Source organism: Bradyrhizobium sp. CB3481, from assembly GCF_029714305.1.
Classification (GTDB): domain Bacteria; phylum Pseudomonadota; class Alphaproteobacteria; order Rhizobiales; family Xanthobacteraceae; genus Bradyrhizobium.
On sequence record NZ_CP121647.1, the window covers coordinates 395806 to 450609 of the forward strand.

Genomic DNA, 54804 nt, shown 5'->3' on the forward strand with positions numbered 1-54804 from the left:
GCTGCTGCTCGCCGCCGGAGAGTTGCGTGGGGTAATGATGCAGGCGCTCGCCGAGCCCGACGGAAGCGAGTTCCTTGGCGGCGCGCTCGGCTGCGTCAGGATTGCCGGCAAGCTCCAGCGGCACCGCGACGTTTTCCAATGCGGTCATGGTCGGAATCAAATGGAACGACTGGAACACGATGCCGACCTGGCGGCCGCGGAAGCGCGCCAGCGCGTCCTCGTCGAGGGCATTGAACGGCGTGCCGTTCACCACCACCTCTCCGCTGTCAGGACGTTCCAGCCCCGCCATCACCATCAGCAAGGTCGATTTGCCCGATCCGGATGGTCCGATCAGCCCGATCGCTTCGCCCGATGCCACACGAAGGCTGATATCTTTCAGGATATGAACGCGGGCGGCGCCGGTGCCGAGCGAGAGGTTGACGTTGGAAATGGAAATGGTGTCCGGCCCAAGGCCGGTCAGGGAAGAGGATTCGATGCGACTGTCCATGGCTCGGTCATATGGCACTTCCGCCACTCGGGTCGAGGGCTTGAAACGGATGTTCGCGCACATACGCGTGTTGATTATGGCTTTGATGACGGCCGGACCGGTTTGGGCGCAGGCGCCGGCTGTGGCGCCCGCAAAACCGGTGAAAATGGTTGTCCTCGGCGACTCCCTTAGCGCGGGGCTCGGCCTTTCCGCGCCCGCCGCATTCCCCGCCCGCCTGCAAAAGGCGTTGAGTGACAAGGGGATAAAGGTCGACATGGTCAATGCCGGGGTATCCGGCGACACCACCTCCGGCGGCCGCGACCGGCTCGACTGGTCGATCCCGGAGGGAACTGAGGCCGTGATTGTCGAACTCGGCGCCAACGACGCGCTGCGCGGCATCGATCCGGCCGTCACCCGTGCCGCGCTGACCGACATCCTGACGCGGCTGAAGGCGCGCAAGATTGCCGTGCTGTTGTGCGGAATGCTGGCGCCGCCCAATTACGGCAGCGACTACGCCGCTAAGTTCAACGCGATCTATCCGGAGCTTGCAAAATCGTTCGGCGTGCCGCTCTACCCGTTTTTTCTGGAAGGGGTCGCCGCCGAAGCCAGGCTCAATCAGGCCGATGGAATCCATCCGACCGCGGAAGGGGTTGATATCATGGTGAAGAACATTCTGCCCATGGTGGAGGCACTTGTTGGCACGATCTCGGGGCAGCGGAGTTGAAAAAGCAGCAACGGTGCAGAAATGGATAAGGTTACCCAAAGGTTTTTCCGTAGCTTTGCGGACTGCCCGCCCCGCGTGCTTCGCAGGGTCATATAACTCGGGTAGGAATTGACTGATCGGTGATTCGTCACCGGGCTTGCTTCCCGGCGTGAGCCTCAAGCTCATGCCACCGCATCGAGGATTTAGCGATGCCGCGTTTGTTTGCTGGACTGGAAATTCCGGCCGAGATCGGCCAGAGCCTTTCCAATTTGCGTGGCGGCCTTCCGGGCGCACGCTGGATCGATCCCGAAAATTATCACGTCACCCTGCGCTTCATCGGCGACATCGATGGCATGTCGGCGAATGAAATCGCCTCGATGCTGTTTCGGGTCAACCGCAAGCCGTTCGAGGTCAAGGTGCGGGGCCTGCAGAGCTTTGGCGGCAAGAAACCGCGCGCGGTGGTTGCCTCCGTCGAGCCGAGCCGGCCGCTGATCGAGCTGCAGGCCGAGCTCGAACGGCTGATGCAACGGCTCGGGCTCGATCCGGAAGGCCGCAAATTCATCCCGCATGTGACGCTGGCGCGGCTGCACGATGCCTCCAGCCAGGACGTTGCCGACTATCTCTCGGTGCGCGGCTATTTCCCGAGCCGCACGTTCATGGCTTCGCGCTTCGTGCTGTTCTCGTCCCGCGCCTCCACCGGCGGCGGGCCGTACGTGGTCGAGGATTCCTACGCGCTGAGTGCGTAGTGGAAAGTCAGCCATCGCGGACCGACCGGTTTTGGCGATATGGTTCGCTGGGCCTCAGCGTGTTGCTGTACCTGCTGAGCCTGCCCTTCGATGCATTTTGCTCCAACGGCTGTCACGCCGGATACTTTAGCTTGGTAATGGGACCTTTGCTTTTGTTTCAGTCCGCCGCCAACGCAGCGTGGCTGGCCAATCCGTTTCTCGTCGCAGCCTGGGCTGCGCTGGCCTCCGCGACGTCGCGCCTTGCACCATTGACACTCGGCTTGGTGGCCTTCGCCATCGCGGTGTCTTTCTGGTTTCAGCGAGAAATTGTGACGAATGAAGCTGGCCTTCTCGTTCCGATTATGGAGCACCGGATCGGTTATTGGCTTTGGTTGTCGAGTATTGCCGTCTGCTGCTTTGGAGGCGTGGCGACCATTGAACTTTCATTGGCATACAAGAACAAGGAGTGAGGCTCGCGGGCTGGGTGCGAGACGGCAGGCGCATACCGGCACCCTCAATTCGCGGCTTGCAATTTCCCTACACTTCATGCCGTAAGGTAGGCCATGCTCTCCACGCCGCCCGCCTCGTTCCATGCCCAGTACAACGCCCTTGTCGATTCCGGCGCGATCGATGCCGATCCGGCGCAGGCCGAGGCCGCCGAGGCGTTCGCTGCGCTCGAGGAGCGGCTTTCCAGTTACAAGCCGGCGAAGAAGCTCAGCCTGCTCGGCCGTCTGTTCGGCGACAAGAGCGAGGCGCCGCCGCGCGGGCTTTACGTTCACGGCGAGGTCGGCCGCGGCAAGACCATGCTGATGGATCTGTTCTTTCAGCACTCGCCCGTGCAGCACAAACGCCGCGCCCATTTTCACGAATTCATGGCCGAGGCGCATGAGAAGATCTACGCCTATCGCCAGAACATCGCGCGCGGTGAAATCGACGATGGCGACGTGATCGAACTGACGGCCAACGCCATCTTCGACGAGGCGTGGCTACTATGCTTCGACGAATTTCACGTCACCGATATTGCCGACGCCATGATCCTCGGGCGGCTGTTCTCAAAACTGTTCGAACTCGGCACCGTCGTTGTCGCGACGTCGAACGTGGCGCCTGAGGACCTCTACAAGGGCGGTCTCAACCGCGCGCTGTTTCTGCCTTTCATCACCCAGATCGAGGGTCGCATGGACGTGCTGCGGCTCGACGCGCGCACCGATTTCCGCTTGGAAAAACTCACCGGCGTGAAGATGTGGCTGGTGCCGCCGGACGACGAAGCCGGCGCCGCGCTCGACCGCGCCTGGAAGAAGATGACCGGCAACGCGCCCTGCAAGCACCGCGACATTTCGATCAAGGGCCGTATCCTGCGCGTGCCCTGCTCGGCGCATGGCGTTGCGCGCTTTTCCTTTGCCGACATCTGCGAGAAGCCGCTCGCTGCATCCGACTATCTGCGGCTGGCGCATGATTATCACACCATCCTGATCGACCGCATTCCGGTGATGGATTACCCCGAGCGCAACGCCGCCAAGCGCTTCATTTCGCTGATCGACACGCTCTACGACAACGCCGTGAAGCTGATGGCCTCGGCCGAGGCCGATCCGGTGTCGCTGTACCTTGCGACCGAGGGCGTCGAGGCCATGGAGTTCAAGCGGACGGCCTCGCGCCTGATCGAGATGAGTTCCGAATCCTACCTGGCGCTGCCGCACGGCCGGAAGGATTCCTCTGCCAGCGGGTCGAGCACGGGGCTGGTGGAGACTTAGTCTCTCTGCCGTCATTGCGAGGAGCTCGCGACAAAATTGCAGGGCAATTTTGCGCTGAAGCGACGAAGCAATCCATCTATCCCCGTATGGGTAGGTGGATTGCTTCGCTCTGCTCGCAATGACGGGGGAAGGCCTGCTGGCATACCTGACCTAATTCGAGGCAGGGCCTTAGAATCGGGCGCACCCCGTCTTGAACCGGTCAATCGAAAGGGATAGCAAGCCATCCGGCTGATTGATCCACCCCTCTCACTCTTCGTCTTAGAAGGACAAATTTCCCATGGCGCGCGACAAGATTGCTTTGATTGGCTCCGGTCAGATCGGCGGAACGCTGGCTCACCTCATCGGCCTGAAGGAGCTCGGCGACGTCGTGATGTTCGACATCGCCGAGGGCGTGCCCCAGGGCAAAGCCCTCGACATCGCGCAGTCCTCCCCGGTCGACGGTTTCGACTCCAACCTCACCGGCGCCAACTCCTACGAGGCGCTCGACGGCGCCAAGGTCTGCATCGTCACCGCCGGCGTGCCGCGCAAGCCCGGCATGAGCCGCGACGACCTCCTTTCCATCAATCTTAAGGTCATGGAGCAGGTCGGCGCCGGCATCAAGAAATACGCCCCGGATGCCTTCGTCATCTGCATCACCAACCCGCTGGATGCGATGGTTTGGGCGCTGCAGAAGGCTTCCGGCATGCCGCACAAGAAGGTGGTCGGCATGGCCGGCGTGCTGGACTCCGCGCGTTTCCGCTACTTCCTGGCCGATGAATTCAACGTCTCGGTCGAAGACGTCACCGCCTTCGTGCTGGGCGGCCATGGTGACACCATGGTGCCGCTGACGCGCTATTCCACCGTTGCCGGCATTCCGCTGCCCGACCTCGTCAAGATGGGTTGGACCTCGCAGGCCCGCATCGACGAGATCGTCGACCGCACCCGTAACGGCGGCGCCGAGATCGTCAACCTGCTGAAGACCGGCTCGGCGTTCTACGCGCCGGCGGCTTCCGCCATCGCGATGGCCGAGAGCTATCTGAAGGACAAGAAGCGCGTGCTGCCCTGTGCCGCCTATCTCAACGGCGAATACAATGTGAAGGATATGTATGTCGGCGTTCCCGTCGTGATCGGCTCCAAGGGCGTCGAGCGCGTCGTCGAAATCGAGCTGGCCGGCAAGGATCGCGAGGCCTTCGACAAGTCGGTCGGCGCGGTTCAGGGCCTGGTCGACGCCTGCAAGAAGATCGCGCCCGATCTGCTCGGTCGTTGATTCTACTCACCTTTCGCCCCTCGCCGGGGCGAAAGCGTTTTCAGGGTTGCAGTTATCTTGGTATATGGTATGCCAACTACCAATGCCGGTGAACTGTAGAACTCGCCGCTAAGGGTTTCGGGGAACGTCCAGATGAATATCCATGAATACCAGGCCAAGGCGCTGCTGCATGAATTCGGCGTGCCGATCTCCAAGGGCGTGCCGGTGCTCAAGCCTGAGGACGCCGAGGCGGCCGCCAAGCAGCTCCCCGGTCCGGTCTGGGTGGTGAAGAGCCAGATCCATGCCGGCGGCCGCGGCAAGGGCAAGTTCAAGGAAGCTTCCGCCGGCGACAAGGGCGGCGTCCGCATCGCCAAGTCGGTCGCCGAGGTTTCTGAGTTCGCCAAGCAGATGCTCGGTGCAACCCTGGTTACCGTGCAGACCGGCCCGGCCGGCAAGCAGGTCAACCGCCTCTACATCGAGGACGGCTCCGACATCGACAAGGAGTTCTATCTCTCGATCCTGGTCAATCGCGAAACCTCGGAAGTCTCCTTCGTGGTCTCGACCGAAGGCGGCATGAATATCGAGGAGGTCGCGCACAACACGCCCGAGAAGATCGTGACCTTCTCGGTCGATCCGGCCACCGGAATCATGCCGCATCACGGCCGCACCGTCGCCAAGGCGCTCAACCTCTCCAGCGATCTCGCCAAGCAGGCCGAGAAGCTGGTGGTGCAGCTCTACAATGCCTTCACCGCCAAGGACATGGCGATGCTGGAAATCAACCCGCTGGTTGTTACCAAGCAGGGCCAGCTCCGCGTGCTCGACGCCAAGGTGTCGTTCGACGACAACGCGCTGTTCCGCCATCCCGAGGTGGCGGTGCCGCTGCGCGATCTGACCGAAGAGGACCCCAAGGAGATCGAGGCGTCGAAATACGATCTCAACTACGTGACGCTCGACGGCACCATCGGCTGCATGGTCAATGGCGCCGGCCTTGCCATGGCGACGATGGACATCATCAAGCTCTACGGCATGGAGCCCGCCAACTTCCTCGACGTCGGCGGCGGCGCCAGCAAGGAAAAGGTCGCGGCGGCCTTCAAGATCATCACTGCCGATCCGAACGTGAAGGGCATTTTGGTCAACATCTTCGGCGGCATCATGAAGTGCGATATCATTGCCGAGGGCGTGGTCGCCGCGGTGAAGGAGGTCGGCCTCAAGGTGCCGCTGGTCGTCCGGCTCGAAGGCACCAATGTCGACGCCGGTAAGCAGATCATCCGCGAGTCCGGCCTCAATGTGCTGCCGGCCGACAATCTCGACGACGCCGCGCAGAAGATCGTGAAAGCCGTCAAGGGAGGCTAGCGATGGCTGACCATCTCGCCGCACCGACACCGCTGGAAGAACACCGCAAGCTCGCGGCTTTCGCGGGCGAATGGGCCGGCGAGGAAATGGTCTATCCCTCGCGCTGGACCGCGGGCGGTCCGGCCACCTCGCATGTGCTGGCGCGCATGGATCTCAACGGCTTCTATCTGATCCAGGACACCCGCCAGATGCGCGACGGCAAGGAAGCCTTCGCCACCCACGGCGTGTTCACCTTCGACCGCGACGACCGGACCTACAAATTGTTCTGGCACGATTCGCTCGGCTACTATTCGCCGGCGCCGGCCTCCGGCGCCTGGGTCGGCAACAAGCTGACGCTGGTGCGCGGCTCGCTGCGCGGCAATGCGCGCCACGTCTACGAAGTCGTCGATAACGACAACTACACCATGAAGATCCAGTTCTCGCCTGATGCCGAAGGATGGGCCGACGTGCTCACCGGCACGTATCGGCGGATTCACTAACCCTCATCACTCCCGGTCACCTACGAAAGCGTGCTCAATCATGTCCGTTCTGATCGACAAGAATACCAAAGTCATCTGCCAGGGTTTCACGGGCAAGAACGGCACCTTCCATTCGGAAGCCGCGATCGCTTACGGCACCCAGATGGTTGGCGGCACCTCGCCGGGTAAGGGCGGCTCGCAGCATCTCGGCCTGCCGGTGTTCGATACTGTTCGGGAAGCGCGCGAGAAGACCGGTGCGGATGCTTCGGTGATCTACGTGCCGCCGCCGGGCGCGGCGGACGCGATCTGCGAAGCGATCGACGCGGAAATCCCGCTGATCGTCTGCATCACCGAGGGCATTCCGGTGCTCGACATGGTGCGCGTCAAGCGCTCGCTGTCAGGCTCGAAGTCGCGGCTGATCGGCCCGAACTGCCCGGGCGTGATGACCGCGGGCGAATGCAAGATCGGCATCATGCCGGCCAACATCTTCAAGCCCGGCAGCGTCGGGATCGTTTCCCGCTCCGGCACGTTGACCTACGAGGCCGTGTTCCAGACTACCCAGGAAGGCCTCGGCCAGACCACCGCGGTCGGCATCGGCGGCGACCCGGTCAAGGGCACCGAATTCATCGACGTGCTCGAGATGTTCCTCAAGGACGAGAAAACCACCTCGATCATCATGATCGGAGAGATCGGCGGCAGCGCCGAGGAAGACGCGGCGCAGTTCATCAAGGATGAAGCCAAGCGCGGCCGCAAGAAACCGATGGTCGGCTTCATCGCCGGCGTCACAGCCCCTCCCGGCCGCCGCATGGGTCACGCCGGCGCGATCATCTCCGGCGGCAAGGGCGACGCCGGGTCCAAGACGGCGGCCATGGAAGCGGCCGGAATTACCGTCTCGCCGTCCCCGGCACGGCTCGGGCATACCCTTGCCGAAAAGTTGAAATCTTAATTCAGTCCTTGGTTCTTTTAGGCGGGAATATCCGTCCTAAATAGGGTAGAGCATCTTTACCGAGCTGGTTCGGGCCTCCCGGACCGGCTACAGCGCCGTTTTCCACGCGCAAAGCGACACTTACCAGGACGTCATCATGTCTCGCCAGGACGCGAATGCAGCATTTGCCCTCTCCTCCTTTTTGCAGGGCACCAACGCCACCTACATCGACGAGCTCTACGCCCGCTACGAGCAAGACCCCGGCTCGGTCGACGGCGAATGGCAGGATTTCTTCAAGAGCCTGAAAGACACTCCGGCCGACGTCCGGAAGAACGCCGAAGGCCCCTCTTGGGGCCGGGACAACTGGCCGCTCACCCCGCAGGACGATCTGACCTCGGCGCTGGACGGCAATTGGGCGCAGGTCGAGAAGGCGGTCGGCGCCAAGCTCGCCGCCAAAGCAAAGGCGCCGGGCGCCGAACTGGCGCCGGCGGACGTCAACCAGGCGACACGCGATTCCGTCCGCGCCCTGATGCTGATCCGCGCCTACCGCATGCGCGGCCATTTCCATGCCAAGCTCGATCCGCTCGGCATCGAGGCACCCCGCGACCGGGAGGAGCTCGATCCGCGCACCTATGGCTTCACCGAGGCCGATTTCGACCGCAGGATCTTCCTCGACCATGTGCTCGGCCTCGAATACGGCACGTTGCGCGAGATCGTCGCGATCTGCGAGCGCACCTACTGCCAGACGCTCGGCGTCGAGTTCATGCACATCACCAACGCGGCGCAGAAGGCCTGGATTCAGGAGCGCATCGAGGGACCCGACAAGGAAATCAGCTTCACGCCCGAAGGCCGCCGCGCCATCCTCAACAAGCTGATCGAAGCCGAAGGCTTCGAGAAATTCTGCGACGTCAAATTCACCGGCACCAAGCGCTTCGGCCTTGACGGCGCCGAGTCGCTGATCCCGGCGCTGGAGCAGATCATCAAGCGCGGCGGCAATCTCGGCGTGAAGGAGATCGTGCTCGGCATGCCGCATCGCGGCCGTCTCAATGTGTTGACCCAGGTAATGGCCAAGTCGCACCGCGCGCTGTTCCACGAGTTCAAGGGCGGCTCCGCCAATCCGGAGGACGTCGAAGGCTCCGGCGACGTGAAGTATCACCTCGGCGCGTCCTCGGACCGCGAGTTCGACGGCAACAAGATCCATCTGTCGCTGACCGCCAACCCGTCGCATCTGGAAATCGTCGATCCCGTCGTGCTCGGCAAGGTGCGCGCCAAGCAGGACCAGCATGGCGATCCGCCGGACATGCGCATCTCGGTGCTGCCGCTGCTGCTGCACGGCGACGCGGCGTTTGCCGGCCAGGGCGTGGTCGCCGAATGCTTCGGTCTGTCGGACCTGAAGGGTTACCGCACCGGCGGTTCGCTGCATTTCATCGTCAACAACCAGATCGGCTTCACGACGTATCCGCGCTACTCGCGCTCTTCGCCGTATCCGTCCGACGTCGCCAAGATGATCGACGCGCCGATCTTCCACGTGAACGGCGACGATCCGGAGGCGGTGGTTTTCGCCGCCAAGGTCGCGATCGAGTTCCGGCAGAAGTTCCACAAGCCGGTCGTGATCGACATGTTCTGCTATCGCAGGTATGGCCACAACGAGGGCGACGAGCCGGGGTTTACCCAGCCGGTGATGTACAAGCGGATCGGTTCGCATCCGTCCACGCTGTCGATCTACGCCAAGCGCCTGATCGCCGAGGGCGTGATGACCGAAGGCGAGGTCGACAAGGCCAAGGCGGACTGGCGCGCGCGGCTCGATGCCGAATTCGAGGCGGGCGCAGGCTACAAGCCGAACAAGGCGGACTGGCTCGACGGCAAGTGGGCCGGCTTCAAGGTTGCCGACCAGGAAGAGGATGCCCGACGCGGCGTCACCGGCGTCGACATCGGCATCCTCAAGGACATCGGCCGCAAGATCACCAAGGTGCCGGACGGTTTCCGCGTCCACCGTACCATCCAGCGCTTCCTCGATAATCGCGCCAAGGCGATCGACAATGGCGTCGGCATCGACTGGGCGACCGGCGAGGCGCTGGCGTACTGCACGCTGCTGCAGGAAGGCCACCACGTCCGCCTGTCGGGTCAGGACTCCGAGCGCGGCACGTTCTCGCAGCGCCATTCGGTGCTGATCGATCAGGAGGATGAGAGCCGCTACACGCCGTTCAATCACCTCGGTCACGACCAGGGCCATTACGAGGTCATCAACTCGCTGCTGTCGGAAGAGGCAGTGCTCGGCTTCGAGTACGGCTATTCGCTCGCCGAGCCTAACGCGCTCGCCATGTGGGAAGCGCAGTTCGGCGACTTCGCCAACGGCGCGCAGGTGGTGTTCGACCAGTTCATCTCGTCGGGTGAGCGCAAGTGGCTGCGCATGTCCGGCCTCGTCTGCCTGCTGCCGCACGGCTATGAAGGGCAGGGGCCCGAACACTCCTCGGCGCGTCTCGAGCGCTTTCTGCAGATGTGCGCCGAAGACAACATGCAGGTGGTCTACCCGACCACCCCGGCGAACTACTTCCATGTGCTGCGGCGTCAGCTGCATCGCGAGATCCGCAAGCCGCTGATCATGATGACGCCGAAGTCGTTGCTCCGGCACAAGCGCGCGGTCTCGCGGCTCGAGGAACTCGGCAAGGACACGACGTTCCACCGCATCCTGTACGATGACGCGCAGATGCTGCCCAACGAGAAGATCAAGCTGGCGCCGGACGACAAGATTCGCCGCGTCGTGCTGTGCTCGGGCAAGGTCTATTACGACCTCTACGAGGAGCGCGAGAAGCGCGGCATCGACGACATCTACATTCTGCGCGTCGAGCAGCTCTATCCGGTGCCGCTGAAGGCGCTGGTGCAGGAGCTCGGCCGCTTCAAGAATGCCGAAGTGGTCTGGTGCCAGGAAGAGCCGCGCAACATGGGCGCGTGGCACTTCATCGAGCCCTATCTCGAATGGGTGCTGAACCAGATCCATGCGCCGAACCGCCGTCCGCGTTACGCGGGCCGCGCCGCGTCGGCGGCAACCGCCACCGGTTTGATGTCGAAGCATCTGGCGCAGCTCAAGGCGATGCTGGATGAGGCGCTGAACTGATCGTTACTCGTCATGCCCCGCGAAAGCGGGGCATCCAGTACGCCGCGCCGCCACGATTCAATCACGACCGTCCCGGCGTACTGGATCGCCCGCCCGAAGTGCGCAATTGCGCACAAGGCGGACGATGACAGCTTTGGAATTTGAGATCGCTTAAGGATACCGAGGAAACCAATACCATGACTGAAATTCGTGTTCCGACGCTTGGCGAATCCGTGACGGAAGCCACCATCGGCCGCTGGTTCAAGAAGGCCGGCGATGCCGTGGCGGTGGACGAGCCGCTGGTGGAGCTCGAGACCGACAAGGTCACCATCGAAGTGCCGGCGCCGTCCGCCGGCGTGCTCGGCGAAATCTCGGCCAAGGATGGCGAGACCGTCGCCGTCGGCGCGCTGCTCGGCCAGATCAATGACGGCGCTGCCGCGGCTGCCAAGCCGGCCGCCGCCGCACCCGCCAGGGCCGCTGCCCCGGCGGCAGCCCCCGCCGCCGCGCCGGCGGCGCCGAAGGCGGTGGCCGCGGATGCGCCGCTGGCGCCGTCGGTCCGAAAGCTCTCCGCCGAGAGCGGCATCGATGCCTCCACCGTGCCCGGCTCCGGCAAGGATGGCCGCGTCACCAAGGGCGACATGCTGGCTGCGATCGAGAAGGCGGCGTCGGCGCCGACCCCGGTCAACCAGCCGGCGGCCTCGGTGCAGGTGCGCGCACCGTCGCCGGCCGATGATGCTGCCCGCGAAGAGCGCGTAAAGATGACGCGGCTGCGCCAGACCATCGCGCGCCGCCTCAAGGACGTGCAGAACACCGCGGCGATGCTGACGACCTTCAACGAGGTCGACATGACCAACGTCATGGCGCTGCGTTCGCAGTACAAGGACGTGTTCGAGAAGAAGCACGGCACCAAGCTCGGCTTCATGGGCTTCTTCACTAAGGCCTGCGTGCAGGCGCTGAAGGACATTCCCGCCGTCAACGCCGAGATCGACGGTTCTGATCTGATCTACAAGAACTACTACCACGTCGGCATCGCCGTCGGCACCGACAAGGGCCTGGTCGTGCCCGTCGTGCGCGACTGCGACCACAAGTCGATCTCCGATATCGAAAAATCGATCGCCGATTTCGGCCGCCGCGCCCGCGACGGCCATCTCAAGATCGACGAAATGCAGGGCGGCACCTTCACCATCACCAATGGCGGCATCTACGGCTCGTTGATGTCGACGCCGATCCTGAACGCGCCGCAATCAGGCATTCTCGGCATGCACAAGATCCAGGAGCGGCCGATGGTGGTCGGCGGCAAGATCGAGGTGCGCCCGATGATGTATCTGGCGCTGTCCTACGATCACCGCGTAATCGACGGCAAGGAAGCGGTGACGTTCCTGGTCCGCGTCAAGGAAAGCCTGGAAGACCCGGCGCGGCTGGTGCTGGATCTCTAACCCCACCGACTTTTGCGGCGCCGGTGCGGAAGGCCGGCGTCACGAGCCATGGATCGATGCGTGCTGATTTGTGGGAGCTGACGTGATGGACAAGGTTGTTGTAATCACCGGCGGCAGCCGCGGCATCGGCCGCGCCACCGCGCTCGCTGCCGCCGCGCGGGGCTATCGCGTCGTGGTCGGCTATGCCAGCAACAAGGCCGCCGCCGACGAGGTCGTAGCCCAGATCGAGGGCAAGAATGGCAAGGCGATTGCCGTGAAGTGCGATGTCGCCAGCGAGGCGGACATCCTGGCGCTGTTCAAGGCGGCCGACGAGTTCGGAGCGCTCGGCGCGCTCGTCAACAATGCCGGCATCGTCGGCAAGAGCGGCGTGCGCGTCGACGAGATGTCGGCCGAGCGAATCCGGGAGATGATGGCGGTCAACGTCACCGGCAGCATCCTGTGCGCCCGCGAGGCGGTAAAACGGATGTCGACCAAACACGGCGGCAAGGGCGGCGTCATCGTCAACCTCTCTTCGGTCGCGGCCCGGCTCGGCGCGCCCAACACCTATGTCGACTACGCCGCCTCCAAGGGCGCGATCGATTCCTTCACGATCGGTCTTGGCTATGAGGTCGCGGGCGAGGGCATCCGCGTCGCCGGCATCCGCCCCGGATTGATCGATACCGACATCCACGCCGCGGGCGGCGAACCCGACCGCGCGCATCGCCTCGCCCATCTGGTGCCGATGAAGCGCGTCGGCACCGCGGATGAGATCGCCAACGCCATCGTCTGGCTGATCTCGGACGAGGCCTCCTACGTCACCAGCACCATCCTCGACGTCTCGGGTGGGCGGTAATCCCGACACTTTCTAAAAGCTACAGGACCTCATCATGGCTACCTACGATCTCGTCGTCATCGGCACCGGCCCGGGCGGATATGTCTGCGCGGTGCGCGCGGCGCAACTCGGCATGAAGGTCGCCGTGGTCGAGAAGAATCCGACGCTCGGCGGCACCTGCCTCAATGTCGGCTGCATGCCGTCGAAGGCGCTGCTGCATGCCTCTGAAATGTTCGAAGAGGCCGCGCACTCCTTTGCCAAGATGGGCGTTGCCGTTTCCGCGCCAAAGCTCGATCTGCCGGCGATGATGAACTTCAAGCAGCAAGGCATCGACGGCAACGTCAAGGGCGTCGAGTTTCTGATGAAGAAGAACAAGATCGACGTGCTGAAGGGTACCGGCAAGATCCTCGGTGCTGGCAAGGTTGAAGTCAGTGGTAACGGCAAGACCGAAACGGTTGAGACCAAGAACATCGTCATAGCGACCGGCTCCGATATCGCGCGGCTGAAAGGGATCGACATCGACGAGAAGCGCATCGTGTCATCGACCGGCGCGCTATCGTTGGAAAAAGTGCCGGAAAAGATGCTGATCGTCGGCGCCGGCGTGATCGGCCTCGAACTCGGCTCGGTGTGGCGCCGGCTGGGGTCGGAGGTCATGGTCGTCGAATTCCTCGATCGCATCCTGCCGGGTATGGACGGCGAGGTCGCGAAACAATTCCAACGCATGCTCGAGAAGCAGGGTTTTGTGTTCAAGCTTGGCGCCAAGGTCACCAGCGTCGATACATCGGGCAAGACGTTGAAGGTCAAGGTCGAGCCGGCGGCGGGCGGTACGGCGGAAACGCTGGAATCCGATGTGGTCCTGGTCTGCATCGGCCGCGTGCCTTACACCGAAGGCCTGGGTCTCAAGGAAGCCGGCATCGCACTCGACAATCGCGGCCGCGTGCAGATCGATAAGCATTTCGCCACCAGCGTGAAGGGCGTCTATGCGATCGGCGACGTCGTGGCCGGACCGATGCTGGCGCACAAGGCCGAGGACGAAGGCGTTGCCTGTGCCGAGATCATCGCGGGCCAAGCCGGCCATGTGAACTACGACGTTATTCCAGGCGTCGTGTATACCACTCCGGAAGTGTCGTCGGTCGGCAAGACCGAGGAAGAGCTGAAACAGGCCGGCGTCGCCTACACGTCGGGCAAATTCCCGTTCACTGCCAACGGCCGCTCCAAGGTCAATCAGACCACTGACGGTTTTGTGAAGATTCTCGCGGATGCGAAGACCGACCGCGTGCTCGGCGTGCACATCGTCGGCCGCGAAGCCGGCGAAATGATCCACGAAGCCTGCGTTCTGATGGAATTTGGCGGCTCTGCCGAAGATCTGGCGCGGACCTGCCACGCGCACCCGACGCGTTCGGAAGCCGTCAAGGAGGCCGCGCTTGCGGTCGGCAAACGCGCCATCCATATGTGACGTGAGTCTGGGACATCCCGGGTGGAGCATGATCGAACAAACGGCTATCTGCCCTCTTGAAAAGACCATGCTTTGAACGCGAAATCAGAGCGGGGCGACCAATCAATGGACCTCGTTCCGCTCCAGAGATGACGATCGATGATGCGCCGCCTGTTACAGCCGTTCTGGGTTCTGCTCGCGATCATCTTCCTGATCGAAGCCTGGCTGTGGGATCATCTCGAGCCGATCGTCGAGCGCGTCGTCGCCGCGATCCCGCTTCGCGCCTTCAAGCAATGGCTCTCCGAGCGCATCGATGCGCTGTCGCCGGCGATGACACTGATCGTGTTTGCGGTGCCGGTCATCGTGCTGTTTCCGCTCAAGCTGGTCGGCCTCTGGCTGTTGGCCCATCAATATTGGCTCGCCGCTACGCTTGTGATCGTAGCAGGCAAATTCCTCGGCCTCGGTGTCACGGCGTTCATTTTCGACGTGACACGGGCGAAGCTGCTGCAGATGGCGTGGTTCAAGCGCGGCTACGAATTCATCATGGCGATGCGCGCCAAGGCGGCCGAACTGGTGCAGCCGATCAAGCAGCGCATCCGCGAAATGCTGCGCGGCAATGGCGATAGCTGGTCGTCACGCACGCTCCGGCTGATCGCGCGCTTCCGCAAGAGCGTGCACGAGGCGCGCTGACGCCCGAGTTGTCATCGCCCGCGAAGGCGGGCGATCCAGTATCCCAGAGACGCCAGTGGCTGAACCGAGAAGCCGCGGCGTACTGGATGCCCCGCCTGAAGCGGGGCATGACAGCTGAGGGAGTGGGTCGCCCTCCGCTTAATGCAAATGCAGCACGTGCAGCAGATGCGGCCAGAACAGGCCGAATCCGGTCATCGCAAGTCCACCCAGCATCAGCAGTCCCGATGTCCAGGCCAGCCAGGCCATGCCGGTGATGATGGTTGCCGATGCCAGCACGATGGCGATCTGGAACATCGCCGACGCGTATTCGTAGTGATGATATTTGTCGGTTGCGACATCGCGCGCCGTTTCGGCTTCCTTGGCGCGTTTGGCGAGCTGCTCCGTTCCTTCGCCGGTTTCGGGTTCGGAGCGGTAGCGCGCCGCGGTCTTTTCCCAGGTGTCGATCTGCTTGGTCAGCGCGGCCTTGACGGCTTCATCGGTAGCAGCGCTGAGCGTGAGCTTGCCCTGTTCGGCCGCGGTCTGAATCTGGGTGCGGCGAATGCTTTTGGCCTGGAAGAAGGACCAGAGGTTCGCAGCCTCGACGTTCTTGCTGATCGATTCGGTCTGCGCGCTCTTGCCGAGCATCTCCGATAGCGCGAGGAACAGCGCAATGATTGCGATCAGCAGTGCGATGTTCTTGTTCGAGCCCGATGCGTGCTCGGCGTGCTCGGCATGCTCCATGCTTTCATGTGCGCCCATGCTTGTCTCCCCTGGGTGAATCGCGGCCACGATTGCCGAACGGCCCGTTCAACGCAAGAGTTAAGCGGATTTTGGGCGCCTCGGTTAAGGATCGTTCTATCCGTATTTTAGGCTCTCAGTATGACGGCCGCCGATTTCGTCGCGGCATGCGGCGCCCGGCCCTACTGTGCATGGGGTTGTTTTCGATCTTTTGAGTCTGGCGGCGTTCAGCCGCGCGGATGCGCGGAGCGGTACACTTCCAGCAGCCGTTCACTGTCGATGCCGGTATAGACCTGCGTGGTCGAGAGCGAGGCGTGGCCGAGCAGTTCCTGGATCGCGCGAAGGTCGCCGCCGCGGCTGAGCAGATGGGTTGCGAAAGAATGCCGCAATGCGTGCGGGGTGGCGCTGTCGGGCAGGCCGAGCGCGCCGCGCAGCCGCTCCATGGTGAGCTGGATGATGCGCGGAGAGAGCGGCCCGCCGCGCGCGCCGACGAAGATCGGGCCGGCCGGCGGCAACGAATGCGGGCACATCGCGACGTAGTCGGCGATCAGGGCGAGTACGTTCTGCAGCACCGGCACCATCCGGGTCTTGTTGCCCTTGCCGGTCACGATGAGGACATCGCCTTCGCCGGGTTTGGGCACGTCGCGCCGCTTCAGCCCCAGCGCCTCGGAGATGCGCAGGCCGGAGCCGTAGAGCAGCGCCATGACGGCGGCGTCGCGCGCCAGGATCCAGGGTTCGCGCTCCTCGCCGGCGCGCTCGTCCGCATCCGCAAAGCGCTTGGCGGCGTCCATCTGGATCGGTTTTGGCAGGCTCTTCGCCACCTTGGGCGCGCGGATCGCGGAAAGCGCCCCGACCTTGCCCTTGCCCTCGCGCTCGAGATAGCGGCCGAATGATCGGAGCCCCGCCAGCGCCCGCATCAGCGAGCGCCCGGCGATATCGTCGGCGCGGCGCATCGCCATGAAGGCCCTGACGTCGGTGGCCTCCAGCGCCGCAAACCGATTCAACGTGACCTTCTCGCCCCAATGCTCGGCAAGGAAGGTCAGGCACTGGCGGAGGTCGCGGGCATAGGCCTCCAGCGTCTTCGGCGACAGCCGCCGCTCGGCGCGCAGATGCATCAGCCAGCGCGCCATCTCCTGCGCGAAGCCGTTATCGGCGCAGTCGAGCTCGAGGCCTTGCGGAACTTCCTTGCCCATAGCCTTCCCCGGTCTTGGAGGCGATGCTTCCGTCGATTATATCGCACCTCTTTCGTTTACCGTTCGCTAACTTGCGCGACCGGCGCTAGCCTTGCTTCCGGATATCTCGAGCCTGATTCCCTGATGGACCACGCTATCAGCCACACCACCTCATCGGCATCATCGACGCGCGTCGTCGATGTGCTGGTGCCGGTCGCGCTCAATCAGACCTATTCCTACCGTGTGCCGCGCGAGATGGCGCTGAAGCCGGGCGATGTCGTCTGCGTGCCGCTCGGGCCGCGCGAGGTGGTCGCGGTGGTGTGGGCGGAAAACGCCAATCCCGATCCGCGGCTGCACAACCGCCTGAAAGACGTCGGCGAAAAGCTCGACGTGCCGCCGTTGCGGCCGGAATTGCGCAGCCTGGTCGACTGGGTCGCCAATTACACGCTGTCCGCCCGCGGCATGGTGCTGCGCATGGCCTTGCGGATGGGAGAAAATCTAGGGCCCGAGCGGATGCGCCTCGGCGTACGGCTGGTCGGCGAGCCACCGAAGCGTCTGACGCCGGCGCGGCGGCGGCTGATCGAGGTGCTGTCGGACGGCCTGCTGCACGGCAAGTCCGAGGCCGCGCGCGAGGCCGGCGTCAGCTCCGGCGTGGTCGACGGCCTGGTCGATGAGGGAACGCTTGCCGTCGAGGCGATGCCGCCGCCGCTGGCGCCGCCGGCGCCCGATCCGGCCTTCGCGCAGCCGGAATTTTCCAGCCAGCAGCGCGCGGCCGTCGACGCGATGCGCGCGCTCGCCGCCAATGGCACGTTCCACGTCGCGCTGCTCGACGGCGTCACCGGCTCGGGCAAGACCGAAGTCTATTTCGAGGCGATTGCCGAAGTGATCCGGCGCGGCAAGCAATGCCTGATCCTGATGCCGGAGATCGCGCTGACGGGACAATTCCTGGATCGCTTCGCACAACGTTTTGGCGTGCGCCCGCTCGAATGGCACTCGGAGCTGACGCCGCGCACGCGGCAGCGCAATTGGGCCGCGATATCGGCGGGCGAGGCGCCGGTCGTGGTCGGCGCGCGCTCGGCGCTGTTTATGCCCTATGCCGATCTCGGTCTCATCATCGTCGATGAAGAGCACGACCAGGCCTACAAGCAGGATGACGGCGCGCATTACCATGCCCGCGACATGGCGGTGGTGCGCGCGCACATCGCCAAGATTCCGATCGTGTTGGCCTCCGCAACGCCGTCCGTCGAGAGCGAGGTCAATGCGCGCAAGGGACGCTACCAGCGGGTCGCGTTGCCGTCGCGGTTCGGCGGCCAGCACATGCCGCATATCGAGGCGATCGATTTGCGCCGCGCGCCGCCGCCGCGCGGCCGTTTCATCTCGCCGCCACTGGCCGAACAGGTGCAGTTTGCGATCGAGAAGCGCGAGCAGGCGCTGCTGTTCCTCAATCGGCGCGGGTATGCGCCGCTGACGCTGTGCCGGGCCTGCGGCCATCGCTTTTCCTGCACCATCTGCGACGCCTGGCTGGTCGATCACAGATTTCGCCAGCGTCTCGTCTGTCACCATTGCGGCTTCTCGATGCCGCGCCCGAACATCTGCCCGCACTGCCAGGCCGAGGAATCGCTGGCCGCGATCGGTCCCGGCGTCGAGCGCCTGCAGGAAGAGGCGGCCGCGCTGTTTCCGAACGCGCGAACCATGGTGCTGTCGAGCGACCTCATCACCTCGATCGAGACCATGCGCAGTGAGCTCAACGAAATCGCCGAAGGCCGCGTCGACATCATCATCGGCACGCAACTGGTGGCGAAGGGGCATAATTTCCCGCGGCTCAATCTGGTCGGCGTGGTCGACGCCGATCTCGGCCTCGGCAACGGCGACCCGCGCGCCGCCGAGCGGACGTTCCAACTGCTCAACCAGGTGATCGGCCGCGCTGGCCGCGAGCAGGGCCGCGGTGTCGGCTTCCTGCAGACGCATCAGCCCGAACATCCCGTGATGAAAGCGCTGGTCGCCAGCGACCGCGAGGCGTTCTACGCCAGCGAGATCGAACAGCGCGAGCGCACCGGCTATCCGCCATTCGGCCGGCTCGCCAGCCTGATCATTTCCGCCGGCGACCGGCCGACTGCGGAAGGCTTTGCGCGCCGCCTTGCGGCCCTGGCGCCGATCGACGAGCGCATCCAGGTGCTCGGGCCCGCCGAAGCGCCGCTGGCCGTCATCAAGGGCCGCTACCGGTTCCGGATCCTGGTGAAGTCGCTGCGCAATGTCGACCTGTCGGAATATCTGCGCGAATGGCTGGCCGCGGGACCGAAGACCAAGGGCAACCTCAAACTCGAAGTCGATGTCGATCCGCAGAGCTTTTTGTGAAGCCGTCCGTCACCCTCCCCTGGAGGGGGAGGGTCGCCGTGTAGCGGCGGGGTGGGGTGACGGTCTCTCCACAGCCAACGGTGCCCGAGTGGAGAGATCACCCCCACCCCGTCTCACATTTCGCTGCGCTCATGTGAGCCGACCCTCCCCTCCAGGGAGGGTAAGGAGACGCTTCACCGAACGCAGGCAAACAAAAAAGCCTGCCGTCATTTGCGACGGCAGGCCTGTTGCCGCGGAAGTGCCGCGGTTACGCAACGCAACGCTTACGCGAGTCTGGTGGACTTAGGAGACGACCTCGGCGGTGACGTGGCCGACGCCGGCGCCGGTCAGGCCGATGGCGCGCGCGGCACCCTTGGAGAGGTCGAGCACGCGGCCGCGGATGAACGGACCACGGTCGTTGATCGTGACAATGACGCTCTGGCCGCGATGGGTGACACGTACCTTGGTGCCGAACGGCAGCGACCGGTGGGCCGCGGTCATGGCGTTCTGGTTGAAGCGCTGGCCCGAGGCGGTCCGGCTGCCGGACTCGTTGCCGTAATAGGAGGCCTTGCCCGAGAAGCCGCGGCCGCCCGTCGGGGCGATCGAGGCATTGGCGTTGAGCCAGCTGTCGCCGGCCGGCTGCGCCTTGGCGTGGTGGGAATGGTGATGGTGGTGATGACGATGATGCCTGGACTTGGCGGACGCCTCGGAGACGGTGCCGCCGATCAGAACAGTTGCGGCAATCAAGGCGAAAGCCGTACGCGACCGGGTTAAAGCTCCCAGCGCTACTTTGTTGGTGTGCAACATTAAACTAGTCCCTCAGATAGTATTGCCACATACGTGACAAATGGAACCCCCGTCCCAGTTTCAGCGGATGCCGTTTGGTCAGGCAATGAGGCGTGAATTGGGCAGTAAATCCGGAATGTCGCGCGCTGACATATCTTGTTACCGTGGTCAACTAATCGAAGGATATTCCGTAATCTTGCGCTTTAACGAACTTTTAACCTATTAAATACTGTCTGTTACTTGCGAATACAGTCATCCCTAAGAAGGGAAAGATTTAGGCAAGTAATGGCCAAATGGAGGAGATCTGCCTCGTTCGTTCCGAACGGTGACGGTCATAGCGGCCATGCAAATACGGGCGGAACAAATTCGCCTGTCGGGGACGAAGCCATTCAGCCGACCGGCAGCCGGAGCCAAAATTCCGGCGCACTGATCCCGCATCAACGGCATCTTGAGGGGCCTGAAAATTGACGTGCGACAAGGCATCGCCCGAACGTGCGGTCATGTTGCACCTGCGCGCTTGCTATGTTAGCAAAGCCGCGATTTTAACGATCCCGGCACTTCTCGTGCCGGTCGAAAATCGAAGTCCCGCTTGAATTCCAAGGGCTTGGATCGCTAGGCGCCGCTACCCGCGGCGACGGTTTTTCCCTTGCGAGTTTGACAGCTAATAAAGAGCGAGTCTGTGGCTGCTGAAGATCCGTCCGTTTCGGGAGTGTCGGGCCGTTATGCTACGGCCTTGTTCGAGTTGGCGCGCGAGGAGAAATCCATCGACGCGGTAAAGGCCGATCTCGAGAAATTCGAGACCATGCTGAACGAAAGCGCCGATCTCAAGCGCCTGGTCCGCAGCCCGGTCTTCTCGGCCGATGCGCAGGCCAAGGCGCTCAACGCCGTGCTCGACAAGGCCGGCATCACCGGCACCTCAGCCAAATTCCTCAAGGTCCTGACCGCCAATCGCCGGCTGTTCGCCGTCACTGACGTGATCCGCGCCTTCCGCGCGCTGGTGGCGAAGTTCAAGGGCGAGGTGACGGCCGACGTTACCGTCGCCGAACAGCTCAGTGACAAGAATCTCGACGCGCTGAAGACCGCACTGAAGTCGGTGACGGGCAAGGACGTCGCGCTCAACGTGAAAGTCGATCCCTCCATCATTGGCGGTCTTGTGGTCAAGCTCGGCAGCCGCATGGTGGATGGTTCGCTTCGCACCAAACTCAATTCGATCAAGCACGCGATGAAAGAGGCAGGCTGATGGACATCCGCGCCGCGGAAATTTCCGCGATCCTCAAGGACCAGATCAAGAATTTCGGCCAGGAGGCCGAGGTCACCGAAGTCGGGCAGGTGCTGTCCGTCGGCGACGGTATCGCCCGCGTCTACGGTCTGGACAATGTCCAGGCCGGTGAAATGGTCGAGTTCGAGAACGGCACCCGCGGCATGGCGCTGAACCTCGAAACCGACAACGTCGGTATCGTCATCTTCGGCGCCGACCGTGAGATCAAGGAAGGCCAGACCGTCAAGCGCACCCGCGCCATCGTGGACACCCCGGTCGGCAAGGGCCTGCTCGGTCGCGTCGTCGACGCGCTGGGTAACCCGATCGACGGCAAGGGCCCGATCAAGGCTGACAAGCGCATGCGCGTCGACGTCAAGGCGCCCGGAATCATTCCGCGCAAGTCGGTGAGCGAGCCGATGGCGACCGGCCTCAAGGCGATCGATGCGCTGATCCCGGTCGGCCGCGGTCAGCGCGAGCTGATCATCGGCGACCGTCAGACCGGCAAGACCGCGATCGCGCTCGACACCATCCTGAACCAGAAGCCGCTGAACGCGCAGCCGGACGAGAACATCAAGCTGTATTGCGTCTATGTCGCGATCGGCCAGAAGCGTTCGACCGTTGCCCAGTTCGTCAAGGTGCTCGAAGAGCAGGGCGCGCTGGAATACTCGATCGTCGTCGCCGCCACCGCTTCCGACCCGGCGCCGATGCAGTACATCGCCCCGTTCACCGGTTGCACCATGGGCGAGTATTTCCGCGACAACGGCATGCATGCCGTGATCATCTATGACGACTTGTCCAAGCAGGCCGTCGCCTACCGTCAGATGTCGCTCCTGTTGCGCCGTCCGCCGGGCCGCGAAGCCTATCCGGGCGACGTGTTCTATCTGCACTCCCGCCTGCTCGAGCGCGCGGCGAAGCTCAACAAGGACCAGGGCTCCGGCTCGCTGACCGCGCTGCCGGTCATCGAAACCCAGGCCAACGACGTGTCGGCCTATATCCCGACCAACGTCATCTCGATCACCGACGGCCAGATCTTCCTGGAAACCGACCTGTTCTTCCAGGGCATCCGTCCCGCGGTGAACGTCGGTCTGTCGGTGTCGCGCGTCGGCTCCTCGGCGCAGACCAAGGCGATGAAGAAGGTCGCCGGCAAGATCAAGGGTGAGCTGGCGCAGTACCGCGAAATGGCGGCGTTCGCGCAGTTCGGCTCCGACCTCGACGCATCGACCCAGCGCCTGCTCAACCGCGGCTCGCGCCTCACCGAGCTCCTCAAGCAGCCGCAGTTCTCGCCGCTGAAGATGGAAGAGCAGGTCTGCGTGATCTGGGCCGGCACCAACGGCTATCTCGATCCGCTGCCGCTCAACAAGGTGCGCGCGTTCGAGGACGGCTTGCTGTCGCTGCTGCGCGGCAAGAATGCCGACATTCTCAACGGCATCCGTGACAGCCGCGATCTCTCCGACGATCTCGCAGCCAAGCTGAAGTCGGTGGTCGACGGTTTCGCCAAGACGTTTTCTTGATGATTGCCGCCAGGGCCCGGCATCGGCCGGGCCCGGCGAAATAGTGGCTTGCGGTCTGGCCTGAGGGTCGGATCGCCGGGGTGAACTGAGAATGGCTTCACTTAAAGACATGCGGGTCCGCATCGCCTCGACCAAGGCGACGCAGAAGATCACCAAGGCGATGCAGATGGTCGCAGCTTCCAAGCTGCGCCGCGCGCAGACCGCCGCCGAGGCCGCGCGGCCCTACGCCCAGAAGATGGACGCGGTGATTTCCAACATCGCGGCTGCTGCGGCGGGCTCGCCCGGCGCGCCGGCGCTCTTGGCCGGCACCGGCCGCGACCAGGTTCATCTGCTGCTGGTCTGCACCGGCGAACGCGGCCTGTCCGGCGCCTTCAACTCGGCGATCGTGCGTCTCGCCCGCGAGCGCGCTCTGTCGCTGATGAACCAGGGCAAGGAAGTCAAATTCTTCTGCGTCGGCCGCAAGGGCTACGAGCAGCTCCGCCGCACCTTCGAAAAGCAGATCGTCGAGCACCTCGACCTGCGCGGCGTGCGCCAGCTCGGCTTCGTGAATGCCGAGGACATCGCCAAGAAGGTGCTGGCCCGCTTCGAGGCCGGCGAGTTCGATGTCTGCACGTTGTTCTATTCGCAGTTCAAGTCGGTCATCGCGCAGATCCCGACGGCGCAGCAGATCATTCCGCTGGTCGTTGAAGGCGAAGCCAGCAACGGTTCGGCGTCGGCCTACGAATACGAGCCGGAGGAGGACGAAATCCTCACCCGCCTCCTGCCACGCAATCTCGCGGTGCAGATCTTCCGCGCGCTGCTCGAAAACAACGCTTCGTTCTACGGCGCGCAGATGAGCGCGATGGACAACGCGACGCGCAATGCGGGCGAAATGATCCGCAAGCAGACACTGGTCTACAACCGCACGCGTCAGGCCCAGATCACCAAGGAACTCATCGAAATCATCTCCGGCGCAGAAGCAGTCTGACCGGACAAGAAATTCGGATCGAAGGAGACAATAAATGGCTACAGCAGCCAACCAGATCGGTCGCGTCACCCAGGTCATGGGCGCCGTCGTCGACGTGCAGTTCGAAGGCCACCTGCCGGCTATTCTCAATTCGCTGGAGACCAAGAACGGCAACAACCGTCTGGTGCTCGAAGTCGCGCAGCATCTCGGCGAGTCCACCGTCCGCACGATCGCGATGGACGCGACCGAAGGTCTGGTGCGTGGCCAGGAAGTAAAGGACACGGGCCAGCCGATCGCCGTTCCCGTCGGTGACGGCACGCTCGGCCGCATCATGAACGTGATCGGCGAGCCGATCGACGAAGCCGGTCCGATCAAGTCCGAAGGCACCCGCGCGATCCACCAGGAAGCGCCGACCTACACCGACCAGTCCACGGAAGCCGAAATTCTCGTCACCGGCATCAAGGTCGTCGACCTGCTCGCGCCCTACGCCAAGGGCGGCAAGATCGGCCTGTTCGGCGGCGCCGGCGTCGGCAAGACCGTGCTGATTCAGGAGCTGATCAACAACGTCGCCAAGGCGCACGGCGGTTACTCGGTGTTCGCCGGCGTCGGCGAGCGTACCCGCGAAGGCAACGACCTCTATCACGAGTTCATCGAATCCAAGGTCAACGCCGATCCGAAGAATCCCGACCCGAGCGTGAAGTCGAAATGCGCGCTGGTGTTCGGTCAGATGAACGAGCCGCCCGGCGCCCGCGCCCGCGTCGGCCTCACCGGTTTGACCGTCGCCGAGCACTTCCGCGACCAGGGTCAGGACGTGCTGTTCTTCGTCGACAACATCTTCCGCTTCACGCAGGCCGGTTCGGAAGTGTCGGCGCTGCTCGGCCGCATCCCCTCGGCGGTGGGCTATCAGCCGACGCTCGCCACCGACATGGGCGCGCTGCAGGAGCGCATCACCACCACCCAGAAGGGCTCGATTACCTCGGTGCAGGCGATTTACGTGCCGGCCGACGACTTGACCGACCCGGCGCCCGCCACCTCGTTCGCCCACTTGGACGCGACCACGGTGTTGAGCCGCGCGATCTCTGAAAAGGGCATCTACCCGGCGGTCGACCCGCTCGACTCGACCTCGCGCATGCTCTCGCCGCTCGTCGTCGGCGAGGAGCACTACCAGACCGCCCGTATGGTCCAGCAGGTGCTGCAGAAGTACAAGTCGCTGCAGGACATCATCGCCATTCTCGGCATGGACGAACTGTCTGAAGAGGACAAGCTCGCGGTGGCGCGCGCCCGCAAGATCGAGCGCTTCCTGTCGCAGCCGTTCCACGTCGCCGAAGTCTTCACCGGCTCGCCCGGCAAGTTCGTCGAGCTCGCGGATACCATCAAGGGCTTCCGCGGCCTCTGCGAAGGCAAGTATGACCACCTGCCGGAAGCGGCCTTCTACATGGTCGGCACCATCGAAGAAGCCGTCGAGAAGGGCAAGAAGCTGGCTGCTGAAGCGGCCTAAGGGGCGAATGGCGAATAGGGAGTGGCGAATAGCGCTGCTCCCTGTTCTTCCCCATTCGCTATTCGCAACTCGCCACTCGCAGGTTTTCCATGGCTACCTTCCACTTCGATCTCGTTTCACCTGAAAAGCTCGCCTTCTCCGGCGAGGTGGACCAGGTCGACATTCCCGGCCTGGAAGGCGATTTCGGCGTGCTGGCTGGCCACGCACCGGTCGTGGCCGCGGTTCGTCCGGGTATCCTGACCATCACCACTGGTGGCACCCATGAAAAGGTGATCGTGCTCGGCGGCCTCGCCGAAATGTCGGGGAGCGGCCTGACCGTGCTCGCCGACGTCGCCACCTCGATCGCCGATGTCGACCGTGCACAGTTCGCCGAGACCATCGCCGAGATGGAGGCCAAGCTCGCCGAGAAGGAAGGCTCCGAACTCGATCACGCCATCGAGCGGCTGGATCACTTCAAGAGCATCCAGATCGAGCTCAACGCCACGGCTATGCACTAAGCCCCGGGGCACCGCTCCGGGGCGCAATGAAGGCCCGGATCGCATCAGCGCTCGTCACATCGTGACGGGCGTTTTTGATTTTCTTGACCCCCAAGAGCCGAACGTCCCGACGTTGTGCCAAGTCGCTACGCGCAGCAATAGTCGGACTATCGCGATCCGTCCGCTTTCGGCCGGGTCGAACCACTCGTCATACGCTCGGCCTAGTCACTGCTCGCATCGGACGCTGGCCCAACCGCGACGATGACATTCTGTAGTGCCCCGGACCGCTCGACGGTCAGGCGGACTTGCTCGCCGATCCGGGCAAGACCAATGCGGTTGCGAAGTTGTGCGGCCGAGTGGATTGGGCGGTCGTCCGCCCGTAGCACGATGTCGCCCTTGCGCAGGCCGGCCACCTCCGCCGGCGAGCCGGCCGGGGTCAGCATGACGTCAGCCTCCGTGTCATGGCCTGCCAGCGCGGTCGCCTCCGGCCGCTGATGTCGGTTCGCTGCGCGGGCTCGTCATCGCCATCGAGCTGGCGCAAAGCGGCCAGGATATCGGCAAGCCGGACAGGATGACCCATGCCGGGAATGTCGCGCAGGCCCGGACAGGACTCGACCGCGAACATGTCGGAAGCCCATGAAGACAGGATCACGCGTTTCTCGGCGTCGGAAAGCTGCCCGTTGCTCAATACTTCACTGGGGGAATCATAATGTGCGGCGGGATGAAACAGCGCAAAGTCGGTGGTGCTCAGATCGGCCTTGCTCATCGAACGGTCTCCTTACTCTCCTTTCCCTGGAATAAGCGTGGTGACGGCGGCGGCACGCTGCGCCGCCGCCAATGCATCATTGGTTGCTGATCGGGATGCGCTTGACAGACGAACGCGCCTGCTCGGATTTCGGCAGCGTGATCGTCAAGACGCCGTCGTGGAATTTGGCTTCGGCCTTGTCTTCCTCGACGCCGTCGAGCGGGATCTGCCGCTCGAACGAACCGTAATAGCGCTCGGTGAAGTATCTGCCGCCACTATCGGTACGCTCGGACTTCTTCTCGCCGCGCAAGGTCAGAACGCCGTTGGCGATCTCGAGCTGAACGTCTTTTTCCGTCAGCCCCGGCAGTTCAGCCGTCACCTTCAGCTCCTTGTCGGTCTCGTTGAGTTCGATACTCGGCCATCCGAAGCGACCTTCCATCAGCGGGCTGCCAAAACGGGCTGGCACCCCGAAGCCTCTGAAGACATCGTCGAACAGCCGGTTCATTTCCCGATGGAGGGTGAAGAAAGGATCGTAGCCCTCGCGCGAAGACGTGAGCTCCTGATTTCTCGACCACGGGATCAGATCGCGAATAGCCATAGTGTGTCCTCCTGAGAGATTGCTGTTGCTCGCATAGGCCCGCGCGCGGCGGGAAATCCGCGCAGAGCCCGCACTACCAAAGGCGCCTTAAGCCGCCTTCTGCTCGATCTGATGGGAAGCGGCGGCGTTGCCGATCGGGATGCGCCGCGGCTTCATCGCGTCAGGCACTTCGCGAACCAGGTCGACGATCAAGAGACCGTCCTTGAACGAGGCCTGCTTGACCTGCACATAATCGGCGAGATTGAACACCCGCCGGAACGGCCGGGCCGCGATGCCGTGATACAGGTATTCGCGTTGCTCGGCGTTGGGCTTCTGGCCCTCGATGATCAGCGTGTCTCGCTCTGCAGTTACGCTGATGTCGTCCATGCCGAAGCCGGCGACCGCGAGCGAAATCCGGTACGCGTCTTCGCCGACGCGTTCGACGTTATAGGGCGGGTAGTTGTCGTCGGTCGAGTGCCGCAAGCTGCTGTCGAGCAGGTCGGCCAGATGATCGAAACCGATCGTGGAACGCCACAGGGGTGAAAAGTCAAAGGTCCTCATAGCCAAGTCCTCCTTAGGAGCAAGATGGATACGAAGGAGCGTCGGACACCGTCCGGCGCCCACTCAACTCGCCGGACCCGAGCTGGCATCCGGCACCGCGACTGGCGGCAAAAATCGAATTAGAAAAAGGCCGAAAAGTTTCAAGAGGCGGTGAGGAAAAAATTTTGGGGGCCGCGCGCCCCGCGGCGGCAGACTTAATCAAGCGTAAATGGCCGGGCCGGGCGCTGAAGGGGCAAGGTCAGCTGCGGCCGGTGTGCTGCTCCTGGTCGAGGCCTCTCGCCCGCAGGCCGTTCGGTCTGGGGCCAACGGCCAGCATCATGAAGAGCGTTCGATAAACTTGGTAGCGGGCGGCCGGGCGCGTACGCTCGCGCCCGCGCATGAGCAGCGTGCCATCCTGGTCTCGCACCTGCCATTCGAAGCTTCGGCGGCGCTTGAATACGATCACATCCTTCATGTCGGGCGAGACATCATGCGGTGTCACTTACATCAAGCGCAACGGCCGATCGGTGCCAGATTGATCTAGGCCGCCGAGGAAATCGGCGGCTGCGTGTTGGAATTCTGGATCCTGGGAGCCTGAAAGGCGAGCGGGAAAGTGGAGGCTGCGAGTTTTTCCAGCGCTGATTGCTCTTCGGACAGGCGCGCTTCGATGTACTGGCGCTCCAGCTCTGTCAGCCTGGTTTTTAGAAGGCGGCGATAACGGTCGATGTTATTGCGATGCGTTCGCAAACGGGCGAGCTTTTCATCAATCATCTTCGTCATCCTTTTGACGGTCGTTCTATGGGTCCTTTGAACTGCGAGGTGGTTCAGCCCTCCGGCAAAAAAATATTCAGCGGCAGAACGCTGTCAAGCGCGCCACAAGCAGTGCCGCCGTTCTAGCGGGCGAACTCCGCAAATGCCCCCGCCACCATTCTGTACACTTCGCGCCGAAATGGGACGACGAGGTCGGCGACACGATCGAGGCGCTCCCAGCGCCAGGAATCGAATTCGGCCGGCTGGCCGTTGCGCGGCGTCAGGGGGTCGATCTCGTCGTCGCGGCCGGTGAAGCGCAGCGCAAACCATTTCTGCCGCTGCCCGCGAAATTGCGCGAGGCGATGCGTGGCCGGTCCGTCATAGGGCGGAAAGTCATATTTTATCCAATCGGTCTCGCCGAGATATTCGGCACTGACCGCGCCGGTCTCTTCCCAGAGTTCGCGCATGACGGCGTCGCGCGGGTCCTCGTCGGCGTCGATGCCGCCCTGGGGCATCTGCCATTCAAGGCCGGGAAGAATGATCTCCGGCCCGTCGTCGCGGAAGCGCCGGCCGATCAGCACCTCGCCGGACGCATTGAACAGGGCGATGCCCACATTGGGCCGATAGGGTTTGTCGGACATGACTTCTGATGAGTGCCCGCGCGCAACGTGGGGGACTGGCTAACCGCCCGCGAGGTTGGCGAATTCCTTGACCACGCGCTCGTAGACCGGCCGCTTGAACGGGACGATCAGGTTGGGAAGATTCTTCATCGGCTCCCAGCGCCAGGTCACGAACTCGGCCTTGTGTCCGCCGCCGGGGCTGGCGACATTGATCTCGGCATCCTTGCCGGTGAAGCGCACCGCGAACCATTTCTGGCGTTGCCCGCGATAGCGGCCTTTCCAGGCGCGGCCGGCGACGGTGCGTGGAATGTCGTAGATCAGCCAATCCGGCACTTCGCCGAGCTTCTCGACCGAGCGGACGCTGGTCTCCTCGTAAAGCTCGCGCTTGGCAGCCTCCCAGGTGTCCTCGCCGGGATCGACCCCACCCTGCGGCATCTGCCAGACATGGGTTTCGTCAACATGCTCGATGCCCCCGGCGCGGCGGCCGATGAAGACCAGCCCGGCCGCGTTGATCAGCATCATGCCGACGCAGGTCCGGTAAGGCAGGTCTTCGTAGCGCGCCATGTTCGTCAAGGTTCCTTTGCCTGTATTCATCTGCACAATCGACCGGTCCGGCAGGGTCGGGAAGGCGCCGGGCCGCCATCGGCTTGATCTTTAGCCTGATTTTGATTTCAGCATCGCCGTTGTCAATGGCACAAGCAGGATGCCGCGGCCCTCGAGCGTCTTGGTCCAGGCGGCCAGCCGCTCGATCGAAATCGGCAGCGCGGAGGCGACGCCCACGGCCAGCCCGCGTTCCTTGGCGACCGTTTCCAGCTTGGCCAGCGCCCGGTCGATCTCGACCGAGGTCGGCACGGCATCAATGGTGAAATCCGCCTTGGCGAAGGGCATCGACTGGGCCGTCGCCTGCGCCGACGCAATGCTGCGCGGCGAGGAGCCGTCGTCGAGATAGCCGAGGCCGCGCTTGGCCGCCTCGCGGATCACCGGCTGCATCACGCTGTCGCTCGCCGTGAAGCGCGCGCCCATGAAATTGGCAATCCCGGCATAGCCCTGAAAGCGGCTGAGGTGCCAGTACAGCCGGTCGAGGTTCTGCTCCGGGGTCAGCGTCGTCAGCAGGGTCTGCGGCCCCGGATCATTGTCGGGGTAGTCGAACGGCTCCATCGGAACCTGCAGCAGGATCTCGTGGCGCTGGGCGCGGGCCCGCTCAGCGAGCTTGGTGGGATCGGCGCCGTAAGGGGTGAAAGCCAGCGTCACCGCCGGCGGCAGCTTCATGATGGCATCCGTCGTCTTGGCGGCGCCGACCCCGAGCCCGCCGACCACGATCGCGATCACCGGCATCTTCGCGGCCTTGGTGCGGTCGGCATCAGCCGCGTAGACCGTGAAGGGCTTTAGCCCGTCGGCAACGGCCGGAATCATGCCGTAGCGTGACTTTTCCAGAAGGCGCGGATCGATCCCGGTCATGGTCATCGCCGGCTCGGCGCCGGCATCGCTGCCGATCACCACGTCCTGACGTTTGCCGCTGGAGCCATCGATGATGGTGACGGTCTTGTTTTCGCCAGCCGGGGCCTGCGGGGTGCCGGGCTTGGCGGCGTGCTCGGTCTGGCCAGAGGCTGCGGGCTGCTTGTCGTCCGCCGGCTTGCGCAGCGCGACACGGGCCATCGGCTCCCCGCCCAAGGGGTTGTCGGTAAAGAGCGCGACACTCAGGAAGACGATCAGGACGAGGCCGAGCAGCACGGCCAGCGCCTGCATCGCCGTGAACGGCAGCCGAAACCGGCGCTTCTTGCGCTCCGTCTTCTGTCCGAGCGGTGCACTCAGTTCGTCGGCCGTTTCCGTCATGAATCTTCCCGAATCACCTGACCCGACGATACCACGATGGCCCGGATTCGAGCGCCTGCGCCGCCCCGCAAAAGCACCGTTCCGCTGGGCAGCGGCAGGAATCGATCATGAAAAAGGGGCGGCCCATGAGCCGCCCCTTCTTGTTCAGGAATATTTGGAAGGCCGGATTAGTTGGCCGCCTTGTTGGCGGGCTTTTCGACCGCGGCCTTGTCGCCGGTGGCCGGGCCGCTCGCGGTCGACTTGATGCCGTGCAGCAGGTCGGCGCCGGTCTTCAGCGCCTTGTCGTCCTTGGCGTCCGGCGGGACATAGGATTGCGAGCCGGTCTTCTCGTCGCCGTCGTTCTTCAGATGGCCGCGGAGCGATGCCTCGCCCTTGGTGTCGGTGCGTGCCTTCAGCTCTTCCGGCACATCCTGCAGCACCTCGATGTCGGGCACGATGCCCTTGGCCTGGATCGACTTGCCCGACGGCGTGTAGTAGCGCGCGGTGGTAAGGCGCAGCGCGCCGTTGCCGCTGCCGAGCGGGATGATGGTCTGCACCGAACCCTTGCCGAACGAGCGCGTGCCGACCAGCGTGGCACGCTTGTGGTCCTGCAGCGCGCCGGCGACGATTTCGGAGGCCGACGCCGAGCCGCCATTGATCAGCACGATGACCGGCTTGCCCTTGGTGAGGTCGCCGGAATGAGCGGCGCGGCGCTGGGTTTCCTCGGCATTGCGGCCGCGGGTCGAGACGATCTCACCGCGCTCGAGGAAGGTGTCGGAAACGGTGACTGCTTCTTCGAGTAGGCCGCCCGGATTATTTCTGAGGTCGATGATGTAGCCCTTGAGCTTGTCGCCGAGCTGGTTCGAGAGGTTGCCGATCTCGCGCTTCAGGCCTTCGGTGGTCTGCTCGTTGAAGGTGGTGACGCGGATATAGGCGATGTCGTCCTGCTCGACGCGGGCGCGCACCGAACGGACGCGGATGTTGTCGCGGACCAACGTGACTTCGATCGGGTTGTCCTGGCCCTTGCGGATGATCTTGAGACGGATCTTGGTGTTAACGGGCCCGCGCATTTTTTCGACGGCCTGGTTGAGGGTGAGACCCTGCACCGCTTCGTCGTCGAGCGTGGTGATGATGTCGTTGGCCATGATGCCGGCCTTCGATGCCGGCGTGTCGTCGATCGGCGAGACGACCTTGATCAGGCCGTCTTCCATCGTGACCTCGATGCCGAGACCGCCGAACTCACCGCGGGTCTGCACCTGCATGTCGCGGAAGCTCTTGGCGTCCATGTAGCTGGAGTGCGGATCGAGACCGGCCAGCATGCCTGATATCGCGGACTCGACCAGCTTGGAGTCGTCGGGCTTCTCGACATAGTCGCTGCGCACGCGCTCGAACACGTCGCCGAACAGATTGAGCTGGCGGTAGGTGTCGGATGTCGCAGCGCGCGCCACCGATCCCATCAGCACCGAGCGGGGCTGCGTAACGAAAAGCGTCAAAGCCGCACCGGTGGCGGCGCTGAGAAGAATGAGAGAAGTCTTGCGCATCATCCGCGAACCTTTTCGCCTTCGTTAGCGGCCCACCATGGGCCTGAGTCGATTGGAGTGCCGTCCTTACGGAACTCGACATAGAGCACCGGCTGGCTCGCGGTCGTCGCGAGAATGGATGCGACCTGGGACGTCGTCCCCATCGTCGCGACCGGCTCTCCCGTAAGTACAAACTGGCCGATGTTTACCGAAATGCGCTCCATCCCGGCGATCAGGACATGATACCCGCCCCCGGCATTGAGGATCAAGAGTTGTCCGTAGCTGCGGAAGGGTCCAGCGTAAACAACCCAGCCGTCACACGGTGTTGTGACCTGAGCCCCGGGCCGGGTTGCCAAAGAAATGCCTTTTTCCACGCCGCCCGCGCCATCGGAACCGCCAAAATCGCGAATCTTGCGGCCGTTAACCGGAAAGGCGAACAACCTCTTGGCGGAAGCAAAGGCGATCGCCGGGCTGAGCCGGGCTGGGTCCTTGAGTGCCCCGAGATTCGGCTTGCCGCCGGGGGCTGCCGGCGCGCCCTGCAGGCTGGCGGTTGCAGCCGCCTTGGCGGCGCTCTTCAGGTCCTGTTCCATTTTGCCGATCAGGCCCTGCAGGCTGTCGACCTGTTTGGACAGGTTGATGGCGCGCGCGCCTTCGCTCTCCATATCCTTTTCGATCGCGCTCTGCTTGCGCTGACGTTCGTCGACCAGCGCAGCGAGCCGGATCGAATCGTCTTTCAGCCTGTCGCGATCTCGTGCCAGCACATCGCGCTTGGTCGCGATTTCCTTGCGCAGGGCGACGAGCTGGCCGAGATCGCTCGCAAGCTTTTCCGCACGGCCGCGCAATTCGGGAACGACAGCGCCAAGCAGCATGGCGGTACGCAGCGATTGCAGTGCGTCTTCGGGCCGCACCAACAGCGCCGGCGGCGTGCGCCGTCCGGCACGCTGCAGCGCCGCCAGCACCTCGATGATTTCTGAGCGCCGTGAATCGAGCGTGGCCCGGATCTGCTGCTCGCGGGCATCGAGCGGTCGAAGCTCCGCCTCGGTCTCGCCGATGCGCGTTTCGACACTGCGCACTTGGGTGGCGATCTCGATCAGCTGCTGGTTGAGCTTGGAGCGGTCCTGCCCGATCGCCGCCATGTCCGCCTTCAGCTTCTTTTGCAGCTCGGCGGCCTTGCGCTGCTCCTCGCGCGTGGCCTCCAGCTCCTGCTCGCGCTGCTTGATCGCCTCGGGAGATACGGCGGTTGCCTGCTGCGCTGATGGCGCGGACTGCGCGGCGGCGGGCGAAAGCGACGCCAGCACAAGACTTGCCGACAGTAGTATTACGGGAAGCAAGATGGCTGACATCACCGGCTCGCCGCGATCGGCGGTGCGTGGGTATGAATGAATGTGCTGCGTCGAATGCATCCGGCCTGTTCAGCGCTCTCTGTATTCACCTCACCATGCCCTAAGCGCGATGGTAGGGGTGGCCGGCCAAAATGGTCGCGGCGCGGTAAATCTGTTCAAGAAGCATGACGCGGACCATTTGATGCGGCCAGGTCGCCGAGCCGAACGCAATGCGTAATTTAGCCTTGCGCTGCAAATCGGGCGAAAGTCCGTCCGCGCCGCCGATGGCGAAAATTGTACTGGCAATCCCCTCGTCCCGCCACTGGCCAAGCTGCCGGGCGAAGGTCGCGCTGTCGATGCTCTTGCCGTGCTCGTCGAGCGCCACCAGGACGGCTTTCTCCGGTATCGCCGCCGCAATCGCCGCGGCTTCCTCCGAGATGCGCGTCGCGGTATCGCGGGCGCGGCTTTCGGGAATTTCCTGGATCGCGAGGCCGCGAAAGCCGAGCTTGCGGCCGATGTCCTCGAAACGCTCGCGATAGCGTTCCGCCAGTTCCTGTTCCGGGCCCTGTTTCAGCCGGCCGATCGAGACCACGACAAGGCGCATGATTGTTTTTCCGGCGTACACGTCCCGGCACGCGCGCTGTTGCCGCGCGAGCAACCAGATTACATGCGCCTCAGCCGATTCGGACCGGCCGAGGGTTCAGATCGCCGCCGCCGCCGGGTTCTGCGCCCACAACCTTTCCAGATTGTAGAACTCGCGTACCTCGGGCCTGAATACGTGCAGGACCACATCGCCGGAATCGATCAGCACCCAGTCGCAATTGGGCAAGCCCTCGACATGGATGTTCCTGATGCCGTTTTCCTTCAGGGCTTTCGTGACGTTTTCCGCGATCGCGCCGACATGCCGGTTGACCCGGCCTGTGGTGACGATCATGTAATCGGAAAATGCAGATTTGCCGCGAAGGTCGATGGTGACCGTTTCTTCCGCCTTCATATCGTCGAGGCGGGAGAGGATCATATTCAGCGTCTTGTCGGCGTCGGGTTGCGCCTTCAAGGCCGCAGCTTCTGTCGATGTTTTACGCGGGGTCTTGGCAGACTTGCCAGCGGTCTTGCTACCAGTCGCCTTGGGTAAAACAGACTTCGACTTGGACAATACAGATGTGGCCAGGGACCATTCCTTTCACTGTATCGCAAACGCCGAATCCCGGCGTCGCGGACCATATTAGGCATGTGGGGTTAATGGTTTCAATATTCCAGTGGGCCCCGCCTGCCGGTTCGAGTTAACTGTCACCTCTTTGCCTTCCAGCTCCCATCCGCGTTCCTCAATCCGGTGGATGACAGGGGTAGTTTCATGCCGGTGAGGAAAGCCCATGCGGGCGCCTGCCGATCGGCTAGCCGGACCGCCTGATTTTCGGGCACGCGATAGCGCGCCAGCGCCTGGGCGGCCGGGGCGGCGAGGGCCCGAAAACTCTGCGGCGGACGGTCGATCACGGCGATCGGCATCTCGTCGGCGATGCGCCGCCAATCCTTCCAGCGATGGAACTGCGCGAGATTGTCGGCACCCATGATCCAGACGAAGCGCACGCCGGAAACGCGGCGGCGCAAGTGAGTGATCGTGTCGACGGTATATCTGGTGCCGATGACAGCTTCGAGACAGCTGATGTCGATGCGCGGATCGCCGGCGACTTCTCGCGCCGCCTGCGCACGTTCGGCCAGGCCGTGCAATCGCCCGTTTTCCTTGAGCGGATTGCCGGGTGTCAGCAGCCACCAGACGCGATCGAGCTCGAGGCGCTTGAGCGCAAACAGGCTAATCGCGCGATGCGCCGCGTGCGGCGGATTGAACGAGCCGCCGAGCAGGCCGATGCGCATGGCGCTCGTGTGGAACGGGATCGCCTGGGCGGCCGATTGCAATGTCATCGGCCGCGGCACCGCAAGCGCAGGCGGGTGTTCACGGCCGCGTCTGCCCGGTGCCGTGAACGCGATATTTGAAGCTCGTCAGCTGCTCGGCGCCGACAGGGCCGCGGGCGTGGAACTTGCCGGTGGCGATGCCGATCTCCGCGCCGAAGCCGAACTCGCCGCCATCGGCGAACTGCGTCGATGCGTTGTGCAGCACGATCGCCGAATCCACTTCGCTGAGGAATTTCTCGGCCGCCTTGGCGTCCTCGGTCACGATCGCATCGGTGTGGCGCGAACCGTGGGCCTGGATATGGGCGATGGCGGCGTCAACGCCGTCGACGACCCGTGCGGCAATGACGGCATCGAGATATTCGGTGTCCCAATCCTCGTCGCTTGCCGGCTTCACCCGCGCGTCGATCTTCTGCACGGCGTCGTCGCCGCGCACCTCGCAGCCGGATTCGATGAGCATCTCGACCAGCGGCTTCAAATTGGTTGCGGCACTGGCACGATCGACCAGCAGCGTCTCGGCGGCGCCGCAGACACCGGTGCGGCGCATCTTGGCGTTCAATACGATCGACTTGGCCATGTCGAGCCTGGCGCTGCCGTCGACATAGACGTGGTTGACGCCTTCGAGATGCGCAAACACCGGCACGCGCGCTTCTGCCTCGACGCGTGCGACGAGACTCTTGCCGCCGCGCGGGACGATCACGTCGATGCCGCCGTTCAATCCCGACAGCATCAATCCGACAGCCGCACGGTCGCGCGTCGGCACCAGCGTGATTGCGGCCTCAGGCAGGCCGGCCTCGCGCAGGCCCTGCACCAGGCATTCATGGATCGCGCGGCAGGAGCGAAAACTGTCGGAGCCGCCGCGCAGGATCACGGCATTGCCTGATTTCAGGCACAGCACGCCGGCGTCGGCGGCGACGTTGGGGCGGCTCTCGAAGATCACGCCGATGACGCCGAGCGGCACGCGCACGCGCTCGATGGTCATGCCGTTCGGGCGCTGCCAGCTTTCGGTAACGGTGCCCACGGGATCGGCAATGCCGCGCACGGTGGCGACGCCGTCAGCCATGGAATCGATCCGCGCTTGCGTCAGGGTCAGGCGGTCGATGAAGGCTGCGGTGGTGCCGCCCGCGCGCACTTCGGCGACGTCCTTGGCATTGGCGGCCAGGATCTTGGCCGCGCCCGCGCGGATCGCCCGCTCGATCGCCTCCAGCGCCCGGTTCTTCTGCTCCGGCGGCGCCAGTGCCAGCACCCGCGCGGCAGCGCGCGCTTGAGCGGCGAGGTCGGTCATCAGGGCGGGCAGATCGGCGTTGCCGTCGATTGCCTTGAGGGGGGCGGTCATCGGAGGTCTCGGTTTCGGAGTTAAGGCCATGTCTTAGCACGGAAATCCCGCTTTTGCGAGGTCCGGCGCCGGCATGGCTGGCTGGCGGTATTGGTTAGACGCTAGGCCAATGGCCTGGCTGGCTACTTGACCGGGACGGTCCCGGCCGGCCCGACCACCAGATCGTCGCGATGGATCATCTCGGCCCGGCCTGAGATGCCCAAAATCGCCATCACGTCCGGCGAGGAGCGGCCCTTGATCTTCTCGGCGTCCTCGGCGTCGTACGCGACGAGGCCGCGGCCGATCTCGTGGGTGTCGGGGCCGCGCACCACGACCGCATCGCCGCGGGCGAACTGGCCGTCGATCCTGATCACACCGGCCGGCAGCAGGCTCTTGCCGGCCCGTAGCGCCGCGACCGCGCCGGCATCGATGGTCAGCGTGCCCTTCGGCTCCAGGGAGCCGGCGATCCAGCGCTTGCGCGCGGTGACGGGATTGGCCGGCGTGAGGAACCAGGTGCAGCGGCCGCCATCAGCGATCGCCTGCAGCGGATGCTCGATCTTGCCGGAGGCGATCAGCATATGCGTGCCCGACGTCGTCGCGATCTTTGCCGCCTCGATCTTGGTGTACATGCCGCCGCGCGACAATTCGGATTCGGCCGCGCCCGCCATGCCTTCGATCTCTGAGGTGACGGATTCCACAATCGGAATCAGTTTTGCGTTCGGATTGGCGCCGGGCGGCGCGTCGTAGAGGCCGTCGATATCCGACAGCAGGATCAGCAAATCGGCGCTCGCCATGGTGGCGACGCGCGCGGCGAGGCGGTCATTGTCGCCGTAGCGGATTTCGTTGGTGGCCACCGTGTCGTTCTCGTTGATCACGGGCACCGCGCGCCACTCCAGGAGCTTTGCAATGGTCGAGCGGGCGTTGAGGTAGCGGCGGCGCTCCTCGGTGTCCTGCAGCGTCACCAAAATCTGTCCGGCGCCGATGCCGTGCGCGCCCAGCACTTCGGACCAGATCCGCGCCAGCGCGATCTGTCCCACCGCGGCGGCGCCCTGGCTCTCTTCGAGCTTCAAGGGGCCGCGCGGCAGTTTCAGCCGGCTGCGCCCAAGCGCGATCGAGCCCGATGAGACCACCAGCACGTCGCGGCCTTCGCCGTGCAACTTGGCGATGTCGGCGGCCAGCGCCGCCAGCCAAGCCGAACGCACCTCGCCCGCCTTGGAATCGATCAGCAGCGAGGAGCCGACCTTGACGACGATGCGGCGGAAATTGTTGAGCGCGGGGCGTTTCATGGTGCGGTCGAACGATGCGGATGATTGAGGAAGCAATACGCGCCAGTTCCCGGATTTGGAAGTGGCGCAGCAGGGGCAGGCTTAAGTTTGCGTCAGCCCTGCGGCGGCGGGACCGGTGCCCACGGGTCCTGGCCGCTCTTCGCCTTCTGCGAAACCGGGGCTTCACCGATCACTTCGACCAGCGCCTTGAGCGCTTCCGGCACGCCTTCGCCGGTCACACCGGAGAGCAGAAGCGGCGTCTTCTTGGCGGCGCGCTTGAGGCGCTCCTTCTGCTTCTTCAAGTCATCAGGTGTGACCGCGTCGATCTTGTTCAACGCCACGATCTCGATCTTGTCGGCGAGATGCCCCTCATACGCTTCGAGCTCGGTCCTGACCGTCTTGTAGGCTTTGCCGGCATGCTCGCAGGTCGCATCGATCAGGTGCAGCAGCACGCGGCAGCGTTCGACGTGCCCGAGGAAACGGTCGCCGAGGCCGGCGCCTTCATGCGCGCCCTCGATCAGCCCGGGAATATCGGCGAGCACGAATTCGCGGCCCTGCGCGTTGACGACGCCGAGCTGCGGATGCAGCGTGGTGAAGGGATAGTCCGCGATCTTCGGCTTCGCCGCGCTGACGACGGAGAGGAAGGTCGACTTGCCGGCATTGGGCAGGCCGACGAGGCCCGCATCGGCAATCAGCTTCAGCCGCAGCCAGATCCAGCGTTCTTCGCCTTCCTGGCCTGGATTGGCGTTGCGCGGCGCACGGTTGGTCGAGGATTTGAAATGCGCATTGCCGAAGCCGCCATTGCCGCCCTCGGCCAGCACGAATTTTTCCCCGAGCTCGGTGAAGTCGTGTATCAGCGTCTCGCGATCCTCGTCGAAGATCTGCGTGCCGACCGGCACCTTGAGCACGATCGACTTGCCGTTGGCGCCATGGCGGTCCTTGCCCATGCCATTGCCGCCCTTCGGCGCCTTGAAGTGCTGCTGATAGCGGTAGTCGATCAGCGTGTTCAGCCCATCCACCACCTCGACGATGACATCGCCGCCGCGGCCGCCATTGCCGCCGGAGGGGCCACCGAACTCGATGAACTTCTCGCGGCGGAACGCCACGCAGCCGTTGCCGCCGTCGCCGGAGCGGATATAGACCTTTGCCTCGTCAAGGAATTTCATGATCGCCACTAGGTAGGGCAGGGGGCGCCTGACGGCAACCCTCAAGCGGTACCACATTGGCGAAAAGCCTTAATTTTCGGCCTTTTTCCGAGTGTTGGAGGGCTATGACGCCGGCCGCCGCCGCACCAGAAACTTCTGCATGCCCTCCAGCACCAGCTCCTTTCGCTGGTTGAACACGGTCGAGCGCAGCGTCACCACGCCGGTGCTGCGGCCAGGGACGAGTTCGGTCACTTCGAGCGCGGGGTAGATGGTGTCGCCGGCATAGACCGGCTTTAGAAACCGGCTCGATTGTTCGAGGAAGCCGACCAGCGATTCCTCGACGAGATAGGGAAACAGGCCAGCGCCCGGCGCGGTATGGACCAGCGTCTGGAAACCGTGCGCAAGCAGGTCCGGCATGCCGCGGGCGCGGCAATATTCGACGTCATAATGGATCGGATGGGTGTCGCCGCTCGCGGTCTGGAACGCGGCGAACACCGCCGAGGTCTGGGTCCGGCTTGGAATCACGAAGCGTTCGCCGAGCACGAAATCTTCGAACCAGCGTTGTTCGCTCACCATGCGATGCTGTGCGGGATCGAAGTTGGTCATGGCCGGTTTCCAGCGGTGATTGAGGGACGCGGTCGTACCGGTAGCGCGGAGGTGGAACTGCAGCAATCGATCCGTCTCAATTTGTCATGCCCGGGCTTGTCCCGGGCATCCACGTCTTTACAACGTGCGGAACAAAAGACGTGGATGGCCGGGACAAGCCTGGCCACGACAATAAACTGGAAACGTCATGAGCCTGTTCGCCAAGATTTCTACCTACGACGAACGTTCCGCGCGGCTGGCCGGCATCGGCTTGATGCTGCTGTCGATTTTCATGTTCTCGTTCGGCGACGCGCTCGGAAAATTCATGGTCGCGACCTATTCGGTCGGGCAGCTGTTGTGGCTGCGCGCCTGCGCGGCGCTGTTGGTGCTGCTGCCGGTGATCTGGAAGCAGCGCGCGGAATTCAGGCGCCTCGAACGGCCCTGGCTGCAACTGCTTCGCGTCACGCTGTCGACGCTGGAGGTCGCGGCCTTCTTCCTCGCCACCGTTTACCTGCCGCTTGCCGATGTCATCACCTATTATCTGGCCTCGCCGATCTTCGTCACCGCACTGTCCGGCATCGTGCTCGGCGAGCGAGTCGGCTGGCGGCGCTGGACCGCGATCCTGATCGGCTTCTGTGGCGTGCTGATTGCGCTACGCCCGTCGACGCAGACGGTGAGCTGGCCGGCGATGATCGCGCTCGGCGGCAGCCTGTCGTTCGCCTTCCTGATGCTGATCACGCGGTCGCTCCGGGATACGCCGGATATCGTGCTGACGACCTCGCAATTCGCAGGCACGTTCCTGCTCGGCGCGCTGATGTCGCCGATCGGCTGGGTGACGCCGACGCCCGGCAGCCTGGCGATGTTTGCAGTGGCGGGAGTGACATCAGTCATAGCGCTGCTATGCATCAACCGCTCGCTGAAGCTGGCGCCGGCGAGCGTTGTCGTGCCCTACCAATATTCGATGATCGTGTGGGCGGTGATCTTTGGCTTCGTCGTGTTCGGCGACGTGCCGTCGGTCTCGACCCTGATCGGCGCCGCCATCATCATCGGCGCCGGCTTCTATATCTTCCTGCGCGAGCAGAAGCTCGGGCGCGAGGAAGCCGTGGTCAATCCGCCGGCGTAAGCAACTTGCACAAGTGTCGTCCCGGCCTTGAGCCGGGACCCATAATCACCGTCGTCGATTGTTGATGCGAGCTGGGAGCAACAGCTCAGCTTAAACCACACACTCCTGTGGTTATGGGTCCCCGCCTTCGCGGGGACGACATCGATCTGTGAGCGCTTACCGCTATCTCCTTGTCGAACTGCCCCAGTTCTTCAGCGACGACCATGCGCTCCGCGTCAGGCGGAAGCGATCGACCGGGGTCGAGGATCCCAGCGCCTCGAAGCGATGCAGCTCGACGCCGCACCACTGGAAGCCGCATTTCTCCAGGATATTCCGCGACGCTGGGTTGGCGACGCGGGCGCCCGAGGTGAGATGCTCGGCATCGAACTCCTCGAAGAAGAAGTCGATCACCGCGCGTGCGGCCTCGGTGCCGAAACCCTGGCCCCAATGCTCGACGCCGAGCCAGTAGCCGAGCTCTGCGTCAGGCTCGCTGCGATCGATGCCGACCATGCCGACCGGCGAATAATTATGCTCGATCAGAAATACCGTCTCGCTGTTGTCGGCGGCCTTGGCGCGCACGAATTCGACCGCATGGTCCTGCAGGTAGGGATGCGGCAGGCGGCGGGTGTTTTCCGCAATGCGGCGATCATTGGCGAGATGCGCAATCGCTTTTACGTCCGCGAGCGTCGGCCGGCGCAGCGTCAGCCGTTCGGTCTCGAGGACGCAGCTACTGGTCCCACGCAAGGGCGGGGTCTGGATCGGGATGTCCTGCAACATGTCGGGCTCCTGATTGCGAAAATGCGCAAAATGAAAAGGGGAGGCCGGTTTCCCGCCTCCCCTGGAGCCCATTTCGACTCCGCCGGTTCAACAGGACCCGGCGGACTCGGATGTGTCCACCGTCTATTCGGCCGCTTCAGCCATCGGAACTACCGATACGAAAGTGCGGCCGTTGCCTTTTGCACGGAACTCGACATGACCCTCGACCTTGGCAAAGAGAGTATGATCGGTGCCCATGCCGACATTAAGGCCGGGATGCCAGGTGGTGCCGCGCTGACGCGCGATAATGTTGCCGGGAATCACGTGTTCGCCGCCAAAGGCCTTGATGCCCAGGCGCTTGCCTTTTGAATCGCGACCGTTTCGCGATGAACCGCCTGCTTTTTTGTGAGCCATGGCCCGTCTCCGACTACGTAGATATTTTCTAGATCAATTCCTTGACGGAATCATTTCAATTTTTCTCACGCTTCAACTTTTCGTCGAAGCGCGTCACTTCTCGCTCTTGCCCTTCGCAGCGGCTTTCTTGGCCGGGGCCTTCTTTGCGGGCGCCTTCTTCTTGGCCGGCGCCTCGTCACCTTCGGCTGGTGCTGCGGCCACCTTTTCCTTCTTCGGCCGCGGGCCGATCGAAGGCTTCTTGTTATCGGTCAGGATCTCGGTGATGCGAAGCACCGTGATCTCGTCGCGATAGCCGCGCTTGCGGCGCGAATTCTTGCGGCGACGCTTCTTGAACGCGATCACCTTCGGGCCGCGCTTGTGGTCCAGCACTTCGGCTGCCACGGAAGCGCCTGCCACCGTCGGCGCGCCCAGCACCGGCGTGTCACCGCCGACCACCAGAACCTCGCCCAGCTGCACGATCGTGCCGACTTCGCCGGCGATCTTGCCTATCTCGAGCACATCATCCGGAACGACGCGGTACTGCCGGCCGCCGGTTTTGATGACTGCGAACATCGTTTTTTTCCTTCGTGTTCAATCCCGGCCTCGGATATGTGCCCAACGGGCTTATCCGGGTCGGCTTTTTGGTCAGTCGTTATGGGTACGATTTTCGCGCGGCCGGGGAGCGACCCCATAAGAATTCGCGCAAAAACAAGCGGCGCGAGAAATCCCGCGCCGGATGCGGGGACTTATAGCCGCAGAATGCCGCGAGTCAAGGTGAAATGGCCGGAAAAGCTGCCAGAAATGAGGTATTTGGCCGCGAATAGCGGGTGGCGAATAGCGGGCGACCTGCCGGCCGGGACACCCATTCGCCATTCGCTACTCCCTATTAGCCCCCTTTTGAAACCAATGGGTTCCCCGTCCGTTGTCGGCAGAGGATCCGGCAGGGCTGGCAAGATGGCAGAAGACATCGTTACGACCACGGGCATCGCCCGCCACGGGGCCACGCGCTTGCCGTCGGTGGAGTTAGATAGCTTCAACGTCGAGTTGAAGGATGACGAGGGATTTCTCGGAGATCGCGCCAGCAAGAAGGCCTTTCGCAAGATCCTGGATGACCTGCGCAAGCCGCTGAAGAAGAACGGCGACGATCCCCTGGGCAAGAAGGCCAGCGGCGAGATCGCCAAAAGCGAGCTCGACGAGGCGCTGGACAGCGATGACGTCGCTGCGGCCGCGCTGGTGCACAGCGCGATCGAGGAGTTCGCGCAGGAGCTGGCTTATGTGACGCGGCGGTTTCTCAAGACCAAGGCGTGGGCGGATACCGAGCGCATCGTGGTCGGCGGCGGTTTCAGGCAGAGCCGCGTCGGCGAACTCGCAATCGCCCGCACTGACATCCTTCTCAAGGCGGAGGAATTCGAGGTCGATCTGGTGCCGATCCGCTTTCACCCTGATGATGCCGGCCTGATCGGCACGCTGCATCTGGCGCCGTCATGGATTTTCGAGGCCCATGATAGCATTCTTGCGGTCGATATTGGCGGCACCAACATCCGCTGCGGCATCGTGGAAACGCGCTGGAAGAAGGCGCCGGATCTTTCCAAGGCCGCGGTGTGGAAGTCGGAATTATGGCGGCATGCCGACGACGAGCCGACGCGCGAGGGCGCGGTGAAGCGGCTGGTCAAGATGCTGAGGGATTTGATCGCAGAAGCGGAGTCCGAGGGGTTGAAGCTCGCACCCTTCATCGGCATCGCCTGTCCCGGCGTGATCGATGGGGACGGTTCGATCGAAAAGGGCGCGCAGAACCTGCCCGGCAATTGGGAGAGCTCCAAGTTCAACCTGCCGGCAAGCCTGGTCGAAGCAATCCCGGAGATCGGCGATCACGACACCGCCGTTCTCATGCACAATGACGGCGTGGTGCAGGGCTTGTCGGAGGTTCCGTTCATGCAGGATGTCGAGCACTGGGGCGTCCTGACCATCGGCACTGGCCTTGGCAATGCGCGCTTCACCAACCGGCGCAAGGAAAACGGCAAGGACGAGAAAAAAGCGAAGAAGAGCAAGGACTAGCGCACGCATTAACGTTTTGCGCGGGTAGTAAGGTTGACTGGTTAGGTTAAAATCCACTTCGCGTTGCCGTTTCACCCTGCCTTGCTAGCGTCGCCCGCGTCGCTCCGCTGGCCGGCGAAGCCGCACTTCCCGGCCAGGATTTCAAAGAAGCGACACGGGACCGTCAGTTTTTTGTCGCGTCTGACGGTCCCACTCCCTTTTCCTCCGCCGCTATGCCCAGCCGATACGCGCAAAGAATGCCGCGATCTCCGACGCTGCGCGATCGGGATCCTCGCGATGCGGGAAGTGACCGACATCCCTAAACATCGCGAGATCGAGATTCGCAAACGTCTCGCCGAGCCGGTCGGTCCATTCGTAAGGGAATAGCGGATCGTGCTCGGCCCATCGCACGCCGGTCGGCACGTCGATCGGCGGCAGTGCCGTCGCTTCGCCCTTCATCATCTTGATCCGGCCGGCATGCGCCGCGCGGTAATGCGCGAAGCCGCCGGCGAGGTTTCCGGCTTTAAGGAAATTGTCGGTGAAGGCCTCGATCTCGTCGTCAAAGGCGTGCTTGCGATGCGACCAAGCCTTCAGGAAATGCCCGATATAGAGCCGGCAGCTTTCTCTGCTAGCGCCGACGAGGGCAGGGGCCATCTCCATCTGGTGAAAGGACTGATACCAGATGTTGTTGAGGCGCTCCGGCTCCGCCATTCGCCGGCCGATGCCGGGATAGACGAAATCGAAGAAGAACAGGCCGGCAATGCGGGCCGGCGCGCGCCGCGCCAGCGGCTGCATCAACGCGCCGCCGACATCGTGGCCGACGATGCCGGCCTGTTCCAGACCAAGCGCGTCCATCAATGCCAGCATGTCCGCAGCCTGCTGGTCGGGCCCGAACAGCCCCTCGGGCTTGTCGCTGTCGCCGAAACCGCGAAGATCGGGGGCATAGAGCGTGAAGCGATCGGCGAGCCGCTTCATCACCGGCTCCCAGGTCAGCCAGAATTCCGGCCAGCCATGCAGCAACAGCAGCGGCCGCCCGGCACCCAGGCGAACGACATGAAAGGCGGCGCCATTGGCCCGAACCGTCAAATGCTCCATTTTGGGCTCCTTTTGTCGCTCCGCGCTGAGACGGATTTCTTGGGCCCCGCGCCTTGTCTATCCCGCCTTCCTCGCCTAGAACACGCCCCGACCACAGGGCCGATTCAGGCTCGTCTTGGCGCCTGGAGAGGTGGCAGAGTGGTTGAATGCACCGCACTCGAAATGCGGCATAGGTGCAAGCCTATCGGGGGTTCGAATCCCTCCCTCTCCGCCATCGTTTTCGTTGTCCAGCCCGAAGACATCGGACGCAGACCGAGCAGCCGCGGGGATGCCGGGCTCCATGCCCGTGAGCCCAAGCCCGTCGCAGCTTCCGCACGCAGGGATTGCCGCGCTGGGTCGCCGCGGGTGACCAGCGTCCGGCCGGGGAGGTGCATTTACCGATGCGCACCGTAGTTCTACGGGAAGGAGCGCCAACAGGGTGCGGTGCATCAGGGCCTTTTCAGCCAGGGCACAGCCGGCGGCTCAAAACGCCGCCCGTGATTCTCCGACCGTGAACATGGTTCCCGTGCTATGATCGCGGCCGGCTGAAGTGCAACGACGCCATCAGCCCCGCAGGGGGGGTGACATGCCCATCAATCGGCTATTCAGGGAAGGTAAGCTCAAGCCGGAACAGGTCGAGAGACTCAACCGGGCTTTCACGTTCACGCTGCGCTCATTGAGCCTGGTCGATCGCAACGATCCGATTTGCGAGATCGTCGCTCGCAAGGTGATCGAGATCGACGCCGCAGGTACTCACGACCCGCAAGAGATTTCCAGGCTCGCGGCCAAACAGCTTGGTCCCACGTAACCAAGCTTTCCGGAACCGGCTCAGAAGGGCGGCGTCCTCGCGCGCCTTTTCGAAATTGATTGATCAGCATCAAACCTCGGATTCCGGCGCCCGATATGATGATGGACGCCGGAGGTTCCCATGCGCTTTTATTTCAACGTTCTGGACAAGCTCAAGATTCAGGATGAGGTCGGCCGCGAATTTCCGGTCGTTTCGGAAGCTGTCATCTTTGCAAAACGCCTGGCGGCGGACATTCGCTGCCTCGAAACGGCCGTGAGGCCGACGCTCGCGATCGAAGTGGTTGGCGAGAACGCCGAACGCATTCATCGAGAGCGGGTCTTTGCATGAGCAAATCCGGGGTGTGACGTGCCTATTGGCGCACTCCAGATCTGCCGCGTGGCGGCCCACCGAAGCTGATCAGATCAGCCGAACCCGCCGCTCCTTTCAAATGATCGAGGATAGTGCGCTTCTGAAGCTGCACGGCTTGGACCTGATCCGCCATCGCTTGTGGCGGTTAAGGCCTGGCTATCCGGCCATCTCGCAAGCCGGCTTGCCTTCGCCCCGCTCGGTGATCTCCGCGATCTTGCCGTCGACGATGTGGATGCGGCGGTCGGCGCGGGCGGCCAGCGCCGGGTCGTGGGTCACCACGATCACGGTCTGACCGCTGTCGGCGATATCGCGGAGAATCGAAAACACTTGCTCGGTCGATTTCGTATCGAGCGCGCCGGTCGGCTCGTCCGCGACGATGATCTCGGGGCGGTTGGCGAGCGCGCGGGCGATGGCGACGCGCTGGCGCTGGCCGCCCGAGAGCTGGTTGGGACGCTTGTGAGCGTGCTCGGCGAGCCCGAGCGAGCCGAGCAAAGCGAGGCCGCGCTCGTGCATTTCCTTTTCGCCCATCTTGCCGGCGGCGCGCATCGGCAGCAGCACATTGTCGAGCGAGGTGAACTCCGGCAGCAGGAAATGAAACTGGAACACAAAGCCGCATTTGGTCAGGCGGACATCGGCGCGGTCCGATTCCGACAGCTTTGACGTCGGCTGGCCGCAGATCATGACCTCGCCTTCGCTGGGCGCATCGAGCAGGCCGAGCAAATAGAGCAGCGAGGATTTGCCCGATCCCGAAGGGCCGGTGATGGCGACGAACTCGCCCTTCTTGACCGCAAGATCGATGCCGTTGACGAGGGTGTGCGACACGTCGCCCTCGATCCGGCGAACCAGCTCCACCGCCTGCAAAGCAATCTCGGTCATGACGCTCCCCTGATGATTTCCACCGGATGCACCCGCGTCGCCTTGCGCGCCGGGAAATAGGCCGCGCCGGCGCAGCAGAGCAGCGATATGCCGCCGGCGACGACATAGTGCATCAGCGAGTAGTAGATCTGCAGCGGAACGGTCGTGCCCGTCAGCGGATTGAAGATCGTGATCTTCGACCAGCCGTAGCAGAGCAAATAGCCGAGCACCCATCCGAACAGTATGCCGACCACGCCGATGATGATGGACTCGATGATGAAGATCCGCCGCACTGCGTATTCGCGCATGCCGAGCGACTTCATGATCGCGATGTCTTGGCGCTTCTCATGCGTGATCGTCGAGATGATGTTGTAAGTGGCAAAGGACGACGTCAGCAGCATCGCGCCCATCACCGTCAGCACGATGAAGTCGCGCACCGTGAAGGTCGACAGCAGGTCGGCATTGGCCTCCTGCCAGGACACCGACTTGTAGCCAGTCTGCGCCTCGACCTGCGAGGCGACCTTTTGCGCCACCATCGGATCGCTCAGCCGCAGCCGCAGCTGGTTGATGACCCCGCTTTGCCCCATCATCACCTGCGCCGGGCCGATCAGCGAATAGATCTGGCTTTCGTCGACGCGCTTCAGCCCCGAGCGGAACAGCCCCGCGACGGTCGAGTTCAGCCGGGTGCCCTGGCCGCCGATCAATAGCACGGTGCTGCCGGTCTTGACGCCGAGCTTTTCGGCGAGCGCCTCGCCGAGCAGGACGCCGTTCGGCGCACGCGAGAGGTCGTCGAGCTTGCCCTCGCGCATTTGCGAGGCGAGTTTGGAGACGTGAATTTCGCGGCGGGGATCGATGCCGGTCAGCGTGATGCCGATGCGCGCGCCGCCGTGATCGATGATCGCGGTGGTCTTCACGGAGGGAGCGACGTCGCCCGGGATCCAGGAGCGCAGCGAGCCCATCACCGATTCAGGATATTTGATGCCGGGGCGCTTGCCGACATTGGCGATGTCGGACATCTGGACCGCGCCATATTCCTGCTCGGCCGGCTGCGTCGGCACTGCGCGGCGCTCGTCCTCGATGGTGATATGCGGCATCGTGTCGACGAGCTGCCGCAGGAAGTCGATCTGCGAGCCCTGCATCAGGCCCGCCATCATGATGGTGAAGCCGACGCCCATGGACACACCCGCCATGCCGACGAGGGTCTGCCGCACCCTCGTGCTGACATGCGTCCATGCGATGTTGAACAGGAGCTTCATGGCGGTTACCGGCTGTTGCTGATCAGGTTGCGGCGCGCGTCGTTGACGACGGAATCGATGTGGGCGGTGATCGCCGCCGAAATCACCGCGTCATCGGGATCCGTGGGCGTGGTGCTGGCCGAAGCGACCACGGCAGTCGTCTCCGCCGTCGCGGCAGGCTGGTCGGCCGGCTCGCTTGGGGCCGGCGGCTCCAGGGCCCGCGTCACGCTGCTTTCGATGCGAATCCTGGCGCCGTCGGCAAGGTCGATCCGGGCGGGCGAAAGCACCGGCGTTCCCTTGGACACATCGCCGATGATCTCGACATTGCGGTTGCCGCGGATGCCGAGCTTCACCGGTACGCGCCGGATACGGCCGTCGTCAACCGTCTGGACCGCATCGCCCGTGATCGCCTCGGCCGGCACCACGACCGCGGCCTGCTTCTCGCGGAAGATGATGTTGGCCTCGACCGACATGCCGATCCGCAGCGGCGTATCCTGCGGCAGCCGCAGATAGACGCGGAAAGTCTTGCGAGTCGGGTCGCCCTTGGGCGTGATCTGGGCGACGTTGGCGCGCAGCGCCCTGCCGGGAAACGCCTCGCTGCGCAGAAACGCCTTCTGGCCGGATGCGATGCGGTTGATCTCTTCCTCATTGATCTCGGCAACCACCTGCATCGGCGCGGGCGGTCCGACCGTGAACAGGACGTCGGTGGGGCCGGCAATCTCACCGACCTCGCCGTCACGCCGCAGCACCATGCCGTCGAGCGGCGCCCTCAGCACCAGCTGGTCGAGCCGCACCTTTTGCGCCGCAATCCGCGATTTGGCGTCTTCCAGCTTGGTCCAGCGCTGCTCGTATTCGGTGCGCGCGGCGTCGTTCTTGTCGCGGTCTTTTTCGGCGCGCGCCAGGTCGCGTTCGAGCTGGCCGCGGTTGATTTCCATCTGCTCCAGCGCGCTGCGCTCCTCAGCGTCGTCCTGGCGGCCGAGAATCTGGCCGGACTTGACCACCTGTCCCTCGCATCGGCACAGCTCAACCAGCCGGCGGCGCTGCAGCGGCACCACCTTGGCCCAGCGCTCGGGCTCGACCGTGCCGGTGCCGTAGACGGCTTCGGAAACCGGTGCGAGGTTTGCGATGCTGGTGGTCACCAGCGGCGGATGAAGGATGCGGGAGTAGCCGTAATAGCCGGCCCCTGCGGCGGCGATCGCCAGAACGCCAGTTGCGAGAACATGCTTCAGTTTCATGACGTGCCCCGTTGCTCAGAAGCCAAACCGCTTGCGCAGGCCTGATGGGACCTGGTCCATCAGATCGCGAACGTCGTCTCTCTTCACGCTCTTCGCCGACGGCGCCGATGCCACCTTGGGAGCGGCCGGCAATACCGTGACGTTGGATTGCGCCGGCTGCGCGACCACAGGGGCCGGTGCAACGGCGGGTGCCGGCTGTGCGACCACAGGGGCAGGCCGGGGCGGCGGTGCGGCCGGCGCGGATTGATCCGGCGCGCCGTCGATAGCCCTTTCGATATTCGACGCCTTGACTCCGCCGGCAGGACGGGCGGCGCGCCAGGCGCGCGCCGCGACCACGGCCTGGCCGATCTCGTCGCTCGTCATCTTCTTCATCAACAGCGACATCAATTGCCGCGCGCCGTCGCGATACTCGTCGACCTTGCTCGCCGAGGCGACGATGTGGGCCCAGCGATAGGCCTTCACATTGTCCTTCGTGACGCCGCGCCCGCTGGCGTAGAGGCCAGCGACGATCAGCATGGCGTGGGGATGTCCCTGATCGGCCGCGCGCATGAACCAGCGAAAGGCTTCGGCATCGCTGCGCGAACGGCCGACGCCTGCGGAATGCAGCGCACCGAGGTAGAACTGGGCATCATCATCGCCCGCCAACGCCAACTGTTCGTAACGATTGGCCATTTCCCGATCGGAAGCGGGGCTGGCCACCGCGGCGCGGAAGTCGCCCAGCATGGCGAGGCAGGCGATCACGACAACGGCCTGCTTCATGGCCTGCGCCATCGCGTACTGCGGCTGCGATGATCGGTTGGAGATCGAGGTGGTCGATCGGAAATTTGGGATGCGCCACATGGTCCACGCTTTCAGCTTGTTCTGTGATGCCGGAAGGGCGTCGAGCGGCGGATAGGGTAAGTCTCCCCACAGCGCCTCTCGCGAACAGGACCTTAGCTCACCCCCGCGCCGATAAATGTGCGGCCCATCACATATGCCGCTCGTGGCGGCGGGAACCCCTTGGGGTCAAGCCGAATGCGTGCAGGGCGGCGGCGCCGGCCCCGGTTGGATCTCAGCTACTGCCGCGCTAGTGCCGGAAGGATGTGATAGCGGCCGATCTCATGCGAAAATTCGCCACGGTTGGCCAGCAGAAGCAGCCCGATCCGTCTCGCCGGAACCAGCCCCATATAGGCCGAAGCGTTGTTGAGGCCGCCCGGCTTGTCGACAATGGCGGCATCGCCAAGGTTGATATTTTCCCAGGCCATCGCCTGTCCGAACGTCCGGTCGATGTGGAATGCTTCGGCTTGCGTCATTCGCAGCGCCTCGCGCAACTGCGGATCGGCCACCTTGCCGTCGATGCAGGCCTTCATGAAGGTGACGAGGTCGCGCGCGGTGGAGAACATCTGTCCAGTGCCCGGAAAATCGAAATAGCTCTGCTGGTTTCCGGGAGGGCCGATCGGCGTGCCGTCCTCGGCGTAGCCCTGGACGGCTTTTTGCATCAGCTCTGATGGCATGATCGCGCGGTTGTCCCGCCCGCGTTCCGGGATCAGCGTCGAATGCATGCCGAGCGGCGTCAGGATGCGGCTTTCGACAAGTTGTGCGATCGGAACGCCGTAGCGACGTTCGAGGGCGAGCTGGAGCAGCACATAGCCCGCATGGCTATAGATGCGCTGCTTGCCAGGCCCCTCGCCGGCGTGCGGCGTCCAGGCGTTCAGCATGTCGATGAATTCGGCCAGGGAGTACGAGGCGTTTGGCCACGGCGGATGATCCGTCGACAGCAGGAGGCCGGATGTGTGGGCCGCGAGCTGGCCAATGGTTACCTGGCTGATGTAGTCGCCATGCAATTCGGTAACGTATTTGCTGACCGGATCGTCCAGCCTCAATTCGCCGCGGAGCACGCCGAGCGCGACCAGCGTCGCCTCGAACAGCTTTCGCAGCGAGGCGACATTGAACAGCGTGTCCGACGTGACGGGCCGCTTCTGCGCCTCATCAGCTAGTCCGAAATTGAAGAACTGCACCCGGCCGGCGACGTAAGCGGCGGCTGCCACGCCGCCCGGATGGTCGGTCGTCAACGGCGCGAGGTTCTGCGTCACGATCTCTCTGACGTGCGCGTCCATCTCCGGATCCGCCAGAATGGCTCGCGTCCAGCCGAGCAGAAACAAGAGCGAGAGGAATAGGCCCGCGCTTGCGCGGCAAAGCCACAATCTCATTGAACCGCGCCGCCATTCCAATCTGTAGGGGGGATCGCCGGACGCGGGCGCGGCGATCGCAAAGTGCCTGTCGGAAGCCCGCGAACGACAAGCTAGAAAACCGCGATGCGGGAGCCTAATCACTTCAACACGCGAACCGAGCACGATTGTTTGATGAGGCCGCGACGTCAGTTCCCGGGCACGCAAGGGTTGTGCCGAGATCAATGAGGATTTGCAGGCTGGGAGCAGAAGAGTTTCAGCAATGCCAAGCGCGGTATTGCGCCCGCAGGGGGCAGCGTCGCGCGCAAGATGCCCGCTCCTTGATCTCGAGGAATGCGCCCGAGCCATTCGCGGCCCGGGCGAATTTTCCTCGTCTTTTAATCAGTAGACATCTAATCAGTAGACATCGCAAACGTTGACCCGGCCGTAGGGGGTCCACTTCCAGCAGCTGTTGTAGACGAAGAACGGGCGATAATGATGGTGATGGCCGAAGAAATGGCCATGGTGATGGCCAAAGCCACCGAAACCATGACCGAAGCCGTGGCCGTGCCCGAAGCCATGACCGCCGTGGCCATGACCGCCGGCGAAAGCCTGGCCCGGGATCGTCAAGGAAGCCGCGGCAAGCGCAAGAGCGCCGACGGCGGCCGGAATGATCTTCTTGATGCTAATCATGGTGGTCTCCTTGGTGCGCAGCGCGGGGATCGCTCTGCCTTGCTGCAACCCTAGAGACACCGATTGCGCTGTGATGTGACAGACGTCACGCTGGTTGGCGTGAGCCGAAATCGCTTGTCCTGATGCGGTGATCGCGGGACGAGGCTACGCTTGGATGCCATATCTGAGGTCATCATCATGCCCGTCGGCGAACTCTTCATTCTCGGCTTCTTCGGCAAGGTCGTTCCCGATTGGCTGGAGGTGTTTGCCGCCCGCTATGGTCTCGGCGGCGTGATCCTGTTCGATTATTCCTGCCGGACGCTGCAATACGACAACAACATCGATTCACCGGAACAGGTGCAGCGTCTCTGCGCGGAGATATCGGCGCTGCCTTCCGCGCCGATGGTGTTCATCGACCAGGAAGGCGGGCTGGTGCGGCGGCCGAAGGAAGGCCGCGGCTTCGCGCCGCTGCCGAGCGCGAAGGAGTTCAATCTTCTCGCACCGGATGAGAAGCGCGCAATTCTCACGGCGAGTTTTGCCGAGATGCGGCAACTCGGCATCCACTTTGATTTCGCGCCGGTCATCGATGTCGATGATAACCCCGACAATCCGAACATCGGCAAGATCAAGCGTTCCTACTCCGCTGATATCGCCGAGGTGGAAGCCAACGCGCTGCTGGTTGGCGAAGTGGCGCAGGCACAGTGCGTCGGGCTTTGCCTGAAGCACTTTCCGGGCATCGGCGGTGCCATCGTCGATTCGCATCAGGAATTCATGGACATCTCCGGTGCGCTGCGGGGCCAACAGGAGGAACTGTTCTACTCGCTCGCGCCAAGGCTGTTCGGCGATGCGGTGCTGGTGAGCCACGCCATCGTCAGGCAATGGGACGAACGCCCGATGACGCTGTCCGCGGCCGGGCTCGGCCGTTTGCGCCGGCGCCTTCCGGATACGCTGCTGATCACCGACGATATGCAGATGCAGGGCCTGCAGAAGGCGCTCGGCACGAGGGAAGCGTGCCTGCAATCGCTGCAGGCGGGCATCGACATGCTGTGCATCGGCAACAACCTGCTCGATCAGGAACACGAGATGGCCGGGACGGCCGAATACATCATGGAAAACCTGCGCGATGGAATCCTGTCCGCATCCGCGATCGAGCAATCCATCGCGCGGGTGGGCGCGCGAAAGGCGCTGTTTGCGGCCTGACGCCTACTGCTGCTGCGCCTTCTCATGCGCGGCGACGCCGATCGCCTTGTAATCATAGGTCGGATAGAACTCGGTGCGATAGCTGCCCCAGGCGGTGTTCTCGAGGATGCGGTTGACCTCGCGCAGCCGCGACGCCGGCAGGCGCAGCGTCACCACTTGTCCTATTCCCATCATCACGTACCAGCTGACGACTTCGACGCCATCCGGCGGAAACGCCTTATAGTAACCTTGGCGCTGCAGCTGCGCATTGAGTTCGCTAAGGGGGCGCGACTGGTCGTGCTTCAGGAACACCGTCAGCATCACCGCGTTGTCGGCCGTCGGCGGCGCGTTCTCCGCCGGCGTCGGTGCGGTTTGCGCGGCCGCGCCAGCGCCGAATGCCAGCACGCCGGCCAGCACGGCCATCGTCATCCATGATCCCTTTGCCTGCGACATCGCCGTCTCCTTTTTGGATTCGTTGCGGGATGATTTGCGCCCCGATCATTGCGGGGCGGGCCGGCCCTGTAAATCGGAATCGCCGGCGTGACGTGACGCCGCGCGCCTTCGCCGACCGGTTGTGAGGCCGGTCATACCCGCGGCAGCCGACTCTTGTCGGCGGACTGGCGCTGGCGCCGATTTCGAAGGGGCCGCGGCGCTATCCGACGAAGGCGCCGGGATGGCGGGGAAGATGGTGGAAAAGCAGACGCGGCTCGGTTGAGACTCATTAACAAACTAAATGGAACTACCGTGAAAGTACGGTGGTATTGAACTACAGTATTTACCTTTTGCTCCCTGCGCTTCGATGAAAACCGGCCGATTATCAATTGATATCGATCGTTTTTCGGCCATCTTCTGTCGGCTGGCGTAGCAGACGGCGCAGCTTCTCCGTATTCCTACTGGTTGTGAAATTAACCATAAAACAGGTTGCAGCCGATAAAATCGTTATATGTCAGGACAAGATCAAAGAGCCGCTGATTCGCACTTCACGAAGTGGATGGAAAGCATCACGCCTTTCGAAGAGAATCCGGAGATCGTCCAACTCTCTGTGGCGCGGTCGCGTGCCGCGGAAGAGGCGAGTGCTGTGATCGCACGGCAGTTGAA

General features: G+C 63.6%; 58 protein-coding genes and 1 tRNA gene (2 of these 59 cut by a window edge). 26 read left to right on the forward strand and 33 right to left on the reverse strand.

What is annotated here, in order from left to right:
- On the reverse strand, window positions 1-487 hold the 5' portion of the coding sequence (locus QA643_RS01910; protein WP_283031526.1) for an ABC transporter ATP-binding protein. It extends 227 nt beyond the left edge of the window; 487 of the gene's 714 nt are visible here — the first part of the coding sequence; its start codon is at window positions 485-487; the stop codon falls past the left edge of the window.
- A gap of 49 nt (window positions 488-536) precedes the next feature.
- Between QA643_RS01910 and QA643_RS01915 the strand changes: the two genes are divergently transcribed.
- From QA643_RS01915 to QA643_RS01975, 13 genes are all read left to right on the forward strand, one after another.
- Window positions 537-1190, forward strand: a complete 654-nt coding sequence (locus QA643_RS01915) for an arylesterase (RefSeq protein ID WP_283035085.1) — start codon at window positions 537-539, stop codon at window positions 1188-1190.
- 188 nt (window positions 1191-1378) lie between these two features.
- Entirely contained in the window at window positions 1379-1915 is a 537-nt protein-coding gene (gene thpR / locus QA643_RS01920; RefSeq protein WP_283031527.1) for an RNA 2',3'-cyclic phosphodiesterase, read from the forward strand.
- The gene (locus tag QA643_RS01925) at window positions 1915-2364 is read left to right on the forward strand and encodes a hypothetical protein (protein ID WP_283031528.1); all 450 of its coding nucleotides are present in this window, start codon (window positions 1915-1917) and stop codon (window positions 2362-2364) included. The genes thpR and QA643_RS01925 overlap by 1 nt, the downstream gene beginning before the upstream one ends.
- A 93-nt stretch (window positions 2365-2457) precedes the next feature.
- Complete coding sequence (gene zapE, locus QA643_RS01930) at window positions 2458-3642, forward strand: cell division protein ZapE (protein ID WP_283031529.1); 1185 nt, start codon at window positions 2458-2460, stop codon at window positions 3640-3642.
- A gap of 277 nt (window positions 3643-3919) precedes the next feature.
- Window positions 3920-4888 carry a malate dehydrogenase gene (mdh, locus tag QA643_RS01935; protein ID WP_283031530.1) on the forward strand — a complete coding sequence of 323 codons (969 nt, stop codon included), beginning with the start codon at window positions 3920-3922 and terminating at the stop codon, window positions 4886-4888.
- A gap of 132 nt (window positions 4889-5020) precedes the next feature.
- Entirely contained in the window at window positions 5021-6220 is a 1200-nt protein-coding gene (gene sucC, locus QA643_RS01940; protein WP_283031531.1) for an ADP-forming succinate--CoA ligase subunit beta, read from the forward strand.
- Window positions 6221-6222: 2 nt separating this feature from the next.
- A complete protein-coding gene (locus QA643_RS01945; protein WP_283031532.1) occupies window positions 6223-6699 on the forward strand; it encodes a DUF1579 family protein in 477 nt (158 codons plus the stop codon).
- 40 nt (window positions 6700-6739) lie between these two features.
- Window positions 6740-7624: a succinate--CoA ligase subunit alpha gene (gene sucD, locus QA643_RS01950; protein ID WP_283031533.1), complete on the forward strand. Its 885-nt coding sequence runs from the start codon at window positions 6740-6742 to the stop codon at window positions 7622-7624.
- Window positions 7625-7760: 136 nt separating this feature from the next.
- Window positions 7761-10718, forward strand: coding sequence for a 2-oxoglutarate dehydrogenase E1 component (locus QA643_RS01955; RefSeq protein WP_283031534.1), 2958 nt, complete (start codon window positions 7761-7763; stop codon window positions 10716-10718).
- Between the two features lie 176 nt (window positions 10719-10894).
- The gene (gene odhB / locus QA643_RS01960; protein ID WP_283031535.1) at window positions 10895-12133 is read left to right on the forward strand and encodes a 2-oxoglutarate dehydrogenase complex dihydrolipoyllysine-residue succinyltransferase; all 1239 of its coding nucleotides are present in this window, start codon (window positions 10895-10897) and stop codon (window positions 12131-12133) included.
- A gap of 82 nt (window positions 12134-12215) precedes the next feature.
- Complete coding sequence (locus QA643_RS01965; RefSeq protein ID WP_283031536.1) at window positions 12216-12965, forward strand: SDR family oxidoreductase; 750 nt, start codon at window positions 12216-12218, stop codon at window positions 12963-12965.
- A gap of 34 nt (window positions 12966-12999) precedes the next feature.
- Window positions 13000-14400, forward strand: coding sequence for a dihydrolipoyl dehydrogenase (lpdA, locus tag QA643_RS01970; protein ID WP_283031537.1), 1401 nt, complete (start codon window positions 13000-13002; stop codon window positions 14398-14400).
- Between the two features lie 138 nt (window positions 14401-14538).
- Window positions 14539-15069, forward strand: a complete 531-nt coding sequence (locus QA643_RS01975; protein WP_283031538.1) for a hypothetical protein — start codon at window positions 14539-14541, stop codon at window positions 15067-15069.
- A gap of 138 nt (window positions 15070-15207) precedes the next feature.
- On the opposite strand, the gene QA643_RS01980 is transcribed toward QA643_RS01975, so the two are convergent.
- Complete coding sequence (locus tag QA643_RS01980) at window positions 15208-15807, reverse strand: DUF4337 domain-containing protein (RefSeq protein ID WP_283031539.1); 600 nt, start codon at window positions 15805-15807, stop codon at window positions 15208-15210.
- 206 nt (window positions 15808-16013) lie between these two features.
- Window positions 16014-16979 carry a tyrosine recombinase XerC gene (locus QA643_RS01985; protein ID WP_283031540.1) on the reverse strand — a complete coding sequence of 322 codons (966 nt, stop codon included), beginning with the start codon at window positions 16977-16979 and terminating at the stop codon, window positions 16014-16016.
- 123 nt (window positions 16980-17102) lie between these two features.
- Here QA643_RS01985 and QA643_RS01990 point away from each other — a divergent pair, with 123 nt between their 5' ends.
- The gene (locus QA643_RS01990) at window positions 17103-19313 is read left to right on the forward strand and encodes a primosomal protein N' (protein ID WP_283031541.1); all 2211 of its coding nucleotides are present in this window, start codon (window positions 17103-17105) and stop codon (window positions 19311-19313) included.
- Window positions 19314-19595: 282 nt separating this feature from the next.
- Here QA643_RS01990 and QA643_RS01995 read toward each other — a convergent pair whose 3' ends face one another.
- Window positions 19596-20099 carry a septal ring lytic transglycosylase RlpA family protein gene (locus QA643_RS01995; RefSeq protein WP_283031542.1) on the reverse strand — a complete coding sequence of 168 codons (504 nt, stop codon included), beginning with the start codon at window positions 20097-20099 and terminating at the stop codon, window positions 19596-19598.
- A 658-nt stretch (window positions 20100-20757) separates the two neighbouring features.
- Between QA643_RS01995 and QA643_RS02000 the strand changes: the two genes are divergently transcribed.
- The 5 genes from QA643_RS02000 to QA643_RS02020 all read left to right on the forward strand — a co-directional run bounded on the left by QA643_RS02000 (window position 20758) and on the right by QA643_RS02020 (window position 25788).
- The gene (locus tag QA643_RS02000) at window positions 20758-21318 is read left to right on the forward strand and encodes a F0F1 ATP synthase subunit delta (protein ID WP_283031543.1); all 561 of its coding nucleotides are present in this window, start codon (window positions 20758-20760) and stop codon (window positions 21316-21318) included.
- Window positions 21318-22847: a F0F1 ATP synthase subunit alpha gene (gene atpA / locus QA643_RS02005; protein ID WP_283031544.1), complete on the forward strand. Its 1530-nt coding sequence runs from the start codon at window positions 21318-21320 to the stop codon at window positions 22845-22847. The genes QA643_RS02000 and atpA overlap by 1 nt, the downstream gene beginning before the upstream one ends.
- Before the next feature lie 91 nt (window positions 22848-22938).
- Window positions 22939-23814: a F0F1 ATP synthase subunit gamma gene (locus QA643_RS02010; protein ID WP_283031545.1), complete on the forward strand. Its 876-nt coding sequence runs from the start codon at window positions 22939-22941 to the stop codon at window positions 23812-23814.
- Between the two features lie 34 nt (window positions 23815-23848).
- Complete coding sequence (atpD, locus tag QA643_RS02015) at window positions 23849-25291, forward strand: F0F1 ATP synthase subunit beta (RefSeq protein ID WP_283031546.1); 1443 nt, start codon at window positions 23849-23851, stop codon at window positions 25289-25291.
- Window positions 25292-25380: 89 nt separating this feature from the next.
- Window positions 25381-25788: a F0F1 ATP synthase subunit epsilon gene (locus tag QA643_RS02020; RefSeq protein WP_283031547.1), complete on the forward strand. Its 408-nt coding sequence runs from the start codon at window positions 25381-25383 to the stop codon at window positions 25786-25788.
- A gap of 200 nt (window positions 25789-25988) precedes the next feature.
- Here the strand turns inward: QA643_RS02020 and QA643_RS02025 are convergent, their stop codons facing one another.
- From QA643_RS02025 to QA643_RS02110, 18 genes are all read right to left on the reverse strand, one after another.
- Window positions 25989-26210 (reverse strand): PDZ domain-containing protein, encoded by a 222-nt coding sequence (locus tag QA643_RS02025; RefSeq protein WP_283031548.1) that lies wholly within the window; start codon window positions 26208-26210, stop codon window positions 25989-25991.
- Window positions 26204-26533, reverse strand: coding sequence for a hypothetical protein (locus tag QA643_RS02030; RefSeq protein WP_283031549.1), 330 nt, complete (start codon window positions 26531-26533; stop codon window positions 26204-26206). Before QA643_RS02030 ends, QA643_RS02025 begins: the two co-directional genes overlap by 7 nt.
- 76 nt (window positions 26534-26609) lie before the next feature.
- On the reverse strand, window positions 26610-27110 hold the full coding sequence (locus QA643_RS02035; protein ID WP_283031550.1) for an Hsp20/alpha crystallin family protein: 501 nt from the start codon (window positions 27108-27110) through the stop codon (window positions 26610-26612).
- 87 nt (window positions 27111-27197) lie between these two features.
- On the reverse strand, window positions 27198-27650 hold the full coding sequence (locus tag QA643_RS02040; protein ID WP_283031551.1) for an Hsp20 family protein: 453 nt from the start codon (window positions 27648-27650) through the stop codon (window positions 27198-27200).
- A gap of 238 nt (window positions 27651-27888) precedes the next feature.
- Complete coding sequence (locus QA643_RS02045) at window positions 27889-28104, reverse strand: hypothetical protein (RefSeq protein WP_283031552.1); 216 nt, start codon at window positions 28102-28104, stop codon at window positions 27889-27891.
- Between the two features lie 65 nt (window positions 28105-28169).
- Window positions 28170-28400: a hypothetical protein gene (locus tag QA643_RS02050; RefSeq protein WP_283031553.1), complete on the reverse strand. Its 231-nt coding sequence runs from the start codon at window positions 28398-28400 to the stop codon at window positions 28170-28172.
- A 122-nt stretch (window positions 28401-28522) separates the two neighbouring features.
- The gene (locus QA643_RS02055; protein ID WP_283031554.1) at window positions 28523-29020 is read right to left on the reverse strand and encodes an RNA pyrophosphohydrolase; all 498 of its coding nucleotides are present in this window, start codon (window positions 29018-29020) and stop codon (window positions 28523-28525) included.
- Between the two features lie 39 nt (window positions 29021-29059).
- Window positions 29060-29563, reverse strand: coding sequence for an RNA pyrophosphohydrolase (locus QA643_RS02060; RefSeq protein WP_283031555.1), 504 nt, complete (start codon window positions 29561-29563; stop codon window positions 29060-29062).
- A 90-nt stretch (window positions 29564-29653) separates the two neighbouring features.
- On the reverse strand, window positions 29654-30832 hold the full coding sequence (locus tag QA643_RS02065; RefSeq protein ID WP_283031556.1) for a divergent polysaccharide deacetylase family protein: 1179 nt from the start codon (window positions 30830-30832) through the stop codon (window positions 29654-29656).
- A 167-nt stretch (window positions 30833-30999) separates the two neighbouring features.
- Window positions 31000-32355 (reverse strand): S41 family peptidase, encoded by a 1356-nt coding sequence (locus QA643_RS02070; protein ID WP_283031557.1) that lies wholly within the window; start codon window positions 32353-32355, stop codon window positions 31000-31002.
- Entirely contained in the window at window positions 32352-33674 is a 1323-nt protein-coding gene (locus QA643_RS02075; RefSeq protein WP_283031558.1) for a peptidoglycan DD-metalloendopeptidase family protein, read from the reverse strand. Before QA643_RS02075 ends, QA643_RS02070 begins: the two co-directional genes overlap by 4 nt.
- Window positions 33675-33774: 100 nt before the next feature.
- Window positions 33775-34257: a 23S rRNA (pseudouridine(1915)-N(3))-methyltransferase RlmH gene (gene rlmH, locus QA643_RS02080; RefSeq protein ID WP_283031559.1), complete on the reverse strand. Its 483-nt coding sequence runs from the start codon at window positions 34255-34257 to the stop codon at window positions 33775-33777.
- A 96-nt stretch (window positions 34258-34353) separates the two neighbouring features.
- A complete protein-coding gene (rsfS, locus tag QA643_RS02085) occupies window positions 34354-34707 on the reverse strand; it encodes a ribosome silencing factor (RefSeq protein WP_283031560.1) in 354 nt (117 codons plus the stop codon).
- Between the two features lie 233 nt (window positions 34708-34940).
- Complete coding sequence (locus QA643_RS02090; protein ID WP_283031561.1) at window positions 34941-35570, reverse strand: nicotinate-nucleotide adenylyltransferase; 630 nt, start codon at window positions 35568-35570, stop codon at window positions 34941-34943.
- A 31-nt stretch (window positions 35571-35601) separates the two neighbouring features.
- A complete protein-coding gene (locus tag QA643_RS02095; protein WP_283031562.1) occupies window positions 35602-36894 on the reverse strand; it encodes a glutamate-5-semialdehyde dehydrogenase in 1293 nt (430 codons plus the stop codon).
- 122 nt (window positions 36895-37016) lie between these two features.
- Window positions 37017-38159, reverse strand: a complete 1143-nt coding sequence (gene proB / locus QA643_RS02100) for a glutamate 5-kinase (protein ID WP_283031563.1) — start codon at window positions 38157-38159, stop codon at window positions 37017-37019.
- Between the two features lie 92 nt (window positions 38160-38251).
- Window positions 38252-39304, reverse strand: a complete 1053-nt coding sequence (gene obgE / locus QA643_RS02105; protein WP_283031564.1) for a GTPase ObgE — start codon at window positions 39302-39304, stop codon at window positions 38252-38254.
- A gap of 102 nt (window positions 39305-39406) precedes the next feature.
- Window positions 39407-39889 (reverse strand): MaoC family dehydratase, encoded by a 483-nt coding sequence (locus tag QA643_RS02110; RefSeq protein WP_283031565.1) that lies wholly within the window; start codon window positions 39887-39889, stop codon window positions 39407-39409.
- Window positions 39890-40076: 187 nt separating this feature from the next.
- Between QA643_RS02110 and QA643_RS02115 the strand changes: the two genes are divergently transcribed.
- On the forward strand, window positions 40077-40991 hold the full coding sequence (locus QA643_RS02115; RefSeq protein WP_283031566.1) for a DMT family transporter: 915 nt from the start codon (window positions 40077-40079) through the stop codon (window positions 40989-40991).
- Between the two features lie 162 nt (window positions 40992-41153).
- On the opposite strand, the gene QA643_RS02120 is transcribed toward QA643_RS02115, so the two are convergent.
- The 3 genes from QA643_RS02120 to rplU all read right to left on the reverse strand — a co-directional run bounded on the left by QA643_RS02120 (window position 41154) and on the right by rplU (window position 42692).
- The gene (locus tag QA643_RS02120) at window positions 41154-41747 is read right to left on the reverse strand and encodes a GNAT family N-acetyltransferase (protein WP_283031567.1); all 594 of its coding nucleotides are present in this window, start codon (window positions 41745-41747) and stop codon (window positions 41154-41156) included.
- A gap of 123 nt (window positions 41748-41870) precedes the next feature.
- Window positions 41871-42140: a 50S ribosomal protein L27 gene (gene rpmA / locus QA643_RS02125; RefSeq protein WP_283031568.1), complete on the reverse strand. Its 270-nt coding sequence runs from the start codon at window positions 42138-42140 to the stop codon at window positions 41871-41873.
- 93 nt (window positions 42141-42233) lie between these two features.
- On the reverse strand, window positions 42234-42692 hold the full coding sequence (gene rplU, locus QA643_RS02130) for a 50S ribosomal protein L21 (RefSeq protein ID WP_283031569.1): 459 nt from the start codon (window positions 42690-42692) through the stop codon (window positions 42234-42236).
- A 381-nt stretch (window positions 42693-43073) separates the two neighbouring features.
- Between rplU and QA643_RS02135 the strand changes: the two genes are divergently transcribed.
- Window positions 43074-44174: an ROK family protein gene (locus tag QA643_RS02135; protein ID WP_283031570.1), complete on the forward strand. Its 1101-nt coding sequence runs from the start codon at window positions 43074-43076 to the stop codon at window positions 44172-44174.
- 210 nt (window positions 44175-44384) lie between these two features.
- On the opposite strand, the gene QA643_RS02140 is transcribed toward QA643_RS02135, so the two are convergent.
- A complete protein-coding gene (locus tag QA643_RS02140) occupies window positions 44385-45248 on the reverse strand; it encodes an alpha/beta hydrolase (RefSeq protein WP_283031571.1) in 864 nt (287 codons plus the stop codon).
- Between the two features lie 124 nt (window positions 45249-45372).
- Between QA643_RS02140 and QA643_RS02145 the strand changes: the two genes are divergently transcribed.
- The 3 genes from QA643_RS02145 to QA643_RS02155 all read left to right on the forward strand — a co-directional run bounded on the left by QA643_RS02145 (window position 45373) and on the right by QA643_RS02155 (window position 46362).
- Window positions 45373-45462, forward strand: a tRNA-Ser gene (locus QA643_RS02145).
- A 351-nt stretch (window positions 45463-45813) separates the two neighbouring features.
- Entirely contained in the window at window positions 45814-46035 is a 222-nt protein-coding gene (locus QA643_RS02150) for a hypothetical protein (RefSeq protein WP_283031572.1), read from the forward strand.
- Between the two features lie 120 nt (window positions 46036-46155).
- Window positions 46156-46362 (forward strand): hypothetical protein, encoded by a 207-nt coding sequence (locus QA643_RS02155; protein WP_283031573.1) that lies wholly within the window; start codon window positions 46156-46158, stop codon window positions 46360-46362.
- Between the two features lie 177 nt (window positions 46363-46539).
- On the opposite strand, the gene QA643_RS02160 is transcribed toward QA643_RS02155, so the two are convergent.
- The 6 genes from QA643_RS02160 to QA643_RS02185 form a co-directional block, all read right to left on the reverse strand.
- Window positions 46540-47259 (reverse strand): ABC transporter ATP-binding protein, encoded by a 720-nt coding sequence (locus tag QA643_RS02160; RefSeq protein WP_283031574.1) that lies wholly within the window; start codon window positions 47257-47259, stop codon window positions 46540-46542.
- Entirely contained in the window at window positions 47256-48494 is a 1239-nt protein-coding gene (locus QA643_RS02165) for an ABC transporter permease (protein WP_283031575.1), read from the reverse strand. Before QA643_RS02165 ends, QA643_RS02160 begins: the two co-directional genes overlap by 4 nt.
- 5 nt (window positions 48495-48499) lie before the next feature.
- Window positions 48500-49708: an efflux RND transporter periplasmic adaptor subunit gene (locus tag QA643_RS02170; RefSeq protein ID WP_283031576.1), complete on the reverse strand. Its 1209-nt coding sequence runs from the start codon at window positions 49706-49708 to the stop codon at window positions 48500-48502.
- A 15-nt stretch (window positions 49709-49723) separates the two neighbouring features.
- On the reverse strand, window positions 49724-50548 hold the full coding sequence (locus QA643_RS02175; RefSeq protein ID WP_283031577.1) for a tetratricopeptide repeat protein: 825 nt from the start codon (window positions 50546-50548) through the stop codon (window positions 49724-49726).
- A gap of 215 nt (window positions 50549-50763) precedes the next feature.
- On the reverse strand, window positions 50764-51897 hold the full coding sequence (locus tag QA643_RS02180; protein ID WP_283031578.1) for a serine hydrolase: 1134 nt from the start codon (window positions 51895-51897) through the stop codon (window positions 50764-50766).
- 375 nt (window positions 51898-52272) lie between these two features.
- On the reverse strand, window positions 52273-52548 hold the full coding sequence (locus QA643_RS02185) for a hypothetical protein (RefSeq protein ID WP_283031579.1): 276 nt from the start codon (window positions 52546-52548) through the stop codon (window positions 52273-52275).
- A gap of 150 nt (window positions 52549-52698) precedes the next feature.
- Here QA643_RS02185 and QA643_RS02190 point away from each other — a divergent pair, with 150 nt between their 5' ends.
- A complete protein-coding gene (locus QA643_RS02190; protein ID WP_283031580.1) occupies window positions 52699-53727 on the forward strand; it encodes a glycoside hydrolase family 3 N-terminal domain-containing protein in 1029 nt (342 codons plus the stop codon).
- A 3-nt stretch (window positions 53728-53730) separates the two neighbouring features.
- On the opposite strand, the gene QA643_RS02195 is transcribed toward QA643_RS02190, so the two are convergent.
- Window positions 53731-54135, reverse strand: coding sequence for a hypothetical protein (locus QA643_RS02195; protein ID WP_283035086.1), 405 nt, complete (start codon window positions 54133-54135; stop codon window positions 53731-53733).
- A 514-nt stretch (window positions 54136-54649) separates the two neighbouring features.
- On the opposite strand from QA643_RS02195, the gene QA643_RS02200 reads away from it, so the two are divergent.
- A protein-coding gene (locus tag QA643_RS02200) for a helix-turn-helix transcriptional regulator (protein ID WP_283031581.1) crosses the window boundary here: on the forward strand, window positions 54650-54804 show its 5' portion. It continues 466 nt past the right edge of the window; the window shows 155 of its 621 coding nt (coding positions 1-155); the start codon lies at window positions 54650-54652; its stop codon lies off the right edge, out of view.

What these genes read in the sequence shown, in the direction of transcription:
- QA643_RS02135 (WP_283031570.1), top strand. Translation starts at nt 43,074, where the DNA reads ATGGCAGAAGACATCGTTACGACCACGGGCATCGCCCGCCACGGGGCC.
- thpR (WP_283031527.1), top strand. Translation starts at nt 1,379, where the DNA reads ATGCCGCGTTTGTTTGCTGGACTGGAAATTCCGGCCGAGATCGGCCAG.
- QA643_RS02030 (WP_283031549.1), bottom strand. Translation starts at nt 26,533, where the DNA reads ATGAGCAAGGCCGATCTGAGCACCACCGACTTTGCGCTGTTTCATCCC.
- QA643_RS02055 (WP_283031554.1), bottom strand. Translation starts at nt 29,020, where the DNA reads ATGTCCGACAAACCCTATCGGCCCAATGTGGGCATCGCCCTGTTCAAT.
- QA643_RS02170 (WP_283031576.1), bottom strand. Translation starts at nt 49,708, where the DNA reads ATGAAACTGAAGCATGTTCTCGCAACTGGCGTTCTGGCGATCGCCGCC.
- QA643_RS01975 (WP_283031538.1), top strand. Translation starts at nt 14,539, where the DNA reads ATGATGCGCCGCCTGTTACAGCCGTTCTGGGTTCTGCTCGCGATCATC.
- QA643_RS02050 (WP_283031553.1), bottom strand. Translation starts at nt 28,400, where the DNA reads ATGATTGATGAAAAGCTCGCCCGTTTGCGAACGCATCGCAATAACATC.
- rplU (WP_283031569.1), bottom strand. Translation starts at nt 42,692, where the DNA reads ATGTTCGCAGTCATCAAAACCGGCGGCCGGCAGTACCGCGTCGTTCCG.
- QA643_RS02025 (WP_283031548.1), bottom strand. Translation starts at nt 26,210, where the DNA reads ATGCTGACCCCGGCCGGCTCGCCGGCGGAGGTGGCCGGCCTGCGCAAG.
- atpA (WP_283031544.1), top strand. Translation starts at nt 21,318, where the DNA reads ATGGACATCCGCGCCGCGGAAATTTCCGCGATCCTCAAGGACCAGATC.
- QA643_RS02020 (WP_283031547.1), top strand. Translation starts at nt 25,381, where the DNA reads ATGGCTACCTTCCACTTCGATCTCGTTTCACCTGAAAAGCTCGCCTTC.
- QA643_RS02095 (WP_283031562.1), bottom strand. Translation starts at nt 36,894, where the DNA reads ATGACCGCCCCCCTCAAGGCAATCGACGGCAACGCCGATCTGCCCGCC.
- QA643_RS02160 (WP_283031574.1), bottom strand. Translation starts at nt 47,259, where the DNA reads ATGACCGAGATTGCTTTGCAGGCGGTGGAGCTGGTTCGCCGGATCGAG.
- QA643_RS02040 (WP_283031551.1), bottom strand. Translation starts at nt 27,650, where the DNA reads ATGAGGACCTTTGACTTTTCACCCCTGTGGCGTTCCACGATCGGTTTC.
- QA643_RS02110 (WP_283031565.1), bottom strand. Translation starts at nt 39,889, where the DNA reads ATGACCAACTTCGATCCCGCACAGCATCGCATGGTGAGCGAACAACGC.
- QA643_RS02195 (WP_283035086.1), bottom strand. Translation starts at nt 54,135, where the DNA reads ATGACGATGGCCGTGCTGGCCGGCGTGCTGGCATTCGGCGCTGGCGCG.
- QA643_RS02115 (WP_283031566.1), top strand. Translation starts at nt 40,077, where the DNA reads ATGAGCCTGTTCGCCAAGATTTCTACCTACGACGAACGTTCCGCGCGG.
- QA643_RS01995 (WP_283031542.1), bottom strand. Translation starts at nt 20,099, where the DNA reads ATGTTGCACACCAACAAAGTAGCGCTGGGAGCTTTAACCCGGTCGCGT.
- QA643_RS02070 (WP_283031557.1), bottom strand. Translation starts at nt 32,355, where the DNA reads ATGATGCGCAAGACTTCTCTCATTCTTCTCAGCGCCGCCACCGGTGCG.
- lpdA (WP_283031537.1), top strand. Translation starts at nt 13,000, where the DNA reads ATGGCTACCTACGATCTCGTCGTCATCGGCACCGGCCCGGGCGGATAT.
- rpmA (WP_283031568.1), bottom strand. Translation starts at nt 42,140, where the DNA reads ATGGCTCACAAAAAAGCAGGCGGTTCATCGCGAAACGGTCGCGATTCA.
- QA643_RS02175 (WP_283031577.1), bottom strand. Translation starts at nt 50,548, where the DNA reads ATGTGGCGCATCCCAAATTTCCGATCGACCACCTCGATCTCCAACCGA.
- QA643_RS02155 (WP_283031573.1), top strand. Translation starts at nt 46,156, where the DNA reads ATGCGCTTTTATTTCAACGTTCTGGACAAGCTCAAGATTCAGGATGAG.
- QA643_RS02090 (WP_283031561.1), bottom strand. Translation starts at nt 35,570, where the DNA reads ATGACATTGCAATCGGCCGCCCAGGCGATCCCGTTCCACACGAGCGCC.
- QA643_RS02035 (WP_283031550.1), bottom strand. Translation starts at nt 27,110, where the DNA reads ATGGCTATTCGCGATCTGATCCCGTGGTCGAGAAATCAGGAGCTCACG.
- proB (WP_283031563.1), bottom strand. Translation starts at nt 38,159, where the DNA reads ATGAAACGCCCCGCGCTCAACAATTTCCGCCGCATCGTCGTCAAGGTC.
- sucC (WP_283031531.1), top strand. Translation starts at nt 5,021, where the DNA reads ATGAATATCCATGAATACCAGGCCAAGGCGCTGCTGCATGAATTCGGC.
- QA643_RS01985 (WP_283031540.1), bottom strand. Translation starts at nt 16,979, where the DNA reads ATGGGCAAGGAAGTTCCGCAAGGCCTCGAGCTCGACTGCGCCGATAAC.
- QA643_RS02185 (WP_283031579.1), bottom strand. Translation starts at nt 52,548, where the DNA reads ATGATTAGCATCAAGAAGATCATTCCGGCCGCCGTCGGCGCTCTTGCG.
- zapE (WP_283031529.1), top strand. Translation starts at nt 2,458, where the DNA reads ATGCTCTCCACGCCGCCCGCCTCGTTCCATGCCCAGTACAACGCCCTT.
- QA643_RS01915 (WP_283035085.1), top strand. Translation starts at nt 537, where the DNA reads ATGTTCGCGCACATACGCGTGTTGATTATGGCTTTGATGACGGCCGGA.
- odhB (WP_283031535.1), top strand. Translation starts at nt 10,895, where the DNA reads ATGACTGAAATTCGTGTTCCGACGCTTGGCGAATCCGTGACGGAAGCC.
- QA643_RS02065 (WP_283031556.1), bottom strand. Translation starts at nt 30,832, where the DNA reads ATGACGGAAACGGCCGACGAACTGAGTGCACCGCTCGGACAGAAGACG.
- QA643_RS02165 (WP_283031575.1), bottom strand. Translation starts at nt 48,494, where the DNA reads ATGAAGCTCCTGTTCAACATCGCATGGACGCATGTCAGCACGAGGGTG.
- obgE (WP_283031564.1), bottom strand. Translation starts at nt 39,304, where the DNA reads ATGAAATTCCTTGACGAGGCAAAGGTCTATATCCGCTCCGGCGACGGC.
- QA643_RS02045 (WP_283031552.1), bottom strand. Translation starts at nt 28,104, where the DNA reads ATGAAGGATGTGATCGTATTCAAGCGCCGCCGAAGCTTCGAATGGCAG.
- mdh (WP_283031530.1), top strand. Translation starts at nt 3,920, where the DNA reads ATGGCGCGCGACAAGATTGCTTTGATTGGCTCCGGTCAGATCGGCGGA.
- QA643_RS02150 (WP_283031572.1), top strand. Translation starts at nt 45,814, where the DNA reads ATGCCCATCAATCGGCTATTCAGGGAAGGTAAGCTCAAGCCGGAACAG.
- QA643_RS01945 (WP_283031532.1), top strand. Translation starts at nt 6,223, where the DNA reads ATGGCTGACCATCTCGCCGCACCGACACCGCTGGAAGAACACCGCAAG.
- rlmH (WP_283031559.1), bottom strand. Translation starts at nt 34,257, where the DNA reads ATGCGCCTTGTCGTGGTCTCGATCGGCCGGCTGAAACAGGGCCCGGAA.
- QA643_RS02075 (WP_283031558.1), bottom strand. Translation starts at nt 33,674, where the DNA reads ATGTCAGCCATCTTGCTTCCCGTAATACTACTGTCGGCAAGTCTTGTG.
- QA643_RS02060 (WP_283031555.1), bottom strand. Translation starts at nt 29,563, where the DNA reads ATGGCGCGCTACGAAGACCTGCCTTACCGGACCTGCGTCGGCATGATG.
- QA643_RS02140 (WP_283031571.1), bottom strand. Translation starts at nt 45,248, where the DNA reads ATGGAGCATTTGACGGTTCGGGCCAATGGCGCCGCCTTTCATGTCGTT.
- QA643_RS02180 (WP_283031578.1), bottom strand. Translation starts at nt 51,897, where the DNA reads ATGAGATTGTGGCTTTGCCGCGCAAGCGCGGGCCTATTCCTCTCGCTC.
- QA643_RS01980 (WP_283031539.1), bottom strand. Translation starts at nt 15,807, where the DNA reads ATGGGCGCACATGAAAGCATGGAGCATGCCGAGCACGCCGAGCACGCA.
- atpD (WP_283031546.1), top strand. Translation starts at nt 23,849, where the DNA reads ATGGCTACAGCAGCCAACCAGATCGGTCGCGTCACCCAGGTCATGGGC.
- QA643_RS02010 (WP_283031545.1), top strand. Translation starts at nt 22,939, where the DNA reads ATGGCTTCACTTAAAGACATGCGGGTCCGCATCGCCTCGACCAAGGCG.
- QA643_RS01990 (WP_283031541.1), top strand. Translation starts at nt 17,103, where the DNA reads ATGGACCACGCTATCAGCCACACCACCTCATCGGCATCATCGACGCGC.
- sucD (WP_283031533.1), top strand. Translation starts at nt 6,740, where the DNA reads ATGTCCGTTCTGATCGACAAGAATACCAAAGTCATCTGCCAGGGTTTC.
- QA643_RS02120 (WP_283031567.1), bottom strand. Translation starts at nt 41,747, where the DNA reads ATGTTGCAGGACATCCCGATCCAGACCCCGCCCTTGCGTGGGACCAGT.
- QA643_RS01955 (WP_283031534.1), top strand. Translation starts at nt 7,761, where the DNA reads ATGTCTCGCCAGGACGCGAATGCAGCATTTGCCCTCTCCTCCTTTTTG.